Origin of the sequence: Pseudomonas syringae, from assembly GCF_001698815.1 — a bacterium.
Lineage (GTDB): Bacteria > Pseudomonadota > Gammaproteobacteria > Pseudomonadales > Pseudomonadaceae > Aquipseudomonas > Aquipseudomonas syringae_A.
Map to the genome: position 1 here is coordinate 1 of NZ_LGSI01000058.1, position 57,671 is coordinate 57,671.

The following is a 57,671-nucleotide window of genomic DNA, read 5'->3' on the forward strand; positions in this document are numbered from 1 at the left end:
AGGTTGAAAGTGTGGGCGAGTCCATACATAGGAGGGGATTTATCCCCGAAGAGGGCGGTACATTCGATGCGCATCTGGCGCATCGAATGCCGCCTTCCCGAATGAATTCGGTCCTACAGGTTTCGCTATTGCCCGATTGGTTCGGGTCAGAACGCCACGGAGGTTTGCACATACACCGTGCGTGGTTCGCCGACGTATTTGCCTTTGTTGTTGTCGTCGAACGAGCGGGTGAAGTATTCGTGGTTGAGGAGGTTCTTCACCCCGACGGCGACGTTCAGGTCGTTAAGCTGTGGACCGAAATCATAGCCGGCGCGGGTGCTGAACAGCATGTAGCCAGGGATCTTGCCGGTACTGCCATCGGCGCTTTCAGCTGAAGTGTTGGCGTTGTCGGCGAACTGATCGCTCTGATACGAACTGTCGAGATTCAGCTTCCACGGTCCTTCGGTATACGCCACGCCCAAGGTGCCTTTGTGTTTGGACGAGAAGGGCACGCGGTTGCCTTTGTTCGGGCCGTCTTCGCGGATGCTGGCGTCAACATACGCATACGTGGCGTACACATCGAAACCGGCCAGCGCCGGGCTCAAACCATTCAACGCATAGTTGATGCTGGTCTCGATGCCCTGATGACGGGTTTCGCCTCGGGCAATTACCGTGTCGTTGGTCTGATTGCTTTCATACTGATTGTCGAAGTTGATCAGGAACGCCCCGATCTCGGCGCGCAGGTTGCCGTTGTCATAGCGTGTACCGAGTTCCCAGGTGCGGGCTTTTTCCGGTTTCACTTCGCCGCCAGCCACCCGATTCGGCATCTGGCTGTACTGCACGCTGCCGAATGAACCTTCAGTGTTGGCGTACAGATTCCACGTGTCAGTGAGGTGATACAGCACGTTCAACGCGGGCAGTGCGGTGTTGTAATCGCCCTGATATTTGACGTTGGTCAGGTTGTTGGTCTGCGCCGAATCGATCATCTCGTAACGAATGCCAGGCGTGAATGTCCACTTGCCGATATCAATACGGTCATCGATGTAGATCGCGTGGGCTTCGGTCGCGCCGCGAGTATCCCGGTCGTTGCGGCTGGCGGTGCTGGGCAGTTCGTTGGAGGTGGTCGGCGTGCGGTAGCGCAGTTCGTGACCGGCCTCGTTGATGTAGCGATAGCCGACGCCGATTTCGTTCCAGCTTTCGCCCAACGCAAAACCTTGGGAGAAGCGGGTTTCCAGGCCGCGCACCCAGTATTCGCGGGGCGACAGGGAAACGAAGCTGCCTTGATCCAGATAACCGCTGCGCAAAGTCTTGGTGAAGAAAGTATTGGCGGTGAACACCCGCGCGTCCTGCTCGTAGCGATAGCCGAAGTTGACCAGCGTGCGGCGGCCCCAGAACTCATCCTTGGGACGCGTCGATTGATACGGGTCAGCCTTGTAATCGGCGACGTTCAGGCCGCCGGGCATTTTGGCGTTGCCTTCGTAATACTGCGCCATGGCGTTGAGGCTGTTGGCGTCGTCGATCTGGTATTTGCCTTTCAGAATCAGGTCGTCGATCTCGGTGTCGCTGTGTTCACGCCAGTCGCCGCCGCGCACTCCGGAATACAGAATCGCGCCGCCCAGACCGTTATCGGCGGTGCCGCCCGCCAGCAGATTGCCAGTGGTCTTGAAGCCGTCGTGGCTGGACGACGGACTGGTTTCGGTCTGGAAGCCGCCTTTGACCGTCGGCGCATCGGGAATCGCGCGGGTCACGAAATTGACAATCCCGCCGACGTTTTGCGGGCCGTACCTTACGGCGCCGCCGCCACGCACCACGTCCACGGCGTCCATGTTGCCCATGCTGATCGGCGCGAACGACAACTGCGGCTGGCCATAGGGTGCGAAAGGCACCGGGATGCCGTCCATCAATACCGTCGAGCGCGACGCCAGACGCGGGTTGAGTCCACGAATGCCGAAGTTCAGCGCCATGTCATGGCTGCCGGTGCCGTTGTTTTCCGGGGCGTTGACGCCAGGGATACGGTTGAGCACTTCGCGCGCGGTGCTGGCCCCGGAGCGTTCGATTTCTTCGCGACGGATCACATCCCGCGCGCCGGGGTGCTCGAAGACGTTGATCTGCTGCGCTTCGCCGAGCCAGTCGCCGACCACGGTCGACGCTTCCAGCTCAACCGGACCTTCACCTTGGGCAACGCTGGCCGGTTGCAAGGTGAAGCCATCCTGGCCATCGGCCCGCGCCTGCAAACCGGTGCCTTCGAGCAATGCGGCCAGGCCTTGTTCCGGCGTGTATTGGCCTTCAAGACCGCGACTCTGCAAGCCGTTGGTGATCTGCGAGCCAAAGGAAATCAGCACGCCCGCTTCACGACCGAACTGGTTCAGTGCGGTTTCCAGGGTACTGGGCGCGATGTGGTAAGGCTTGCTGGCAACGTCCGCCGCCTGAACCAATGGAACAGCGCTCAACGCCAGACCGGCGCCGAACAGGATGTGCCGCAACGAGCGGGCGAGGGGAGAAACACGGCTGGGGCGGGCTGACATGCAGGAGTCCTTTGGCGAGACGATTAAGGTGCTTTTCCTGTCTGTCACGCGAGATGAGCAAAACAGCTCATCTTATTTTTAATAACGCATTTTTCCGTTGGAGCGAGCGGGCGGCGTTCCGACTTGGCCGCGAAGCAATCGCCACGATGGGCCAGATTCACCGCGTTAACGTTCTTCGCGGGCAAGCCTCGCTCCAACAGATTCGGGATTCAAACCCGCGCCTCGACGGTTGCCCAATACCGGGTGAAGCGCTTGACCCGAACCGGCAGCGCGACTTCCAGCAAGTCCAGAATTCGCTCGCTGTCGCTCAGCGGGTAACTGCCGGAAATCAGTAGGTCGGCGACTTTGGCGTCGCAATTCAGATGGCCGCGTCGATAGCGGCTGAGTTCGCCGAGAAAGTCCTGCAAACGCATGTGCGCGGCAACGAGCATGCCGTCGGCCCAGGCGCCGCTGCTGGCGTCCAGCGGGCGGATCGCATCCCACGAGTTGCGCCCGAAACTGACTTGCTGTGACGCCTGCAACTGCAAGCCCGGTCCCGGAAAGTTGTCGGGCCTTAGTTGCACGGCGCCGCTGAATACCGCGATCTGGCTGCGGCCATCCAGTTGCCGCACATCGAAACGGCTGCCCGCCATGCTCGGGCGAATGCTGCCCTCGGCGGTGGTCAGCAGCAATGGGCGCGGGTCGTCGGCGGCGGTGAGCAGGATCTCGCCTTGCAGCAGTTTGATCAGGCGTTGCTGGGCATCGAAGCGTACATCCACGGCGCTGGCGCTGTTCAGGTGCAGTTGGCTGCCATCGCTCAGGGCAATCTTGCGCCGCTGGCCGATGCCGTTGTGGAAATCCGCCAGCAACGGTTGCAGCATCGCCTGTTCGCGCAAGCCCCAGCCAGCGGCAGACCCGGCGCCCAACAACAGCAGCAGCTTCAATGCCTGACGCCGCCCGCTGGACTTCGGCGCATTGATCGCCGCATGCGCCAGCGGTGAAGACAGCCCGCTCAAACGCTGATTGACCCGCTGAATATGCGCCCACGCGCGCTGATGCTCGGGATTGCTGTTCAGCCACATTTGCCAGGCTTGCTGACGGCGCGGTTCGAGGCTGCCGCTCTGCATTTCAATCAGCCAGCTCACCGCTTGCTCGGCAATCGGCGCAGGAATATCGGATTTGTTCAGGGATTCGGCGTTCTGGTTCATAGAGCGAAGTAGCAGCGCAGGGCGGCCTTGTGCAGATGGCGTTTGACCGTGGCGATGGAAATCCCCAGTTGCCCGGCGATTTCCCCGTGGCTCAGGCCGTCGATCTGCGCCAGCAGGAACGCGCGCTTGACCAATAGCGGCAGGCCATCGAGCAGCTGATCCAGCTCCAGCAAGGTTTCCAGAATGATCGCCCGATCTTCTTCGGAAGGCGCGACACATTCCGGCATCTCCAGCAGCGTCTGGTAATAGGCGCGTTCCAGATCCTGGCGCCGGTAGTGATTGCACAGCACGCGCTTGGCAATCGTGGTCAGGAACGCGCGCGGCTCGATGATCAGCGCCGTATCCCGGGCCGTCAGTACCTTGACGAAGGTGTCCTGAGCCAGATCCGCCGCGCTGTGCGGGCAGCCAAGTCGGCGCCGCAGCCAGGTCGTCAGCCAGTTGTGATGGGCGTTATACAGGCCTTCGACGGTGTGATTGGGCGCGTAGTGGGCGATGGGCATGAGCGACTGCAGTCCGCGATGAATCAATAATTGCGCAGATTCTGTCAGACTCTTTTGCATATGAGAATATTTATCATTAATATTACGATCTGCTCGTACAGCTATTCGTAGCTCTTCCTACACTTGGCTGCGAACCGTCGCACTCGATGATCCCGAATCAGGAACCCGCCATGCCGCTCCATGACCGCAGAGACCTTGTGTCGTGCCCGTTCCGGGCAGAGTTTCGTTGATGGACGGCGCAGCCATGGCTAATCAGCAGACCGGCCCGCAAAGCAGCGTACGCGCGAAGAGCAAAGCCCGTCCGAGCAAAGGCGCGGCCTTGTCGCTGGCGTATCGTCTGGCAGTGACTTCGCGGATTCTGGCGGCGTTGTTCGGCGGCTATCTGGTCGCGGCCCTGACCAGCGTCTGTGTCAGCCAATGGATGCCCATGGCCCGCGCTGAAGCAGTGATCACTGGCATGTTGCTGTCGTTTCTCGCGTATCTGGTGGTGGTGCTCTGGTGTTTTGCCTGCCGCACCGCGTGGCAGGCCTGGATCGGCGTTCTGCTGCCCAGCGCGCTTCTGGGCGCCGCGTTTGCTTGCGGGCGGTGGCTGATATGAGGGAAGGTTTCCGGCAAACCATGGCCTGGCTGCACACCTGGATTGGCCTGGTGTTCGGCTGGTTGCTGTTCGCGATTTTCCTGACCGGAACCATGTCCTATTTCAAGACCGAAATCACCCGCTGGACCCAGCCGGAAACTCCCGTGCGGGCGCTCAATACCCAGGCCAGCACCGAGCTTGCACAGGCGTATCTTCAGCAAAATGCCGTGGGTGCGTCGCGCTGGTTCATCAACTTGCCGGACGAGCGCGATCCCAAGCTGGGCGTGATGTGGCAGGCGCCCGCGCAGCCGGGCCAACGCGGCGCGTTCGTGCAGAAAAACCTCGATCCGCAAACCGGTGCCGAAGTGCAGGCGCGGGACAGTCGCGGCGGCGAGTTCTTCTACCGTTTTCACTTTCAATTGCAGATGCCGCACCCTTGGGGCCGCTGGCTGGCCACTGCTGCGGCGATGTTGATGTTCATCACGCTGATCAGCGGGATCATCACTCACAAGAAAATCTTCAAGGAATTCTTCACCTTTCGCCCGCGCAAAGGCCAGCGTTCCTGGCTCGACGGGCATAACGCAATCGGCGTGCTGGCGTTGCCGTTTCATCTGATGATCACTTACAGCAGCCTGGTGATTTTCATGTCGATGGTCATGCCTGCAAGCATCGTCGCCAGCTACGGCAAAGACACCCAGGCGTTTTTTGCCGACCTGTTTCCCACCTCTGAAAACGTCAAGCCTGCGGGCGTTCCGGCGCCGCTGGCGGCATTGCCGGCCATGCTCAAAACAGCCGATGAGCAAATGCCGGGCGGGCATATCGGCCGGTTGACGGTGAACAATCCCGGTGATGCCAATGCCACCGTAGTGCTGTTCCCCAGTGGTGTGGACAGCATCGTTCACGATCCCGGCGCTGGCCTGACATTCAACGGCATCACGGGCGCATTGCAATCGACTGCGGTCCAGCGTTCTGCGCCGTTGTTGATTTCCGGCGGTTTCTACGGCTTGCACATGGGGCATTTTGCCGGGCCGCTGCTGCGCTGGATGTACTTTATTTTCGGCATTGCCAGCACCGCGATGATTGGCACCGGGTTGGTGATGTGGCTGAAGAAGCGCCGGGTCAAACACGAAAAAATCGGCGTATTGCCATTCGAGTTGCGGCTGGTGGAGGTGCTGAATATTGCCGGTATGGGCGGCTTGATGATCGCCGTAGCGAGCTTCTTCTGGACCAATCGCCTGTTGCCGGTGAGTTTCCCCGGGCGCAGTGGTTGGGAAATCAATATGTTCTTCATCGCCTGGGGCCTGACGCTGCTGCACGCTGCGTTGCGCAGCGGGCGTAACGCCTGGCGCGAACAGCTGGCGCTGGGTGCGTTTCTGTATGCCGGTTTGCCATTGCTGGACATCGTGACCAGCGGACGTTATCTGCTGGATTCTCTGGCGCACGGCGATTGGGTGTTGCTCGGCTTTGACCTGACCGCATTGGCGACCGGGCTGTTCCTGGCCTGGGCCGCGCGCAAGTTCCGCCCAATCCCGCCGCTGCTGGCTACCGATGAAGCTGCAAAACCGCTGAAGCAACGCGAGCAGCAAAGCGTCGATACCCCGCAGTTTGAAGGCGAGGCGCGCTGATGCTGCTGGCAAGTCTGTTGTGTTACCTGGGATTTACTGGCCTGTGCCTGTCGATGACCAAGCATTACGGCGAGTTGCTGCACAGCAAACTTGACGTGACGCGGGGGCGAGCCTTGCGCGCCGCTGGCTGGCTGGCGCTGATCCTCTCGTTGTGCGCGGCAGTCGGCGCGGCGGGCTGGGGCATCGGTCTGGTGCAATGGGGCGCGGCGTTGATGACCAGTGCGCTGATCCTGATATTCCTTATTCCGTATCGACCAAGGCTGGTGTTATTGCTGGCGGCGGCGGGGCTGTTGCTCACTCCGTTTTTGGCAGTCAGTCAGTTGGGGAGCTGAGTAGGTCTCGTTTCAAAACGCACCCCGATACTCCCCCGGCGTAGCTCCGACAACCTGCCTGAAACGGTTGTTGAAATGACTGGCGCTGGCAAATCCGCAGTCCAGGGCGATATCGCCGAATGCCAGGCGCGTCGAGCGCAGCAGGTGGCGGGCGTGGGCGATGCGGCGGGCGAGCAGGTATTGATGGGGCGGCAGGCCGAAGCTTTCGCGGAACATCCGGGCGAAGTGGTATTCGGACAATGCGCAAATCCCGGCCAGTTGCCCCAGGCTCAGTGGGTCAGCAAGGTGCGCGTCGATGAACTCCACCAGTTGCCGGCGCAGGTGTGGCGCCAGTCCACCCTTGAGACGCAAGCCTTCGCGCAGCCCGACCTGACCAAGAATCGCGTGGCTGAGCATGTCGTGGGCCAGGCTGCTGGTGCGCAAGCGCTCGCCGGGTTCGCTCCAGTCCAGCTGGATCAGCTGGCGAAAGCGGCGGGCCTGTTCGGCGTCATCGATAAAGGTGCTTTCCCGCAGCTGCAACTCGCGTGGCTCGCGGTCCAGCAGGGTGATGCAGCTCAACGCGAACTGTTCCGGGCTTATATAAAGATGTGCCAGACGGATCTCACCGTTGATCACCCAGGCCGATTCGTGTCCGGCGGGCAGCGTACAGAGTTTGTCCGGGCTGCCTTTCTGATCCGGCTGGTCACGTCGAAAGGTGCCGGTGCCGCCGTCGATGTAGCACGACAACGTGTGATGACTGGGGGCGTGATATTCCTGGGCGTCGTGCCGGTTGTTCCACAAGGCCGCGACCAAACCGTCGCCCAGCGCAGCGCTCTGCTCAAGTCGGGCATTGGGTGAACTGTTCAAGGCCTGGAAGACCTGGATGGATTCGATGGCTGGCATGACGTTTCCTCTACGCCTCGCATCCTACTCCGTGGCTCGTCTGCTGCCAGCCACCCAGCCGTCAAATCAGCTCAAAAGCGCAAGTTTATGCAAGTGGCGACACAGGCCGCGCCGCAGACTGACGGCTCAAACAGGAGTCGCGTCATGAACATCTCGCTTTATCTGCTCACCGTGCTTATCTGGGGCACCACCTGGATCGCCTTGAAACTGCAACTGGGCGACGTGGCAATTCCGGTGTCGATCGTCTATCGCTTCGGTCTGGCAGCCTTGGTGTTGTTTGCGATGTTGCTGCTCAGCGGCCGCCTGCAACCGGTCAATCGGCGCGGCCAGTTGATTTGCCTGGCCCAGGGCCTGTGCCTGTTCTGCATCAACTTCATGTGTTTCTACACCGCCAGCCAATGGATCCCCAGCGGCCTGATCGCCGTGGTGTTTTCCACCTCGACGCTGTGGAACGCCCTCAATGCGCGGATCTTCTTCAAGCAGAAAGTCGCGCGTAACGTGCTGGCCGGTGGTGCTCTGGGCTTGATCGGTCTGGCGTGCCTGTTCTGGCCGGAATTGTCCGGGCACAGCGCCAGCCGCGAAACCCTGATCGGTCTGGGTTTGGCCTTACTGGGCACACTGTGTTTTTCCGCCGGGAATATGCTCTCCAGCCTGCAACAGAAAGCTGGCCTGCGCCCGCTGACCACCAACGCGTGGGGCATGTTGTACGGCGCGGCAATGCTCAGCCTGTATTGCCTGCTCAGCGGCACGCCGTTCACCTTCGAATGGAACTCGCGCTATATCGGCTCGTTGCTGTACCTGGTGATTCCCGGCTCAGTCATCGGCTTTACCGCTTATCTGACCCTGGTCGGCCGCATGGGCCCGGAACGCGCGGCGTATTGCACCGTGCTGTTCCCGATCGTGGCGCTGAACATCTCGGCCTTCGCCGAAGGCTACCAATGGACCACCCCCGCGCTGATGGGGCTGGTGTTGGTGATGTTGGGGAATGTGCTGGTGTTCAGGAAACCGAAGGTAGTTGCTGAAGATGAAGCCTCCCGGCTAAAGCCGGTCCTACGGTGAGCATCAGACGCACGCTGTAGGACCGGCTTCAGCCGGGAGGACAATGTTCGAAACGCCGAAGATCAACCCTTCCAGACCTGCGGATTGACCAGGTTCTGCGGCTTCTCGCCAAGCAGGGCGCTGCGCAGGTTGCTGTAGGCCAGATCGGCCATGGCCTGGCGGGTTTCGGTGGTCGCCGAGCCGATGTGTGGCAGGGTCACGGCGTTGCTCAGTTTGAACAGCGGCGAATCGCTCAGCGGTTCTTTTTCGTAGACGTCCAGGCCCGCGCCGCGAATCGTGCCGTTTTGCAGGGCTTCGATCAGCGCGGGTTCGTCGACGATTGGGCCGCGAGCGATGTTGATCAGGATCGCGCTGGATTTCATCAGGCCCAGTTCGCGGGTGCTGATCAGGTGCTTGGTTTTTTCGCTCAGGGGCACGACGAGGCAGACGAAGTCCGATTCGGCCAACAGCTGATCAAGGCTGCGGAATTGTGCGCCCAGTTCCTGTTCCAGTTCGGTCTTGCGACTGTTGCCGCTGTACAGGATCGGCATGTTGAAACCCAGACGACCACGGCGGGCGACGGCAGCGCCGATATTGCCCATGCCGACGATGCCCAGCGTCTTGCCATACACATCGGTGCCGAACTGCGCGGCTTCGACGCTGCGCTTCCACTGGCCGGCCTTGGTCCAGGCGTCCAGTTCCGCGACGCGACGGGCGCTGCTCATGATCAACGAGAAACCCAGGTCGGCGGTGCTTTCGGTCAGCACGTCCGGGGTGTTGGTCAGCATGATCCCGCGCTCGTTGAAGTAGCTGACGTCGTAGTTGTCGTAACCCACCGAGATACTCGACACCACTTCCAGCTGGGTCGCGGCGGCCAGCTGCTCACGGCCCAATGCGCGACCGGCACCGATCATTCCGTGGCATTGGGGCAGCGCTTCGTTGAACTGAGCGTTCATGTCGCCCAGTTTCGGGTCGGGCACGATCACGTTGAAGTCTTGTTCGAGCCTTTCGGCCATTTCAGGAGATACGCGGCTGAAGGCAAGTACGGTCTTTTTCATCGGGGCAGTCACTCTCGCACGGTTCGAATGGATAGCACGCTAACATTCCTTTCGACCGCTGCCCATCCTTGAGGTTAGTGGCTTGCTAACGATCATCGCACCCTCCCGGCTGAAGCCGGTCCTACAGAGCGGTGTCAGCGCTCTTGGTTGAAGCGGTCCTACAGCGTGGTGTCAGCCATTCAAGAGATCGTCAGCATCGCGTGCTTCTGCAGGTCGGCTTCGTGGGCGGCGAGGATTTCCGGCAGGGAGCCGCGCAGGTATTCGACCCAGGTTTTGATCTTCGCATCCAGGTACTGCCGCGAAGGATAGATCGCGTACAGGTTCAGCTCCTGAGAGCGGTAGTCGGACAAGACTCGCACCAGCGTGCCGTTGCGCAGGCCTTCGATGGCGGAGTAGATCGGCAGGATGCCCACGCCCATGCCGCTGGAGATCGCTGCTTTCATGGCGTCGGCCGAGTTGACCAGGAACGGCGAGGAATTGATCGTGACCATTTCCTGGCCTTCGGGGCCGTCGAACAGCCATTTCTCCAGCGGGAACACCGGGCTGACCAGGCGCAGGCATGCGTGATTGAGCAGGTCGGTGGGCTTGACCGGCACGCCGAAACTTTTGACGTAGGCCGGGGAGGCGCAAACGATGCTGTAGGTGATCCCCAGGCGCTGGGACACGAAGCCCGAATCCGGCAGTTCGCTGGCGAGCACGATGGACACGTCATAGCCTTCTTCGAGCAAGTCCGGCACGCGGTTGCTCATAGTCAGGTCGAACGCGACGTCTGGATGATTGCGCCGATAGCGGGCAATGGCATCAATCACGTAATGCTGACCAACACCCGACATCGAATGAACCTTGAGCTGACCGGCGGGCCGCGCATGGGCGTCGCTGGCTTCGGCTTCGGCTTCCTCGACGTAACCCAGGATCTGCTCGCAGCGCAACAGGTAACGCTTGCCGGCCTCGGTCAGCGCGATGCGCCGAGTGGTGCGGTTAAGCAGACGAGTTTGCAAATGAGCTTCAAGATTTGAAACGGCGCGCGACACGTTGGCGGTAGTCGTGTCCAGCTGTACGGCGGCAGCGGTAAAACTTCCCGCTTGCGCCACACAACTGAAAGCGCGCATGTTTTGCAGGGTATCCATGGGCAGTTCTCTGATGAGATAGCAAATTGTGACAGAAAGTTACTGATCCATGTCACCTATACCAAAGGATTATTCCCCGTTCGGTAACAAAGAATCGCAGTTATCCCGGCTTATCGGCTGGCAAGACGCCGCCTAGAATCGCTGTCTTAGCGCTATTTCATTAAAGTCGGGATTTGCAGCAGTGCCGCGTCGCATCATCAGAGGGCTCAAGCCCCTCAGTGTCTGGGCTTTATCGTTAATCATCAGCGGCTGCATTGGAACCGGTGGAATCGCCCCTCAAGGCAGCTCGCTGCCGCCTGACAGTCTGGCTACCGACGCGGCGATTCAGAGCGCCGCGCAGGACGCCCATTGGCCCGTAGCTCAATGGTGGCGGGCCTATGGCGACGCGCAACTCAATCGCTGGATCGAACTGGCAGCGCAAGGCAATCCAAGCCTGGCCATGGCCGCCGCTCGGGTTCGGGAAGCGCGGGCCATGGCCGGGATCGCCGAGTCGGCGGAGTCGCTGCACATCACCGGCGATTCTTCCCTGAAACGACATAATTGGGGCGCCGATCAGTTCTACGGACCTGGCGCGCTGGCCGGTACGACGACCTGGGACAACAGCGCTTCGCTGGGCCTGAGTTATTCCCTTGATTTGTGGGGCCGGGAAAGCAACGCCAGTGAGCGTGCGCTGGACATGGCGCACATGAGCGCCGCTGAGGAACGTCAGGCGCAGCTGGAATTGCAGGACAACATCGTGCGCGCCTACATCCAGCTGTCGCTGAACTACGCAAAGCGCGACATCGTTGAAGCGACGCTCGCCCAGCAAAAACAGCTTCTGGACCTTGCCCAGCGTCGCCTGCAAGGCGGCATCGGCACGCATTTCGAAGTCAGCCAGGCCGAAACGCCGCTGCCGGAAACCCATCGCCAGATTGATTCTCTCGACGAGGCCATCGCCCTGAGCCGCAATCAACTGGCGGCGCTGGCGGGTAAAGGCCCCGGCGCAGGCGCACAATTACAGCGCCCGACCTTGTCCTTGCAAACCGCCTTGAAACTGCCGTCGGCATTGCCTGCGCAATTGCTCGGCCAGCGTCCCGACGTGGTCGCCAGTCGCTGGCGGGTGGCGGCGCAGGCGCGGGGTATTGATATCGCCCATGCCGGTTTCTATCCCAACGTCGATCTGGTTGGCAGCCTCGGTTATGTGGCGACCGGCGGCGGCATGCTGGAATTCCTCGCCGGCAAGAAATTCAATTACAACGTCGGACCGGCGGTGAGTCTGCCGATCTTCGATGGCGGCCGCCTGCGCTCGGAACTGGGCGAAGCCGCCGCTGGCTATGACGCCGCCGTGGCGCAGTACAACCAGACGCTGGTGATGGCCCTCAAGAGCATTTCCGATCAGCTGATCCGTCGCGAATCTATGGATAAGCAGCAGGTATTCGCCAGCGAATCCGTGGCGTCGGCGCAAAAGACTTACGACATCGCGATGATCGCGTTTCAGCGTGGCCTGACCGATTACCTCAACGTACTCAACGCCCAGACCTTGTTGTTCCATCAGCAACAGATCCAGCAGCAGGTCCAGGCCGCACGCCTCAGCGCCCATGCCGAACTGGTGGTGGCGCTGGGCGGCGGCTTGTCGGCGGGCAACGATTCCCCCGCCGAAGAAACCACCCGCGCACCGAAAACGCCTTCGGTGTTGGCGGTGTTTGATCGATGAATATGCTCGCTGGCGCACCACCGTGGGAGCGAATTTATTCGCGAATACTCAATTGCAGCCGACGGATTTCTGGTGGATGTACCGGCCTCTTCGCGAATAAATTCGCTCCCACAGTATTCAATCGCGCATGACTGCCTATCTAAACCGCATAACACAACTCCCATGGCGCCGCGAGTTCTTCAGCTGGGCTCGCAGCGATGGGGTGACCTGGATCTACATCTTCAAGGTGCTGATTGCCGCCTTCCTGACGTACTGGCTGGCCTTGCGCCTGGAACTGCCGCAGCCGCGCACAGCGATGATCACGGTGTTCATCGTCATGCAGCCGCAAAGCGGGCACGTGTTCGCCAAGAGTTTTTATCGCCTGCTTGGCACGCTGGCCGGGTCCACCATGATGGTGGTGCTGATGGCCTTGTTCGCGCAGAACTCCGAACTGTTCCTCGGCAGTCTCGCTATCTGGGTCGGCATCTGTTCGGCGGGTGCGGCGCGTTATCGCAACTTTCGCGCCTATGGTTTCGTACTCGCCGGTTATACCGCCGCGATGGTCGGCCTGCCCGCGCTGGCGCACCCGGAAAGCTCGTTCATGGCTGCGGTGTGGCGGGTGTTGGAAATTTCCCTGGGCATCGTCTGCTCGACAGCGGTCACTGCAGCAATCCTGCCGCAGAGTTCTGCCGCCGCGATGCGCAACGCGCTGTATCAACGCTTCGGCGTATTTGCCCGGTTTGTCGCCGATGGCCTGCGCGGTACTCAGGATCGGCTGGCGTTCGAGACCGGCAACGTACGCTTCATTGCTGAAGCCATCGGTCTGGAAGGCTTGCGCAGCGTCACTGTATTCGAAGACCCGCACATGCGCCGACGCAACGGTCGGCTCAATCGCCTGAACAGCGAATTCATGACCATCACCACGCGCTTCAACGCCTTGCACCAATTGCTGGAGCGTCTACGTGCCGAGGGCGTGACGCAAGTGGCGACGGCCACCGAGCCGGGCCTGAGTGCGTTGGCCGAACTGCTAGAACGCTTCGCCGACCGCGCCCTGACCACCGACGATGCGGCGCAGCTGGTCATCCAGCTCGAACAGTTCAAGGCGGACTTGCCTGCCCAAGTGCGCAGCCAGCGCGCGGCTCTGGAGCAGACCGAGCCAAACGAAGCCGACCTGCTGGATTTTCATACGGCGTACGAATTGCTCTATCGCCTGGTCAACGACATGCATGACTACGCCCAGACCCATGCGTCACTGGCCGATCACAATCATGCGCGGGAACAGTGGCAAGAGTCGTTCCTGCCCAAGACCAGTTGGGTTGCGGCACTGGCGGCAGGATTTCGGGCGACGTTCATTCTGTCGATCATGAGCGCGTATTGGGTGGCGACCGCCTGGCCCAGCGGCGCGACCATGACCCTGGTTTCAGCCGCAACCGTCGCGTTGTCGGCGACCACCAACAATCCCCGACGCATGTCGTTCCAGATGGCCTGCGGCACGTTGCTCGGCGCGCTGCTGGGCTTCACCGAAACCTTCTTTATCTTCCCGTTCATCGACGGCTTCCCGCTGCTTTGCGTGTTCCTTGCGCCGGTGATTATGCTCGGCGCGTTTCTCGGTTCGCGCCCGCAATGGGCTGGCTACGGATTGGGTCTGCTGATTTTCTTCGGCATCGGCTCGGTGCCGGACAACCTGACGGTCTACAACCCTTATGCGTACATCAACGATTACATCGCCATGGTCATCGGCATGTTGCTGTGTGCGGCGGCGGGAGCGATCATTCTGCCGCCCAACAGCCGCTGGATGTGGCGGCGTCTGGAAGACGCTCTGCGGCGGCAAGTGGTGTTCGCCATCAGCGCGCCGTTGAGTCGCCTGGGTTCGAGTTTTGAAAGCCAGACCCGCGACCTGATGCACCAGGCGTATGGCCTGGCGGCGGGCAAGCCGCAGGTGCAGCGCGAATTGCTGCGCTGGATGTTTGTGGTGCTGGAAGTCGGCCACGCGATCATCGAGCTGCGCCGCGAGCAGGAGATTCTGCCGATCCATCCGGCCTACGCGCCGTGGCAATCGTGGCGGGTGGCTATTCGCGTGATGGGCCGTGCGTTGATTCGCCTGTTCATTCAGCCGGACCAGAGCAATCTGCAGCGGGCGCTGGCCGCCGTCGATCATGCGATTGGTCGCGTCCAGGCCAGCGATGAGCCGTTCGCGCCGCACTTCGATACCTCAGCGCTGCGCCGGGTGAAAAGCTACCTGCATTTCATTCGCTCCTCGTTGCTCGACCCGCAATCACCGCTGGCCGCTTATACCGATGGCGGCCGGCCGCAAGGACTCCTCAATGCCGCGTGAAATCGCCTTTCATGGCTTGTACATGCCCATCGTGACCGTGATGTTCCTGATCGCCGTCGTGCTGGCCTGGGCGCTGGATCGCGTGTTGTCCGGGTTCGATCTGTACCGTTTTTTCTGGCATCCGGCGCTGCTGCGCATGAGCCTGTTCGTTTGTATTTTCGGCGCGCTGGCGCTGACTGTTTATCGTTGAGAACCCTTGATGAAAAAGCTCTTCAGTCTGATTGCCACGTTATTGGTGCTGGCCCTGGCCATCTGGATCGGCCGCACCTTGTGGGTCAATTACATGGATACGCCGTGGACCCGCGATGGCCGGGTTCGCGCTGACATCATCAACGTCGCAGCAGATGTCACCGGCACCGTGGTCGATGTGCCGGTGCGCGATAACCAGCAGGTGAAGAAGGGCGACCTGCTGATGCAGATCGATCCCGAGCATTATCAAGTGGCGGTCAAAGAGGCGCAGGCGCTGGTGGCTTCACGCAAGGCCACCTGGGAAATGCGCAAGGTCAACGCCAAGCGCCGCGCCGACATGGACAACCTGGTGATCTCCACTGAAAGCCGTGACGACGCCAGCAACATCGCCACCTCGGCCCAGGCCGATTACCAACTGGCCCAGGCGCAACTGGAAGCGGCCGAATTGAACCTGCGGCGCACCCGCGTGCTGGCGGCAGTGGACGGCTACGTCACCAACCTCAACGTGCATCGCGGCGATTACGCACGGATGGGCGAGGCGAAGATGGCGGTGGTGGATATGAACTCGTTCTGGGTCTATGGCTTTTTCGAAGAAACCAAGCTGCCGCACATTCGCGTCGGCGATCCAGCGGACATGCAATTGATGAGCGGCCAGTTGCTCAAGGGCCACGTCGAAAGCATCGCCCGAGGCATCTACGACCGCGACAACCCGGAAAGCCGCGAGCTGATCGCCGACGTCAACCCGACCTTCAACTGGGTACGCCTGGCCCAGCGCGTACCAGTGCGCATCCATCTGGACCAGGTGCCGGAAGACGTGATCCTGTCGGCGGGGACGACCTGCACGGTGATTGTGAATCCTGAGTTGCACTGATCCGTTGGAGCTCGGTCCTGAATATCCAACGACCGGTAGGAGGGGACTTGCCCCCGAATGCGCTGGTCCTGACAACGAAAATCTGCAAGGTTGACGCTGCCTGAGCTACCGCCTTTCGGGGACAAGTCCCCTCCTACAAGATTCTATGTTTGCTGCACATAGTGTCGGTGTGCTCACAACTTCCGATTCAGCCCAAACCGATGCTTGAGCTTGTTATCCAGAAAACCTTTGGGCAGCAGCCATGCCATCAGCGGCATCGCCCGCGAGCCGTTGCCCAGGCGCAGCAGGCGGGGCGGGTTGGGTTGTTGCACGGCGCGCAGCAGGTCGCGGGCGAAGTCGGTAGCTGGGGTGGGATTGCCTTGCGAGGCCTTGGCTCGGGCGCGGATCGCATCGCGTAACGGCCACCACGGCGATTGCTCGCTGATCAGCTGCTCGGCTTCGTGGCTGGCATTTTTCGCGAAGCTCGACGCAATGGCGCCGGGCTGGACTTCCAGCAACTGAATGTCGAAGGGCGCCAATTCCAGGCGCAACGCTTCGCTCAAGGCATGCACCGCTGCCTTGGATGCGCAATAAGCCCCGGCGAACGGCGTAACCAGAACCCCGGAAACGCTGCCGATATTCACCACCAGCCCTTTATTGCGACGCAGTGCTGCGAACAGCGCGCGGGTGACGCCGACCACGGCAAACACATTGGTTTCGAACTGACGCTGCATGGCCTCGACGCCGCCATCGAGCAACGGCCCCATGGCGCCATAACCGGCGTTGTTGATCAGCACATCCACGCCACCTTGCTGTTCGATTGCAACCGCCAGACGCTCAAGCGCGGCGCTGTCGTTGACGTCCAGTTGCACGCCGGTGAAACCGGCCGCGTTCAGAACGGCTACGTCTTCGGCCTTGCGTGCGGTGGCCCAGACTTGATACCCAGCAGTTTTGAAGACATCGGCCAGTGCGCGACCAATGCCGCTGGAGCAACCGGTAATGAGAGCGGTGGGCATGCTGATTTCCTTTTAGTTCGAGAAACTGCCTTGTAGATGTTCCGCCCGGAATTCCAGCGTCTGCGGGCGATAACCGGCGCGCAATGGCGGCATCGGCAAGCAATCCTGCCATTGACTGCCCGCCAGCAATTCGCCGGGGCCACGGTAGCGCGGTGAGCTGTAGTTTTCTTCAGCGAGGTTCATGTTTTCGCCCGGCGCATACGCCGCGATTCGCCAACGCAGCTCGGTCAGCGGAACATTGTTGCCGTTGTTGATGAGCACCAGCAGCGGCTTACCGACCGGGCATTGTTCCGGCGCGTAATTGAGGCGAACTTCCAGGCGCTCCAGCCTGCGGGTATCGCGACTGTCCTCCCAGATCACCCACGCCGCAACCAGTCCCAGGCCCACTGCCGCCGCCAGGGAAACCGGCAACGCTTTGGCGGGGTAGCGCAGTAACAGGATGAGCCAGGTCAGGATAAGCACCGCGCCGATCAGCATGGGAACGCCTCGTCAGGATTGATGAGGGCATCGTACAGAAAGCGGGGTGGGGTTTGCCAATTCCAGAGAGTCGGCAGTTCACCGGTTTGAATTGGAATGCATTACGTAGGACCGGCTTTAGCCGGGAGGAGGCCAGTTCATTCGCAGCAATTGTGTCGTCAGAACTCTCGCCCTCCCGGCTGAAGCCGGTCCTACCGCTCCATGCTTGCTTCCAAAAACTCTAGGAAATAAACGTATAGGGAACCGATACCTCTCCCCAAACCCAACCTACGTTTCGCATGTCTAAGAAACTTTCTACGGTTGCTACGTCGCCCACCTTGAAGGGCTTTTCGGCGATTATGACATCAGGTGTAACAACCAATCGTGTTGCCTCACCGGATACGAAATCCAGCAACCTGATATATATTCCAGCGGTGACTCCGGCAGTGTTGAACATGAAATGTACCCGTTCATAAGAAGGGCTCACATGGGGTGGTAAAACAATGGTAAACGTTTCGCCCACCCTGATAGTACCGTCCTCTGCTCCTTCAACGTAGGGAATTGGGTACCCTTGCTTGTCATGGTTGGTAAGGACTTTGAAGGTTGCTTGAACGCTCTTGTATTGATTTGAGCTTTTCATTTTTTCATCCTGATTGTGAGTTTGCTTTTCTATTTGAGCTTCCTTAGCTCGCCTTCATTTAGATCCAGCATTGTTTAGCCGTCTACTGTCACTTCTGACAGGTAGCGACGGACGGTATGGCTGCGTTCGGAGCAGAATTCCAGGCATAAAAAAACCAACAACTCTTTGCGGATGCCAGGGTCCGGATTTTTCAGACGGAAACAACTGCACACATTTGCCTGGGCCGTATTCGGCACCTAGGCTTTGAATTACCACTCAGGGATGACTGGGACATGAACGAACAATCCACCGCCTTGCACCCACATACGCCGTTGCTCACGACTTTCGATCCACGCGGATTAACGGTGCGCTCCGTTGCCTGGTGTCGCACGCAGCCTGCTGATTCTGCCGAAGCACGGGTGACCCGCTCGGCCTTCAATGCTGCAGGACGTCTGGTCAGCAGTTGGGATCCCAGGTTGTGGGCCGATCAGGCGCGGGCCAATCTCAGCAACATTTATTCCCTGCGCGGTGAGGTGCTTTGCAGCGAGAGTGTCGATGCTGGCTGGCGACTTTCGTTGCCGGGCGAGGGCGGGGAATTGTCGTCGGGCTGGGATGGGCGAGGTACTGAGCGGCGGCTGGAATATGATGCGCGGCTCAGGCCGACCGCCATTTTCGAAAATGACCAGTGCCTGGAGCGGCTGCAGTACGGCGATGCCGACGCGGCCGCGCAAAACCAGTGCGGCCAGTTGGTGCGTCATGACGACCCGGCGGGTACGCGCCGCACTATCGCGTTTGGCTTGACCGGCGCAGCGCTTGAGCAGACGCAGCACTTTCTTGCGCAGCTTGATGATCCCGACTGGCCTGAACTGGAGTCCGAACGCGATGCCCTGCTGGAACCGGGCGCTGGCGCGAGCACGCGCTGGGCATACACGCCGCTGGGCGAGGTCCTCAGGCAAACCGATGCGCTGGGCAATGTTCAGGCTTTTGCGCATACCGTCGCGGGTCAACTCAAAGCTGTTTCAGTGCAGCTCAAGGATCAGCCGGAGCAGGTGCTGGTCAGTGCCATCAGCTACGACGCTCAAGGTCGCGTGCAGTCTGAAACCGCCGGCAACGGCGTAATAACTACCGCCGTGTACCGCGCGGAAGATGGTCGCCTGATCGAGCTAAAGGCCTCTCGCAACAACGGCGACCATTTGCAGGATTTGCTTTACGACTACGATCCGGTGGGCAACGTCATCCGCATTGAAGACCGCGCCCAGTCGACACGATATTTTGCCAATCAGCGCATCGAGCCCGTGTCGAGTTATCAGTACGACACGCTCTATCAACTGATCGAAGCCACCGGAAGGGAAGCGGCAACGGTCAATCACGGGCCGGTTTTTCCTGAGTTTCAGAGCCCGCCTGATCCGACGCAATTGGCCAATTACACGCAAACCTACCGCTACGATGCAGGCGGCAATCTGCAGCAATTGACCCACGTTGGCGCGCAGGCTCATTCGCGGACGCTGGTCACGGCGCGCACCAGCAATCGCAGCCTGCCGGTTGTAAATGAGCAACCGCCGGATGAAGAAACCATCGCTGCCGCATTCGATGCCAACGGCAACCTGCTGCAACTGCAAGCCGGACAAGCCCTGAGCTGGGACTGGCGCAATCAGTTGCAGCAGGTGCGATCTGTGGTTCGCGAAACGGGTGACGACGACAGCGAACGCTACATCTATGACGCCAGCGGCCAACGCCTGCGCAAGGTCGGCACCCGCCAGGCCAAAACCGTCAGCCACCACGATGAAGTCCGTTATCTGCCGGGTCTGGAAATCCGCACCAATACCGCCACGGGCGAAACCCTGCATGTGATCACCACCCAGGCTGGGCGTAGCAGCGTGCGAATGCTGCATTGGCAAGCAGGAAAGCCCGATGCCCTTGAAAACGACCAGACCCGTTACACGCTCAATGACCATCTGGGATCCGGCACGCTGGAACTGGACAAAGACGCGCAAATCATCAGCCAGGAAAGTTACTACCCGTTCGGCGGCACGTCATGGTGGGCAGGCCGTAATGCCATCGAAGCCAGCTATAAAACCGTGCGCTATTCCGGCAAGGAGCGCGATGCAACCGGGTTGTATTACTACGGGCTGAGGTATTACGCGCCATGGTTGCAGCGCTGGATTAATTCGGATCCGGCTGGGGCTTTGGATGGGCTGAATGTGTATCGGATGGTCAGGAATTCACCTATGCGGTTTCATGACCAAGAGGGGGAGGTCTCACAAGAGTCAAATCATCCGCACGAAATTGAGGGTGCTTCGCTCGAACCAGGCTCGGAGAAAAGGCCGGATTTAAAAAATAATGAAGACGCGCTAACGGTGGGGTCTTTGCATCGCCGTGGTTCGGTTGAACCACCACAGATGTCCACGTTGGTAAATGCATGGCGTTTTCTACCGAGAGTTACGACCAGACTCTGGCAAATCTGGAATCGTCCTGCTCACAATAAATTTGTCACTGTTAACTTTCCGGATTTCACAATCAGACAGTTTGAGTTGCATAACCCCTCCGCTCCGAAGGATCTCATAATCCATGGGCATGGTCGGCTCAGATCTCCCGTACATAAAATATACAGTTCGCCTCTAAAACTTAACTTTTATGCGCGAGCCAATACTCAGCTAGAGGCCTCGAGCAATGACCTGCACCGGTTTCAATCAAGAAAAGTGGAGGTTTTGGCTGCGGAGGTAATTGCCGCCGGTGCCGAGTCCAGAGACTACGACATTGCTCATTCGCCTGCATTCGATGATCCGGTGTCCGCTTTCCTGCACCATAGTCAGCTTTTGAATCCAAAGCCTGTCATCGCATCCTCCGGTGATTTCACTGGTGAGAATTATCATGATGTTTTGATCGTGAAGCGGGGCAAGACTATTTCGCTAAGCAAGATATTGAGGCACCTACCTAGCTACAACCAGGTACATGGCTTTTTCTGCAGAACTCGTGGACAAGGTGGCCCGTCTCATGACCCCTTCCTGTCATCCAGGTCATAACTAAAAAACCCCCAACAACCCTCTGCGGATGGGGATACGCAGAAAGTCGTTGGGGGCGACTGCTCGTTAAAGCTTCAGGCTTCGAACGTGAAGCCTGCCGCTCTTTTTAGCGTGCCAGGGTCTGGGTTTTTACGCCCGTGTCCAGGTTGTTGGAGCGGCCGTAGACGTCTTCGAAACGTTCGATGTCGTCTTCACCCAGGTAGCTGCCCGATTGCACTTCGATGATTTCCAACGGGATCTTGCCTGGGTTTTTCAGGCGATGGACCGAGGCGATCGGGATGTAGGTGGACTGGTTTTCGGTGAGCAGGAACACGTTCTCATCGCAGGTAACCTGAGCCGTGCCTGATACCACGATCCAGTGTTCAGCGCGGTGGTGGTGCATTTGCAGCGAGAGGCTGGCGCCCGGCTTGACCGAGATGCGCTTGACCTGGAAGCGGCCGCCCATGTCGACCGAGTCGTAGGAACCCCACGGACGATAGACTTCAAGGTGGTTCTGGGTTTCGCTGCGGCCCTGCTCATTGAGCGTGTTGACCATCTGCTTGACGCCTTGAACCTTGTCCTTGTGGACAATCATCATCGCGTCTTTGGTTTCCACGACCACGATGTTGTCCAGGCCGATCACCGAGACCAGCTTGCCGTTGCCGTGGATCATGCAGTTGCGGCTGTCTTGCAGGACGACGTCGCCTTTGGTGACGTTGCCGTTGCTGTCTTTCTCATGCACTTCCCACAGTGATGCCCAGCAACCGACGTCATTCCAGCCAGCGGTCAGCGGCACGACGCAGGCGCGTTGGGTTTTTTCCATCACGGCGTAGTCGATGGAGTTGTCCGGGCAGCAGGCGAAGGTGGCTTCGTCGATGTCGATGCTGTCGCCGTCACGCTTGCTGCGCTCCAGAGTCAGCATGCAGGTGTCGTAGATGTCCGGATCGTGCTTTTTCAGCTCTTCCAGATAACGGCTGGCACGGAACAGGAACATGCCGCTGTTCCAGAAGTAGCCGCCGGCCTGAACGAATTCCGCAGCGCGTTTTTCGTCTGGTTTTTCGACGAATTGCGATACGCGGCTCACGCCTTCCGGCAGCAGTGCATCGGCAGTGGATTTGATGTAGCCATAACCGGTTTCCGGTTTGGTGGCTGGCACGCCGAACAAGACCATTTCACCGCGTTCTGCGGCGACGGTGGCCAAGGCCAGGGCGCGTTGCAGGGCTTTCTGATCGTCGATCACGTGGTCGGCGGGCAGAATGAGCATCAGCTCGTCATTGCCTTCGGCCAGGAGCAGCATCGCAGTGATGGCAACCGCTGGGGCCGTGTTGCGGCCGAACGGTTCCATGATTACGGTCTGGGTTTCCAGTTTCAGGGCCGCCAGTTGCTCGGTGACGATGAAACGGTGGTCCTTGTTGCAGACCACGATTGGGTCCTGCATGCCGTCGAACACCAGGCGTTCGAGGGTTTGCTGGAACAAAGTGTGTTCACCGGTCAATGCCAGGAACTGCTTAGGGAACTGTTTACGCGAAAGCGGCCAGAGTCGTGAACCGCTACCGCCTGACAAGATCACTGGAATCATTTTGTATCTCCAATAGCATTCGAAATAGGGCTGAACGTCGTTCTGTCTGTCGTTTCTGTCTTGTTCTTGTTCCGCGTCGGTCGGTCCGCTCACGCCGCTCTCAATGAAAGGGCTCGGACCGACTGACTAAATTCGCTTAGCGAGTGGCTACTGGAGGCTTGACCCAGACTGGCGACAGGCTGCTGCCGCTGCCAGTGATGTACAGCACGGCGGCTTCGCCACGCTCAAGGGCAATTGGCTTCAGGTCGCTGACTTTCTTGTCGCCGTCATACAGCGCCAGGGTGACTTTCACTGGATTGATTTCACGCTCGCCGGTGCCTTTGGCGGCTACGGTCTTGACCACGTCGGTCTTGCCGTCGGCGGTTTTCAGGGTCAGCGCTTTGTCGCTGAGGTTCTGCACGCGCACCAGGGATTTCTGCTTGTTCTTGAACGGCGGCTCTTCAACCAGCTGTGGCTTGCCGCTGACGTTGTTGACCAGGGTGTAGTAGTGATCGCTGGCCAGTTTCACCGGAACCGTCTGGCTGCCGAGCTTGGCGCTGTAGTCACCCTGAGGCATGAAGCTGAACGCGGTGCTGCCCAGCGGAGCCACTTCGTTCATGTTGGTGTTGCCGACGGTGGCGCTGATTTCAGCGCTGCTGGCGTTATACACACGCACGAAGGTCGAGCCTTTCGGAGCGGTCGGGCCGTAAAGCGCGGCGTCGCCAGCGAAAGCCTGCAGGGACATGAAGCCCAGGCCAGCGGCCAGTGCGCAGGTTTTCAGGAAGCGGTTCTTGGTGGCGGTGTTTTTAGTTGCAGTGGTCATAGTGTTCTCAGCCAAAGTGTGTGGAGTGGTCTGTAAGGTCATTTGATGGGTCCTCTCAGTTTTGCGCCCGGTTGGGCGACTCGGATGTTTTGGCGTTTATGGCCAGATTTTGTTTATCGTCACGAGGCTTTTTGAGTTCGGCGATCCACTTCGGATCAAACTCGCCAAGGTCGTTATGAGCAGGCAGATAACGTTCCGGGAATTCCCAGATCAGCACTTGCGGCGGGCTGTTCTTGAACGCATCGGTTTGCAGGTACTTGAGCATTGGCAGAACCGGGCCGTGCCCGTCTTCTGCGTAATTCACGACATCGCTGTGAAGTGCCTGTTTAAGTGCGCCGAGAAAGTTCCAGTTAGGGTTGGCGCTGTAACTTGTGCCGACCAATCCAACTGCAACATCGCTGTCGGCAAATAACGCGTCATCACCGGATACCTGGGGTTCGACAAGATCCGTGCTTCTTTGTTGCAATTGATCTGGCTGCGGAAGCAAATTACTGAACAACGGATCCAGTGGCAGGAAGTTGGTCAGGTCGCCTTTATAAGCCGAAGTTTCTTTGGCCTGAGTCGTGAACTTTGTCGGTTCACCGCTCAGCGGATTTTTTTGCGCAATGGCAGCGCCAAGTTGCTGGGCGACTACTTCGGCACCCATTGGCGTCCAGTGGGTGTCGGTGCGCAGGAATACCTGGCCGTTCTGCTTGGCGCTTTGCAGCGGGCTCAGCAGATCAGGCGCAAACACACCGGCCTGAGCCGCTTGGGCATGGAATTGCTGATACAGATCGGTGTGCAGCGAGGCCGGCTTGTTAGCGCCGATGTGCTCCGGATACAGACGGGTCTTGGCCGGAATGATCGCCAATACCAGCTCGGTGCCCTGGGCTTTCAGCGCGTCACGTACGCCCTGGATGATTGCCAGGTTGTCCGCTTCGTTCTGCTCGCCGTTGACGACTGCATTGAACTCTTCGTCGGTGTACAGCCATTGGTCCTTGCCCAGCTCAACGCCGGGACGACCTTCGTTGAACAGCTTGTAATCCAGTGCCGCCCAGAGGTTGGTGCCAATGCGCTTGATCGGGAACTCTTCGTCGTAGTGAGTCTCCGCTGCTTTGGCCCAGCGACCATTGAGGATCGTGGTTTCCGCTGAGGTCGAGAAGCTGCTGAAACTGCGCAGCGACCAGATCCCCAGTGCCAACAGGATCCCCATGAACAGGGCGATGTAGAGGATTCGTAATGAACGGGTCATGTCAGGCTCCTCAGAACTGGAAGTAAAGGAACGGCGAGAAGCTTTGCGCCGAAAGTTTGAGAATCGATGCAACAAACAGCAGCAGGATCAAGGTGCGCATGGCGTAACGTGGCCAATCGGCAACCCAGTACGCGGGTTGCACCTGGGCTTCTACGCCCACGGTGTAGCCGGGCTGATGAATGCTGCCTGGGTTATCACCGGGAACAGCCTTGATGGTGCCGGCTACGGCGTTGGCCGGGCCGTCAGCCTGAACGCCCAGATCCGGCGTGGCTTTGCTGGCGGCTTTGTCGGCAGGGCGATTCTTGTAGAAGTCGCGCAGGCCGAAGAACGCCAGGGTCACGTAAGCCACGATCAGGGTTGCCACTTGCAGACCGGTGAGGCTGGCCTGATTGAGTTCCGACAGCTGCCAATCACCGAAGCTGAACATCGCGCCATACATGCGACCGGCGACGTGCAGGTTTTCCGAGCGGAAGATTACCCAGCCCATGACGACCAGCAGGAAAGTCAGTGCCCAGCGAATCGGGTTGAAGCTGCGCGGGTTGGTGTTCAGTCCCAACGCTTTTTCAATCGCCAGCCACATGCCGTGCCAGGCGCCCCAGACGATGTAAGTGATGTTCGCGCCGTGCCACAGACCGCCAAGCAGCATGGTCAGGAACAGGTTGCGATAAGTGGTCAGCGTGCCGCCACGGTTGCCGCCCAAGGTGATGTACAGATAGTCACGCAGCCAGGTGGAAAGGCTGATGTGCCAGCGACGCCAGAACTCGGTGATCGACTGACTGACGTACGGCTGCTTGAAGTTTTCCATGAAACGGAAACCCATCATCAAGCCTAGGCCGATGGCCATGTCGCTGTAACCGGAGAAGTCGAAATACAGCTGCGCGGTGTAGGCCAGCGCTCCTAGCCAGGCATCGCCCGTGGTCGGGTTCTGCAAGGCGAAGCAATGGTCGGCAACCACCGCCAGGGTGTCGGCGATGAAGACCTTCTTGATGAAACCCTGCATGAACCGCGTGCAACCCTCGGAGAATTTATCCAAGGTGTGGGTGCGGTTGTTGAACTGATCGGCGAGGTCGCGAAACCGCAGGACCGGGCCGGCGATCAGGTGCGGGAAAATCGCCACGAACGCTGCAAAGTCGATGAGGTTGCGGGTGGCCGGGGTATCACCGCGATACACGTCGATGATGTAGCTGATGGACTCGAAGATGTAGAACGAGATCCCGATCGGCAACAGCACGTGGGTCAGGATGAACGGCTCAAGCCCGACCGAAGTCATCATGGCGTTGATGCTGTCCACACCGAAGTTGGCGTACTTGAAGTAGCCCAGGATGCACAGGTCGACGCCGACGCCGAGCAACAGCCAGCGTTGGGCTGGCTTGGTGCGAACACCTGCGGCGCCCACCTTGAGGCCGATCCAGTAGTTCCACAACGTGACGGCGGCAAACAGCGCCAGGAAGTCCACTCGCCACCAGGCGTAGAAGACGTAACTGGCAACCAGCAGCAGCAGGTTGCGGTAGCGTTGCCCGCTCAAGTAGTACAAGCCGAGGAAGATCGGCAAGAACAGGAACAGGAACACGTTGGATGAAAAAACCATCCTTATCTCTCCGTTTGTCCAACAGTCAAAGGCCGAAGCCCCCCCAAACCCCCCACAGCAAAATGGGGGTTAACGCAGTGCCCGTAGGAGCGGATTCATCCGCGAGGTCGGTATTGCAGATCATGGATATGGATCTGAATGCCCGTCCCCTCGCGGCTAAAGCCGCTCCTACGGTTGAGCTATGTATCAGCTGCCTTTGTCACCCTTCTCATGGCTCGGGTCGAAGACCTTGGTCAGGTCGCCACCGAGGCGGAAGGTTTTGAACGGTTGCATCTTGTGTTTGTTTTCCAGCACTTCAGGCTTGCAGGTGTAGAGCGAGCAGTACGGTTCAAGCCAGGCAAACTTGCTGTCGATCTTCAGATCCGTCATGTCCTGCTTGTCGCCATTCTTCTGCTTGAAGGCTTCCGGATCCTTGACGCCGCTGAGTACGCGTTCGCCAAGACGCTGCAACGCGCCGTTGTTTTCCGGGCGCACATCGACGCCGTTCACCTGAGCGAAACTGGCGATCATGGCCAGCGGCGGCAGGGCGTAGTTGTGATACGACAAGGCACGCTGATTGCGCTTGAGTTCGTTAGGCAGGAAGCCGTCCTTGTCGACCTGATTGGCGCCGACCTTGAATTCCTTCACCGCCCAGTCGAACAAGTCCTTGCGGTTGGTGGCGACCGAAGTTGCCATCACCGACCAGGCAGCCCAGTACGAGTGGTTGTTGGTTTTTTCCAGCGGCAGGTTGTCCCAGTCGCTGACCACTTGATCGGCCAGCTTGCTGAACCAGGCTTCGATGACTTGCGCCTGTTGCTGATGCGCCGCCAGTGGATGCGAATCGGAGAACTTCAAACGCAGGTAAGCGGAAGACATGCTGCCCAGCGCCCATTTGCGCATCGACTTGCCGGTGTGGTTGAAGTCCTTGGACTCCAGCGCATCGGCCTTGGCCCAGGTGGTGAGCATGTTCAGCGCGCAATCGAGCTGTTCCGGACGGCCATCACGCATGTACTGCATCACGACTTTGCTGATGCCGCGTTCCAGGGTGGTGATCGACTTGGTCGCCTCACGGAAAGCTTCTTCCGACTCCTCGTTGAGGGTCGAACGTGCCTTGTCGGAACCTTCGTATTTGCTGCGGAACACCAACTTGTCGGTGTACGGCTGCGGGATCGCGTCACAGGTGAAGTTGTTTTCGCCGGTTTTGAGTTTCTCGATCGGCGCGTAATACCCCTGCGGCGGCACGAGTGTCGTGGCCGCGCTCGCTGCCCCGGCAAACATCGCCAGAGACAGCAGGGTAGGGAGCATCAGTTTCGGAGTGTGCATAAGTAGCCTCATAACCCGGCTTGCGCGGTGTTCTGCGCAGCTCTCGGGAACACGTTACGTTTGCAAACCTTCGCCTCGATCTTCTGCGGTGCAGCACCCGCTTCCGGGCCCTGTACTTCCAGTGCGAGCAATTGCTGGTCAGCCCAGTCCTTGTCCTCGCGCAGTTCGAAGGAGAAGCGTCCGTCGGTATCGGATGTTTCCGGTTTTTCGATTTTCAGATCTTCGTGACGGCCGTTCATGTACCAGAGCTTGGCCTGAAGGACTTTCACCGACGGGTCGGCATAACGAATGTCGATCTGATTGCTGCCGTTGCGGATGTCCTTGATTCCATTCTTGCCATTGACCAACACTTCGTTGGTGCCCGGCTTGAGGGTGGTGCTGGCGCTCATGATGGCCGGCTTGCCTTCGCAGCCGTTATCCAGCAGCGACATCATCTGGCGATAGATGGTCTCCTGGTCCAGGCGGTACAACGGCGAGAATTCCCAGATCAGGACCTTCGGTGGACGCTTCTGGAAATCTTCACTGCCCAAGTACTGCAGCATCGAACCTTCCAGGCCACCGCCAGGGAACGCGACGTTCAACACGTCAGCGCCAATGTATTCCTGCAAGAAACCGGCAAAGTTGTAGTTCTTGCCACTGTGGCTGGTACCGACCAGGGTGATTTCCGGGTTGCCGGAATCGCCGAACAGATCGCCATCCGCCGCTTCGCCTTTAGGCTCGGTGGTGAACTGATCCATGTACTGGACTGCATAAGTATTGCCGCATAGCTGCGCCGCCATGTTGTGCAGGGTGCCGGTCTTGCCCATGCGGCCGGAGACGTGGCTCTCGAATTCGCGCTTGGGAATGCTGGCGTAACCTGGAACCTTCTTCACGGTTTCAGCAACGATTTTTGCCGTGCGCTGGGCGCCGTATGGCGTCCAGTGTTGGTCGCCACGGAAGTAGAAGTCGTGCGCCTGCTGCTCGTTGGTCAATGGCGACAGATCAGGCACCCAATAGCCCATCTTGCTGAAGCGACCGAGCATGGCCTGGTAGTTGGTCAGCGCTTTTTCATAGTCGAACTTGTCGCGTTCGGCCGGGAACAGTTTGTTGCGATCCACCAGGCCGCGCGTCGGCTGGTAAACCACTACCAGTTCCACACCTTTGCTCTTGAAGGCATCGTGCAGTTCTTTCATGCGACGGTAGCCTTCCGGCGTGGTGTCGAACTCGGTGCGCAAGTCTTCCTGGGTCCGGAACAGCCAGTCGCCCTGAGCCTGCACCAGCGTGGTGAAGTTCTGCTGATAGCGGGTCACGTAATTCTTGGCATCGTGAGCTTCAGGGCACAGGTTGCAGCAAGGCTCGGCGGTGAACGTCGGTGCCGTTGTGTCGTCGGCACGAGCACCGCCACTGATAGCGATCAGGGCTGCGGTCAGGCCGGACAGACTGAGTAACTTGATCAAATGTGCGTGCATAAAAATATCTTCCTCAGTCCTGAAGTTCTGTCTGGCGCTCGACCGGGTCGATCAGCACGGCTTTCTTCTGGCGGACCAGCAAGTCGAGAATCTCGTCCTGGCGCTCGCCCAAGATGCCGTTGAAGCTGATGCCGTTGCTCTTGGTCGGTGCCAGCATCGCGACGCGATACAACTCGATACTCAAGGGCGAGTCGATGGACAGCGGGCCGGAGTTGTTGCCGGTCAGTTCACCGCCGACAACGATCAGCGATACTTTGGTATCGAACGGGTCAAGGTCGATGTTGCGGTCGGTGTCGCTCAGATCCTTGATGTGGCCGTAGACGCCCATCAGGCCGTTGGCCATGGCGACGTTCTCGTACAGCTTGATGTTCACGCTGTTACGTACGCGGATGCCGTGACGACGGTTGGCAATCACGCGGTTGCCCCACAAGAGGTTGTCGCCGCTCTCGTACAAGGTGATACCGTCAGAATGGTTCTGATAGACCTCGTTGTACGCGACCAGATTGTTGCTGCTGTTACGGTCAAGGACCACGCCGGACAATTTGTTGTCGTGGCTCTTGTTGCGGAAAATGAAGCTGTCGTTCACCTCACGGGAAATGATGATTCCGTGCTTTTTCTTGGTCCCGTAGACGTCGTTCTCGGCAATGATCAAGCCGTGGGAACGGTCGTGGGGGTCAATGCCGTACACGATGTTGTCGCGATAGGTGTTGCCTTTGACCACGAAGTCTCGGGTTTCATAGCAATAGAAGCCGTACCACATGTCGGCGAACTCGGAGCCGATGATCCAGCCAGTCGGTTCCGGACGCTTCATGACCTTGGCCATGTTCGGCGTGTATTGGGAAATACTCACGCCGTAGGACTTACTCTTGGAGTAGCCCAGGCTCGCCATCTTGCTGTTGACCACGTAAGTCTGCGAACCGCCCCACGACAACAGGAACGGACGGAACTCGTTCGGTGAGCGGAACGTGGCCAGGCCTTTGTCCGCTTCGCGCCAGCCATTCAACTGGGAATCAGACATGAACAACTTGCCCTCAACCACCAGGAACGAACCGCCTTCCTGGGACAGACGCAGCTCCTTTTTGGCGATTTCCAGGGTTGCATGTTCGGTCACGAGAATCGGCACGCGGGCCAGGAACACACCTGGCGACACTTCGTTCAGGTACTGCTTGGGTACTTTCTTGGCCAGGTCCTGCAGCGTGGCATAACCGTCTTCAACAACGATGGCCTGCGGGATGCCGCGTTGACGGGCTACCCATTCGGCCATCTTGTTGTCGCCACCGATGAATTCCTTCAGACCGTTTTCCGCCATCATCCGGCCCATGCGTACTTTCGCCGGCTTGCCGCGCACGATTTTTTTCGCAGCGGCTTCGGCGGTGTAGCCGGTCAGGTCCGGCAGCTTGGGCTTGGCCATCATCAGCGGCTCAATGGGCGGGCTACTGATGGTGTAGGTCTTGGCCTGTTGCAATCCTTTAACGACCCCGGCCTTGGCTGGAGCGGTTGCAACCGGCGCACTGTTAGCCAGTACCACCGAGCTGCCGAGCAACAGCGCGCTGCTCAGCACTACGCTTTCCAGCAGGGCTTGTGGCCAGGCCCGTGTTCGCAGGTTGCTTGCTTGACTGTTCATCTCTCGCACTCCTTTCGCGGCTCGCATCAGAAGCGCCAGATAACGTCGACGATGGCGCGGTGCATGTATTCATCTACGCCACTGTGATAAGCGTCGCCCGGCTTGAAGACACCGGCGCGCAGGCGCACCAGCGCCGAAGGCTCGTCCATCGACTGGCTCAACGCCGCCGGCAACAGGCCCTGCTTGAAGTACTTGGTCACGACCAGGTCCATTTCCTGACCCAGATCCTTGCGGCCGTCTTCCAGCGGCAACGAATCGAAGGTGTTGGTCGAGATGCCGTTTTCGTCGAAGTTCTCGCGATTCGGGTTCACGCCAGCGCCGCCGATACGGGCGTTGCCGTCGACACGACGAAACTTGTGATAGATCAGCGACGCATCGTAGTCGTCACGCAGCTGCCAGGAGGCGAACAGCGAGCCGGTTTCCACGTTGGCCATTTCGCCCTGGAACGCTTCACCGAAGCGATGCACGCGCGAGCGGGTACCGGTCCAGTTCGAACGGTTGCTTTCCAGGCCGTTCTGTTCGTAATTCTTGCTGGCGCGCGAGTACGCGGCGCCGACTTGCCATTGCGGATCGAGACGGAAACGCAGGCCCAGATCGGTCGCCCAGCCATTGACGTTGCTGCTGGCCTTGTCGCCTGCCAGGTACTGATCAGTGGTGGTGTCATAACTGGTGGGGGTTTCGTCACGATCACCGGTCAGGTAAGTCAGGCTGCCCCAATAGTTGATCGGGTTGGTGTTGCGATAGTTGTAAGCATCGCTGTTGGCCTGCAGACCCAGCCAGGTCAGATCGCTCCGGGAAGTCTTATCCAGGTCGTCGACAACTTCGTTCTTGTCCTTGAGGCTGCCGCCGTCGTGGCTGTAATGGGCGCGCACGCCGGCCCAATGGCCAGGGGTCCACTGGTAGGCCACGTCACCGAACACATGCTGGCGATCCTTGTCTTTCGGATCCAGCTCGGTCAGGTCGGTGCGGTATTCGCTGAAGCGCTGGGCAGCGCCGACATCGGCACGCAACAGCGTGGTGTCGAACGCCCAGTTCACCGCTTCGATGTTCACGTCATGCCATTGGCCGTCGTCGTTGCGCAGGCGCTGACGACCGACCTTGAGCATTTCGCCAGGGTACGGAGTAAAACCGCTGTAGCCGATCCAGAATTCACGCAAGGCCAGATAGCTCTTGTCGACTTCCCGCTCGCTGGCATTGCCGCGAGCCGTTTGGGTGCCGCTGCCATCGCTGGTGGCTTGTTCCAGTGGGTCAGTCTGGATGGTGTCGGTGGCGGTCACCACCTGGCCCATCGCATAGCCACTGAAGTTACCGCGCTCGCCGTAAATCCATGGACGCACGTCGAGACCGATACCGTTGACGTCGCCGCCGGAACGGGTGCCCAGGTCGCGGTCGTCTTCGGCCTGGCCGGTGATCTTCACTTCCAGACCAAAGTTCTTGTCTTCAGTCATCGCGGCCAATGTCGGGGTCGCCCACAACAAGGTAAAGCCCAGGCCCATGCCGGCAGCCATCAGGGAATTCAGTTTCATAGGGGTGCGTCCTCGCCGTCTTCTTTTTGCAGGGCTTGCATGGCCAGCGCGTTCTGGCTGCTGGCGCCCCGGACTTTTTGCTCTTGTTCCAGCAACCGTTGGGCTGCGGCGAGCTTTTCGGGCGGTAGTGCGGCGCTCAGTTGCTGCGCCAGATCGGTGGCTTGCGGCGTACCTTGCTTCAGCGCCAATTGGCTGAAGACCCAGGCATTGACCGGATTGGGGATCGTGCCCTTGCCTTGCGAGTAGAGCTGGGCGATGGCGTAGTCGGCACTGTTCTGGCCGCCGCGTGCAGCGATCAGCAGTTCGTCCACAGCCTTCTGTGGATAGACCTGGCCGAGGTAGCCCCGGCGATAGATCTGCCCCAGGTAGTAATGCGCGGCGATTTCCGAGCCCGCGGCTTTCTTGAGATGCTCTTCGGCTTTTTTCGAATCAGCCGGCACCCATTTGCCTTCGTAGTACAGCTTGCCCAGCAGCAGTTCGGCGCGGGGTTGATCCGCAGCGCGACCGTTGTCCAGGTATTCCATCATCTTGTCGACGTCGCCCAGATCGGGGAAGTCGTAGAGCAGTTTGGCCAGGGTGACCCAGGAAATCGGGTAGCCCGGCGCGACTTGCTCCAGCAATTGCTGGGCAGTTTTTTCGTCCGGGGTGCCAATCTCGGAGTCGCCAAGCACGCGGGCTACGCTGTCCACGCGCTGAGCGCCGACAGTGCCGATCGCGTAAGCGCTTTGCAGCTGCTTGATCAGCGCTGCCTGCTGTTCGGTCTGACCGCGTTTCTGGTACACGGTGGCCAGTTCGACATAGCAGATGTCAGTGGTGTTCAGCGCGGTCTTGCAGATGGTTTCGACTTCATCCAGATGCTGATCGTAAGTGCCTTGGGTGCGATACAGCAGCACTTGGGCCAGACCTGCTTCCGGGTAGCCGGCAGCGCGCCATTCGCTGATCTTCTGCTGCGCGTTCACGTTGGGGAACGTGTGCGGGTATTGCAGATAGAGCATCGCCAGCGGCGTCAGAGAAGAAGTATCGCCATTGGCGAATGCCTTCTTCAGCAACTGCTCGGCTTCCTGGTGTTCAGCTTCGGTGGCATACGGTTTGGCAGCCAGCAGGCGGCCCAGACGCGATTGCGCCCGAGGCGAAGTTTCTGCGGCGGCGCGGTAGGTGGCTTCGGCCTGCTTGAGCAGGGCCGGATCGCGGCTTTCTACCTGAATATCGGCCAGACCGACCTGTGCATCGCTGTAGCCCAGGTCCGCCAGTTGCCGATAGTTCTGCTCTGCCAGGGCGGTGTCGCCGTTTTTCAGGGCTTCATTGGCCAGGCGTTGATCGGGCAGACCGGCACAACCGGTCAGCGCGAAGGCAATCGCCAGGCTCAATAGCGTTGGGGTCGACAAGGTTCGTAGTGGGCTACCCATGTTAGAGACCCGCGGCCATGGCTTTGTCGATCAGCCAGTTCATCGAAGGGCCACGATCACTGGTGACTTCTACAGGGCGACCGGAAAGCGAGCTGTCCAGCACTTCGTCAGGCTTGATCTGCACGCGGATGTCGGTGGACAGATCGGCGTCGCTCAAGTTGGTGCTGCTGACGATTTGACCGGTACGGACCTTGTCTTCGCCTGCGACCTGGAAGTTCACGTGAGTGCCGGGTTTGACATCGTTGAACTGGCGATAGGTGAAGCGTGCTTCAACGTTGGCGGCCGTGTTACGCGGCACCAGTTGGAAGATCACCTGACCTTTGGAAGCGAACTGACCGTCCGACACCAATTGCTTGGCAACGACGCAATCGCACGGGCTGGTCAAAGTACCGGCCATTTGCTTGCCGTACAGCTCTTCGATTTTGGCAGGTTGCAGGTCGTCGCCGTTCAGGCTGCCCTTGAGCATTTCCAGCATGCTGGTGCTGAACGAAGCGAGCGGGGCGCCTTTGGCAATCGGGCCGTTGACCTGAGCCAGGCTCTGGACGGTGCCTTCACGCGGCATGGTGACATCCATCGACGGCAAGGTAACCAGGCCAGCCGATGCGTGGCTCACAAAGTACAAGCCGTAGACGGTCTTGAAAATGAAACCGAATGCCGCCAGGCCAACAATGAAAATGCCGAGGCTGAAGGTCACTGCGCGCAGCCGCGCGAGGGCGCTCATGCCGCCGCCTTCGCCTTTGTTCTTGCGCGCCTTGGTGAAGTTGTCACGCTGCAAGGTGGCAAGTACTTCGCCCATGCTGACGATGTCGCCGCTCAGGTGCGAAGTGATCAGGTGGCGCAGGGTGGCGATGTCTTGCTGTTCCAGGTTCTGGAATTGGCAACCCACGCGGCCGGTAGAAGAGTCTACCGAACGGACCTGCATTTCGATGTCCATGGCCAGGCCAAGGTTGTCGATCAGAAATTGCAGGCGACCCTTGATAACTGAACCTGTGGCCAGGCGCAGATTGTTCGGGGCAACGAAACTCAGACCACCGGCCGACAGGTCTTCAACCTGGACCAGAGGCGCGTTGGGCTGGCCATTGAGCAGGCGCAGCTTGGCGGGAATCCGGATCCGCGCGTGTTGACGCTGGGCTTCGGATTCATGGACGACGTTCGCATTCACGGCTGTATTCATGGTTAATTTTTCCTACTTAAGCGATTAATCCGTGGGTCTGGTCAAACCATCGTCAACAGCACTGCGACGAAGATGGTGCCAGCCGAGAAAGTCATGGTTCGGGAGGACCATGTGTTGAACCAGCCCTGGAAACTGGCCATGTCACGGCTGAGTTTTGTGTCCTGACGAGTCCAGGACTGTCGGTCCAGGCGGAAGAAGACGTAGATCTTCATCAGCGCACCGACGATCTGGTTGTAATAAAGAATGATCGGATAGGCAGGCCCGATCGTGTGCCCTGACAAGGACAGCATCAGGGTGAGAATCAGGCGGGTGATGCCGATCCACAGCAGGTACATCAGGATGAACGTCACGCCATACTTCATGCTGGCGATGATCGCGACCGTCAGGCCGAGGATTGATGTCCACATGGACACCCGCTGATCGAACAGCACGACGCTGGTGAACAGACCCAGGCGACCCATGCCCAGGCCCAGTGCCCGGGAGTTCTGCCGCAGGTTATTGCCGTACCAGCGATACATCAGTTTGCGGCTGGCCTTGATGAAGCTCTTTTCCGGCGGATGCTCCACGGTATTGATAGCGGCATCCGGGACGTAGAACGTGTCGTAGCCCAGGCGCATCAGGCTGAACCAGCTGGACTTGTCATCGCCGGTGAGAAACTTGAACTTGCCCAGGCGCCAGTGAGTGAGCGAATCGCTCTCGACGTCGGCAATGAATGCCGGGTCGGTCACGACCGAAGCACGAAACACCGACATACGGCCGGTCATGGTCAACACGCGCTTGGACAGCGCCATCGAGCACATGTTGATGTGACGCTGGGCGAAACGCAGCTTGTGCCATTCGCTCATGATGTAGCCGCCGCGCACTTCGCAGAACTCGTTGGTGGTCAGGCCGCCGACATTGCCGAACAGCTGGAACCAGGGCACGGTCTTGCGCACGACGCCTTCGCTGAGCACGGTATCGCCATCGATCACGGCAACTACAGCGCGGTCATCCGGCAAGTGCCGGGAAATAGCGCGGAAGCCGAAAGCCAGGCCGTCACGCTTGCCGGTACCGGCGATGCGCACGAAGTCCAGCTTCACATGCGCAGGCGGATTGGCCTTCTCCCACATCGCCTTGACCAGCAGCTCATCGGACATTTCCACCAGCGAGCAGACGATCGTGGTCGGGAAACCGCATTCAATGGCTTCGCGAATCACCGAGCTGTACACCTGCGCCGTGGTCAGCGCATCGATACGAAAGCTGGTGACCATCAGAAACACATGGGACGGGTCCGCGGATTTGCCGAGCTTGCGAACCTTGCGGCGCAAGTGCGGGTAGACCACGTACAGAAACAGCATGCCGCGCAAGAAGTGCGTGGCACCCATCGAGTAGCGCCAGATACCAACGGCGCCAATCAGGAAAATAAAGTTCTTCGACTCGGCGTCGAAGATACTTGTAGGCAGCGCCAGAGCGAGGCCCATCAATAAACTCAGGTAGAACAGCCAACCGGCGGCCTGTAAAAGGCCGGTCTTTAGCCTGTGCATAATCTGTATCCCAAAGTCAGTTGCAAGCCTCAAGCCCCCGGTTTCAAACGCGGGGCTGGACAGGGAACCGTTGGAGCGAAACTTGCCCGCGAATGAACGTTGCGCGGTATGAAGACCGTCCGCGTCGTTCCCTTCGCGGGCAAGCCTCGCTCCTACAGCTTGCGGCTGATTTACCAGCAGATACCTTCGGTACGGTCGCTTTCGCTGGTGGCGCTGGTCATGAAGCCGACCAGATCGACGACGTGCTTGCCGGCTGGCGCATTGTTGGCCAGGGCGCGGAAACGCTCGTCGCGGTTACCCAGGATGATCACGTCAGCGTCCCCAATCACGGTTTCGAAGTCCGAGTTGAGCAAGGACGAAACGTGCGGGATTTTTGACTCGATGTACTCTTTGTTGGCTCCATGGACGCGAGCGTATTCAACGTTGGCGTCGTAGATGCTCAGGTCAAAGCCTTTACCGATCAGCATTTCGGCCAGCTCTACCAGCGGGCTTTCGCGCAGATCGTCGGTGCCGGCCTTGAAGCTCAGACCCAGCAGGGCGACTTTGCGAGTGTCGTGGCTGGAAATGATGTCGAAGGCGTTCTGCACCTGGGACACGTTGCTGCGCATCAACGAGTTGAGCAGCGGTGCTTCCACGTCCAGGCTGCTGGCGCGGTAGGTCAGGGCGCGGACGTCCTTTGGCAGGCAAGAGCCGCCGAAGGCGAAGCCGGGACGCATGTAGTACTGAGACAGGTTGAGGGTCTTGTCCTGGCAAACCACTTCCATCACTTCACGACCATCGACGCCGACTGCTTTGGCGATGTTGCCGATTTCGTTGGCGAAGGTCACTTTGGTGGCGTGCCACACGTTGCAGGTGTACTTGATCATCTCGGCCACTGCGATGTCCTTGCGGATGATCGGAGCGTCGAGTTCTTCGTACAGGGACTGCAGGACATCGCCGGAAGCTTTGTCGAATTCGCCGATAACGGTCATCGGTGGCAGGTCGTAGTCCTTGATCGCGGTGCTTTCACGCAGGAACTCAGGGTTCACTGCAACGCCGAAATCGATACCGGCCTTTTTGCCGGAGCAATCTTCCAGGATCGGGATAACCACGTTGGCGACCGTGCCAGGCAATACAGTACTGCGCACCACGATGGTGTGGCGGGAAGTCTTGTCGCGCAGAACAAAGCCGATTTCGCGGCAGACGGATTCGATGTAATCGAGTTCCAGATCGCCGTTCTTCTTGCTCGGCGTGCCGACGCAGATCATCGACAGGTCGGTGGCCCGAATGGCTTCGGAGAAGTCTGTGGTGCCGCGCAGCTTGCCGGTACGAATACCCTGCGCCAGGAGGTCTTCCAGGCCGGGTTCTACGATTGGCGATTTGCCGTTATTGATAAGGTCGATCTTGGCTGCAGAGATATCCACACCAACAACATCATGACCCCGCGCAGAAAGGCAACCGGCACATACTGCACCGACATAACCCAAACCAAAGATGCTGATACGCATCGTATTCTCCTCGATGTTCACGCCATAAGTTGGCTGGATATTAAAATTTGACCAGCAGTTATCGCGCGCTCGAAAAACGTGACTAGTTGAAGTCACACATATCGAACGCAGGCATAGATGAAAGGTGAGCGCCAAATAGTTAAGGCAGACTCAAGTACTGCTGAGTATTCGTGGCAAGTAACCTGTATGTAACGCTACAGGTTCTCGCTCTGGGACGCGGCAAGCCACTCCGGTCGGTGTCCCCAGTGGTCTCTAGGTCAGAGGCTCGGGCTAAAGCCTTTGCGGTCGTTCCTGAGTCTCGCTGTGTGCACCTCTATAGTGCTTTGCCCAACAACCAATCGTTGCCAAATGGTGCGTTAATCTCCAGATACCTACCGCCTTGACCCGTCAGGTCAAACATCGTGGTCGGCAACTTCCAGTTTCTCCACCTTCTCTGTAAGTGATCTCTCACAAGGTTGGCGAGAATTGTTACGGGATGTAGGAGCCCTTGATTTCGAGATAAGTTCCTGGCCACTCGTCCTCTTTTTGAGATTCGTCGATTTCAGACCGCTCAAATAAGTAGTTGCACAATGGTGGCATTTTCTGTTTGAGCCTTAGTTATCAGGGGTTAGAGCGTCTTAATATAGAAAAGCCACTATCGCTAAAAAGCAAAATGCTAGCACGCAAAAATTTTGTTAATTTTTTGAGAATGGAAAGTTGAAAAACTCGAAGACTTAATATTGACGTCATTAATTCGTCAAAAACACGTCTCGATAAAGGGGGGGTATCAGCGCAACCAGGCCTGCTGTTGCGCTTTATAAGGGTTTTACTGTTCGGGAGTTTCGCGCAGGAACACTAACTTGGTAGGTGTGGACTGTTCGCTGCTGTAGCGATAGCCCTGAGCGTCGAACTGCTTTAGTGCGTCGGGTGTATTGATCTGCTCGGAAATCACGAAGCGACTCATCATGCCTCGGGCTTTTTTTGCATAGAAGCTGATGATCTTGTACTGCCCGTTCTTGAAGTCCTTGAACTCGGTGTCGATGATCCTGGCCTTCAAGGCAGGGCGTTTTACTGCGGAAAAATATTCGGTCGACGCCAGGTTCAGCAGCAGGTCGTCGCCTTGCTCGGCCAGCGCCTCGTTGAGCCATTCGCTGATGCGTGTACCCCAGAATGCGTAAAGATCCTTACCGCGAGCGTTGGCGAGTTTGGTGCCCATTTCCAGCCGATACGGCTGCATCAAGTCGAGCGGTCGAAGCAGGCCGTACAGACCGGACAGCATGCGCAAGTGGTTCTGGGCATAGGTCAGTTCGGCTTCGCTCAGGGTTTCGGCTTGCAGCCCGGTGTACACATCGCCCTTGAACGCCAGCAACGCCTGTTTGGCGTTTTCCGGGGTAAAGGCCGGGGTCCAGCTGCCGAAGCGCGCGGCATTAAGGCCCGAGAGCTTGTCGGACAGGTGCATCAACTCGCTGATCTGCGCCGGGCTGAGCTCGCGCAACTGGGTGATCAACTCCTGAGAGTGGTCCAGGTATTGCGGCTGAGTGAAGCGGGCAGTGGTCGGCGGGGTGTCGAAATCGAGGGTTTTCGCTGGGGAAATCACCATCAGCATAAAGTCGTCTCCTTTAATCGTGAGGGCGATTCTATGGGGAATGATGACTGGACTCTAGCGCCTGACGTGATTCTCACGGGGCGGGCATCCCCGCGGGTGGGGTCAGTTCTGATAACGCATCAACTCGGTCAGCTCGGCTGCACTCATGCATACGTTCTGCACAATGGTATCCAGGCGCTCACGATCAATGTGGGCTGACGGGATCATTACCCCCAGAACGCCGATGATTTTGCCGGAGCGGCAGCGAACCGGTGCAGCGACGCTGGAAAACGCCGGCTCGAAGTAGCCCTCGCCCATGACGTAAGGCTGCTGGCTGTCACTCTGCAGCAACTGATAAAGCTTTTCAGCGTTGGCGGGGGTATCCGGGGAGTACGTTTCCAGGCGTTCTTCCGGGTAAAGTCTTTTTAGCTGCTCCAGGCTCATGTCCTGCAGGAGGATTCGTCCCACCACCGTGGCGTGGGCTGGAAGTCTGGCGCCCACGTTCATGGCGCTGGTCAATGAGGTGGGTGGAAGCGCTCGGGCGATGTAGACCACCGAGCGTCCATCGAGCACGGCAATATTGCAGGGGTAGTTGATCAGTTCAGCAAGACGATGAAGGATTGGCTGGCCCAATTCGGTGATGTCCAGCGAGGCAACGTATTCGAAACCCAGGCGCAGGACGGCAAGGCCGAGGCGATATTCATGCCCGGTTTCGCTGCGTTTGACGAATCCGAGGTTCTCCAGTGTCATTAACAACCGATAGACAGTGGCGCGCGGCACATCCAGGCGCTTTGCCAGTTGCGGGGCGGTGAGCGCGGGCGTCTCCCGGCTGAATTCGGACAGTAGCATCAAGCCGCGCTCCAGACCTGGTACGAGGTATTTTTCTTGAGCGGTTTTGGCTGGGGGGATGTCATTGCCCATCAGAGGGGGATCCTTTGGTGTGGTGCGAATCTGTCTTTTTGCGTGGAGCGACTATATCGATCCGGGCCGATACAGGCAAAAGTTCGGTACTGGCCTCCTCATGCTGCTCAGGTGCTGAAAACGGCGCTTCCTTGCGCCAAACCAGAGGTGCGTGGTGTTGCGATGAACTCAGAAAACGTTGATCGGGTAGTCGATGACCAGGCGTGTTTCGGTAATGTTGCCATCCCCTTGTGCAGCGTTTGCCCGGTGGATGGCGTGCTGCAGCTTGAATGAAAGGTCCTTGGCGGCACCGCTCTGGACGGTATAGCGCGCCCACAGATCGAGCTCATGGTGACGCGCGTCTTCGCCATAGAACTGATAAAAGGCGCTGGTGGTCGGCGTATGCGAAGCGTCGATGTCCCAGCCTTTGAGATATCGGGCCATGAGCGTGAGGCCGGGTACACCATAGGTTTTGAAATTCAGGTCATAGCGCGCTTGCCATGATTTTTCGCCGGGCGCGTTGAAGTCTGACCAGCTGACCGAGTTGGCAACGAAGATCGAGTCACCGCTGGATTTGTCGCCGAAGCCCAGATAGTCGAAGGGTGTATCGCCATCGACCTGTTGCCAGGCCAATGTGAATGTATGGGCGCTGTAGGTGTATCCGCCCTGCATGGACCAGATAACGTTGCTGATGGGGCCAAGCTTGGCGTCCCCGCTGTCATTGGTCTTGTAGATATTGAAGTCCAGCAGCACCGACTGGTTGTCGGTCAACGCATTGGCGTAATTGACGTTGCCATAGTATTGGTGCCAGACATCTTTCACGTCCGCGCCATACAGCGTCACATTCAACTGGTCGCTGATGGTATAGAGGCCGCCGAGATAGTTGACTTCTTCTATGTCCAGATTGTTGACGCTGGTGTAGGGCGAGTAGGTTGTAGACAGATGACCGTTGGTTTTACCCTCTCGCGATCCCGAGCCGGCCGTAAAGTGGCCGAACTCCAGATCCAGGTCCTTGATATCCTTGCTGGTAATTTGCAGCCCACGTACGGTGGCCGGAAATATCTTCGAGCCATGCGCTGCGAACACCGGAGCGCTGGTACTCATGGTCCCGTAGCGAAACGTGGTGTCCGAAACACGCATCTTCAGTGATCCACCACTTTTGCTCATGCTGTCTTCCGGGTAACCGTCTGCGCCCACCATCATATTGCCGGTACCGGTGCGTCCGCCGCCGGTATCCAGGGCAAAGGCATAATACGAATATGCGTCCAGACCGACTCCCACCAAGCCCTGAGTAAAGCCGGAGGTATAGGTGGCTGAGATGGCGTCCGTCCATTCCTGGCTGTATCCGTTGCGTTCATCCTTGGGTTTGAACGCATTGCGCCCGGCGTTATTGCTCTCACCATGACTGTATTCGCGATTCAAGTAATAGTTGCGATTGAGCAACTTCAGCGAGCTGTCTTCGATAAAACCTTTTGAATCCGCCTGATCCGCATGCGCCAGGGCAGTGGCAGCACTGGCGGTAGCGAGAACAATCATGCTGGCGATTAACTTCATTGTCTGCTCCGTACGTGGGTAAGTGTCATTGGCGCTGGGTTAACAAGCACTCTTGCGTTGCCTGAAATAATGAAAACATTAAAATTTTCAGTCAGGGTTGAGCATTTACGCTCGGGAAAACTGTCCTGATTTTTTATGTCTCATATATAAGTTTCTGGTTCATGATTTGCTGAGTTCAATAAAGCAGTAACCGTGCCATCTCGCTGGGTCTTTGATTTCGAGGGTTTTAGCCTGATTTAGCTGCTTTTTTACTGATTTTTGGCCGCAGATATCCGATCCGGCGACTTTTGTGATTTTGCCGGTGGAGGGGAATCTGCGGCCCTATAGTTAGGGGAGTTATCGGTGCGTTATTAGTATCAAGGTCATGTAGTGGTGCATGATTTTTATATTAAACAGGTGGCAAAACATCGCTTGGGATCGGGCAGCGATACGGTGTGTCAACTGACAATGCGGCGAATTCTTCCCAGGCTGCTTTCACCCGCGTGGTGTCGGTTAACAAGGCCGCTCCTGCATTCGCTAATACTTTTGCAGTTTGCAACATGCCTTTATGGGCGAAGGCTGACTTGCCCTGAGCGACCATCTGCCAAGAGTGGAAGGCGGTACCTATCGCATAACACGCCATATATAACTGGGCGGTCGGTACAACGCGACTGACGTCACCCACATCAGAAGATGCATATACACGCTGACGCTCTTCCGTGAAAGGCACGATGCCCTGATGGAGTACCGAATCATCACGGGCCAACCCCAGGTCGGAATAGGCGCTGGCAATGTCTTCATCGCTGAATGTTGCGCGAAATTGCCGGCCCAGGCGCTGATCATCTTCATCAGCCTGGGCTCCGCCTGTTTGCTCCAGACATTCCTGCAACAGTTTCTCGAGGGTGAAGTTGCCCAACACGCTGGAGGTGGCGCGATCGAACTGCACGCTCATTTGCGTTTCGGTCATCAGCGCCGCACCTGCCGCGACTTTTTTGACCCGCTCGAACAGGTCCAGGACGGTATTCATTTCGCCGCCGCGCATCAGGTACAAGACTTCGGCATGATGCGGCACGACGCTGGGAGAGCGGCCGCCACTATCGGTGATTGCGTAGTGCAGGCGAGTGTCGGCGGGCATGTGCTCGCGCAGATAATTGCTGCCCACGTTCATGAGTTCTACCGCATCCAGGGCGCTGCGTCCCAGGTGAGGCGAGATAGCGGCATGGCTGGCGCGCCCGGCGAATCTGAAATAGGCCTGCAGGTTTGCCAGGTTGCTGAACGTTGAAACGCCATTGAAGCTATCGGGATGCCAGGTCAATGCGGCGTCGACGCCATCGAACGCGCCGGCCCGCACCAGAAAAGTCTTGCCCGATCCACCTTCCTCGGCCGGGCAACCGTAGTAGCGCAAGGTTCCGCCTAGCCCTTTCTCGACCATGGCATGTTTCAGCGCGATGGCCGCGAGAAGGCTCGCACCGCCCAGCAGGTTGTGACCGCAGCCATGCCCGGGACCTTGATGTTGCAATGGGTGGCGTTCAGGCGAACCGGCTGTCTGGCTCAGGCCAGGCAACGCATCGTATTCTCCCAGCAGCGCGATCACCGGTTCACCGCTGCCGTATTCGCCAAGCAGCGCGGTGGGCATGCCACCGAGTTCGCGCTGGACGCGGAATCCTTCCTGCTCAAGGGCCAAAGCGTGGGTTTCGCAGGACTGATGCTCGGCAAACTTGAGCTCGGCAAAGCCCCAGATATCATCAGCCAGCTCACAGAAGCGGAGTCCGTGAGCGTCGATGTAGCGGTCGATAATGGCTTTCATGGTTAGAGACTTCCTGCTGTGACGTGCAAGGGAATACCGCTGCAACGCGAAGTTAGGTGGTGTGTCAGGTGATGCCAGCGCCGCGTCAGCAGGATCGCTACGGCCGCCAGCCCCAGCGAATACCCGCTCCAGAAACCGGCCGCTCCCCAGTTGAGCCCCTGGGCCAGAAACAGCCCCACCGGGAACGCCAGGCCCCAATATCCGCCGAGACAGATCAGCATGGGCGCCCGGGTATCTCGCAGCCCACGCAGCGCTCCGGTGGCCACCGTCTGGATGCCGTCAAAGACGAAGTACAGCGCGAGGATGAAAAACAGCGAGCGGCTGAGATCGAGGATGGCGGCGAAATTCTCGTCATCGCGTTGCAGGAAGAGCGCCACGATGCGCGGCTGCTGCCAGGTCACGATAAGGCCCGCCAGCATCATGAACAGACTCGCCAGCAACAGCGCGGTCCAGCCACTGCGGCGGGCTGCCCTGGGCTGATTCAGGCCAATGAATGTTGCTACCCGAATGGTTGCGGCCTGGCTCAGCGCCAGGGGGGCCATGAAGATGATATTGACGATATTCATGCAGATGAGATGGGCACCCAGTTCGACAGGGCTGAACCGCGCGATCTGCACCGTTGCCAGCGTCACCAGACCGATTTCGGCGGCGTACAAGCCGCCGATCGGCCAGCCCACGGCGAACACTTCACGCATGCCGTGGCGCAAGGCAGACCAGCCTGGCAAGGGCGCCTGCGGTAGTCGTCGGTGTCTCACGATATAGCCGGCCAATGCCAGCAGCATGCACCACCAGGTGATGCTCAAGGCCAGGCCGCCGCCCGCGACGCCAAGCCCGGCCCAGTGTCCTGTACCAAAGATCAGCAACCCGCCGAGCAAAGCATTGAATGCCGCACCGGCAAATGCCAGCAGGAGAATTACCCGGATCTGCTCCAGGGCCGCGAGGTAATAACGCAACGGGGCGTAGACCAGAATGGCCGGGACACCCCAGGCGAAGCTGCGACAGTACATGGCTGTCAGCCCGGCGATATCGCGCGCCACGCCAAGTGACTCAAGCAACGGAGACAGGTTCATCAAGAGCGGCATGATCAACAGTGAAGCCAGCAATGCCAACGCCAGTGAGGCCCATAGCGCTCCGGCATAAGCCTCTTGAGTCCGCGCATCGGCCCGGCCCCTTGCCTGAGCAATGATCGGCTGGATTCCGGCGAGGACGCCCTGGCTGACCAGTACCAGCACCGAAGTGATGCTGGCACCCAGTCCCCCGGCTGCAAGTGCCAGGCTGTTCAAATGGCCAAGCTGCACGCCAGTGGTCACCGCCATCGCCATTTGCCCGACCTGGGCAACGGCCAGCGGTACGGCCAGGGCGAGGAGTGCATGGAGTTCATGCCAGCGTTGGCTGTTTGCAAGCAGGGTCATGGGTTTCAATGCGCCTGCATGGCTGCAATCAGCTCTGGGCTGGTGCGCAGAGCGCCATGTTGCAGGTATTCCATGGCGATCAGCGAGGCATCGTGTGCCGCCTGGCTCGAACCTGCCACACAATCCACGGCCACTCTGCAGTGGTAATCGCCCTGGTGCCCATCGACGAAAGTGTAGTGAATGCATACATCCGTGAAGCCGCCCACCATGAGCAGAGTCTGCGCGTTCAAGCCTCTGAGCAGGATCTCCAGTTCACTGCCGTAAAAGGCGGAATAACGACGTTTTTGAATGATGTAATCGTCTTCACGGATGCCCATTTCCTCGACGGCCAGGGGTGTGCCGGGCTGACCGTCCAGACAGTGGATATTTTCATCGCCGTCGAGCTCACGACCATAGTCAATGAGGTTCTTGCGATGGATTTCCTGAATGAAGATGACGGGGATATTCCTTTGGCGAGCCGCGTCGATCACGGTGCGGGCTCGTTGATAGTTGTCCCTGTCGCCCTCCATGAATTCCAGGGTTGAAGGCGTTGATCGCTCCAGGAAGCAGCCTTTCTGGATGTCGATGACCAGCAAGACAGGATTTCCGACAATGATCGGGTTGTTCTTTTTTTCCTTTGTAACGTACATGCAGGATTTTCCTTTTGGATGAAGACATTTGGCGGGCTTGTCAGGCACGACCGCCGAGAAGTTTGGAGAGATCGCCTATTCGGGCAACCAGGCTGAACGCCGCTATGCCGAGTGCCATGAACAGCACGGCACCCACGCACATGGTGGGCTGGAACCCCATGCGCAAGCTGTTGAAGACCTTGATCGGCAAGGTCTCGACGGTGAAGCCGGCGACCAGATAGGCGATGATGTATTCGTTCAGGCTGGAGACAAAAACGAAGACCAGCCCCGAGCTGACGTAGGGCATCACGATCGGCAGAATGATCGTGCGCAGGATCTCGTTATCCCGTGCGCCCATGGTTCGTGCCGATTCGATCAGACTGTTGTCGATGCTGCTGAATCCCAGGGTGATGAACGCCAGTGGCATCGCTGCGAAGACCATGGCATGGCTGACGACCGTGCTGCCCATATGTCCGGCCAGACCCAGCCAGCTCCAGAACACCAGGAACACCACTGCCAGTACCACCAGCGGCAGCATGAATGGCAGTGCCCCCAGGCCGTTGAGCAGTCGGGTCAGCCACGACGCGCGTTTCCAGCCGATATAAGCGATAGGGAAGGCAATCAACCCCGCCAGCAGCGAGGCCCCCAAGGCAACACTCAGGGAAACTTCCAGGGCTGAGACCCAACCCGCATCACTGAAGAACTGCGTATACCAGTGCAGGCTGGGTTGTATCGGAGGAAAGTTCATGATGGGTTGAGTGTTGAAGCTCACCCCGGTAACGATAGCCAGCGGCGTGATCAGATACAACGCCACGAGGCCCAGGAATACCCATTTCAACAATCGCAAAGGCAAGCCATTCATGGGCGGACACCCCGACGCAGGGCGAGGGTGCTGATTGTGCCGATCACCAGGGTGACGCCGAGCAGCACAACGGCCATCGCGGTCCCTACCGGAAAGTCCTGAGCCGACAGCACGGTATTGCCGATCAGCACTGACAAGGTCCAGGTCTCGGGTCGGCCCAGAATCAAAGGCGCAGTGTAGGCACCCATCGCCGAGACAACCGACATCACCAGCGCGGCAACAATGGGCGTGCGGGTCATTGGGATCACGATGCTGAAGAAGCTTTGAGAGGCACTTGCTCCCATGGTTCGGGCCGCCTCGATCACGCTTTGATCCAGACGCGACAAGGCCGGAAACAGCAGCAACACGCAAAATGGAATTGAGGCATACAGCAAGCTGCACAGCACTGCACCCATGCCAGGCACCAGTGAGTCAGTGCGCTCGAGCAGACCAAGCCATACCAGCAATTGCGAAATCCACATCTTGCGCGCGAGCATCACCTGCCAGGAAAAGGTGATCAGCACATCCGACAGCGAAAGTGTTGCCAACAGGAAGATCAACCAGCAAACCTGCGCTTTTTTACGCATGCGGGTGATCAGCCAGGTCAGCGGGTAAGCCACCACGACGCTGATCAGCGAAACGCCAATCGCGAACACCGTGGAGTAAAACAATGCTTTGCCAACGCCGTGCTCCCCGAGTTGGGTGAAGGCATTGAGCGTCAGCCCGTCGCCCCACAGCCTGGCTCTGTCCAGCGGGGCCAGGCTCACACGTAGCATCAACAGGAAGGGGGCAGCCACGAAGATACCGAGCATGGCAGCAGGCCAGCCCAGGCACAGCATCCCGGCGAACAGCCGAGTGCGTGCCCGAGGGCGCGCGACCGGCAGGGTCAATGAAGTCAGGGACATGGAGATCTCCTCAGTCCAGCAGGACGACACCCGCTGTCGCGGGGAAGTGAACGGCAACCTGATCGCCAGGCCGGATGTCCGGCCAGGTTCCCGGTGGTGCCGTGGCGATCAGCTCCTGCCCCGCGCACAACACCCGCAGCTCAATGCTTGCTCCAACATCCCGGACAAACACGACTTTTGCGGATGGCACTCCGGCCGGGACCTCGGTGCAATGCTCTATGCGCAGGTCTTCCGGGCGAACCGAGAGCGTCACCTGCGCACCTTTGACCAGGCCCTGGGGGATTCGCTGGCTCTCTACGCTGTAGCCCAGCACCTCCAGGCGTTCATCGGTCAGCACTTTTGTATCAAACAGGTTGGTCTGGCCGATGAACGTCGCCACGAAGCGGTTGGCAGGGTTACGGTAAATCTCCAGAGGCGGCCCCATCTGCTGAATCACGCCATTGCCCATCACGACAATGATGTCGGCGATGGTCATGGCCTCGCGCTGATCGTGAGTGACCAGGATCGTGGTGATCTTCAGTTGCTGCTGTAATTGACGGATCTCTACCTGCATGTGGTCGCGCAGTTGCGCATCCAGCGCGGAAAGAGGCTCGTCGAGCAGAAACAGCAGTGGCTCCTGCGCCAGGGCCCGGGCAATAGCAACGCGCTGGCGCTGGCCGCCGGACAATTGCGTAATGCTGCGGCTCGCAATGCCGGGGAGCTTGATGAGATCGAGCAGTTCATCGACCTTTTCTTTGCGTTGCTTGCGGGCCATGCCGCGCAGTTTCAGGCTATAGCTGATGTTGTCCCCGACGTTGAGGTGCGGGAACAGCGCCAGTGCCTGAAAGACCATTGCGAAATTGCGCTCGTTGACGGGGGTCTGGGTGATATCGCGGCCATTGAATTTGATCGTGCCGCTGGACACGCTCTCCAGCCCGGCGACCATGCGCAGCAAGGTCGTCTTACCGCAGCCCGAAGGCCCGAGAAAACATACCAGCTGACCTTGTGGCACGTTCAACGACACATCATTCACGACCCGGGCATCGTTACCGTAGCTCTTGTTCACGCTGCTCAGTTGCAACCCATAAAACATAGTCATGCGGACTCCATGAGCATCCGGGTGAACTGTTGTTCGAGGTATTCGGCATTCTTCATTCGCGCTTCGGTCGCGATGTAAATAGGCGTCCCTTCAGAAGACACCAGCGCAAATTGGGCATCGGTCAGTGCGAGTTGGGAACGGGGCAGGATCGGTGCGGAGTTCATCTTCAGGGCAATGATTTCCTGAGCCTTGGATGAACAACTCCATTCAAGAAATGCCTCGACTTCGTGAGTGCGCTTTGAGGATGAAGGCTGGCACCAGTAGTTGATGCCTTGTACGGCGCCTTCCCTGGGGAAAATCGAGCGCACTGATGTGCCGTTCTGCTGCAGGTAAATAGCCGTGTCATGCACATAGGTACCGCCGACCAGCTCTTCATTCTGCAACGCGGTTTGCATGGTCCCTTCGTCCTGCCACCACAACTTTACGTTGGGCTTGATCTCTTTGACTTTGGCCAGAACTTTATCGATGCCTGCATGGGTTTCGAGAATGGCATTGCCCCCGAAGTACAGATTGGCTGCTATCTCAAGCATCGGCGAACTGCCTCCGCTTTGAATGCCCCAGAAATTCGGGTGTTTGTCCCACAGCACTGACCAGCTGTCTGGCAGCGGGTCCATAAGCGTTGGATTGACCACCAGGGTCATGAAGTACGCCATCGCCGCGACGCCATCGATGCCCTTGTCGGTACGCCGGACATAAGGGTCGCCCAACGCTGCGGCCTTGCTCAGCTTTGCGCTGTCGATTTCCCGCCATAGACCGCGAGCCCGTCCGCGCAGCACCTGGGCGTCGACCGCCATGCACAAATCCATTGGCGGCGTGCCGGCAGCATTGGCCTGGCCCAGCTGCAGCAGGAATTGTGTACCGGAAGGTTGCTCCACCCGCTGCACCGTGATGCCAGTGTCCTTGGTGAATGCAGGAAAAAAATGGTCGGAAAAGCTTTGGCCAAACGCTCCGCCGAATGTAGATATCCGCAACGGTTCTGCTGCATTGCTGGTTCGAATGAACGGTGGCAGCGCAGCAATGGCAGAGGTCACGCCGATTGCTTGCAGCACACGTCGGCGCGAAAGCGAAAGAGAAAACGCATCAGCAGTATGGGGGGCTACGTCACGCGGCGTATCGGTCATGCCAAGCTCCTTGTCTCATATATGAACTGTTAGTTTGTATTTGATCTGATTGCATAAAGCAGAATCCATGCCATGCCCGCGAGCACGGCAATGCCCGTCGTTCTGCCGGGGAGCGGGCGATGCGCAGTAGCGGAGTGGGTTTTTTCGGTGCGCGGGGAGGACGGATGCATTCAAATCGTGCGCAGGTGGGCCGATTGAAAGGCGGCGAGCAAGCTCTCATGCCTTCGTCCAGCGATTTGGTTCAGTCGCGACAGCTGCCGCGCCGCGCATATCGGCTATAGTGCGGCGCTGGTCCGGGTTTGGTAGTCAGGGTGAAAGGGGGCGTCTGGTTTTGCGTAAGTTTTTAGCAGTTTGCGCGTGTCTGTTCGGGCTTGAGGCCCACGCGGCATTACCCGAGGTGGCAACCATCGATCGCAGCGCGTGGCCCGAGGCATTGGTCACCGCAGATCTGTTCGACGTGGCGTCGCGTGCCGAAATTCTCGGTTTCGCCCACGCGCTTTATCTCAGCGAAGGTCTGGACGAAGAAGGCCTGAAGAAGCGCCTGGGCCTCAGGTACGTCAATCTTCAATCGTTGAACCTGATCCGTAACCGGCTCTGGAGCCGATTGCTGGAGAACTACCAGAGCGCGCAAAAAAGCTGCCCGCAGGACGCGTCGTTTTGCGTACTGGTCGAAGACATGGACATGCTGCGCGCGCGTGCCGCCGAGTTCAAAATCGCCGATGACTCCTTCTACGCCAAGTGGGCGGCACCCAGTGCCGCCTTTCATGAGCGTTATCTCAACGAGCTGCTGTTTCAGGCCGCGCTGTTCCCACAGACCAGCAGCGAAATCGCCCGCTACAACTCCGACGAGTTGAGCGGTGATGCAATGGCGGATCGAACCTTTCAGCTGAATTTCGACGGCGGACCGACCGATGCCGATGGCGGCACGGACTGGCTAGCCGACTTCATGCGCCAGCAGAAAATGACCGCTACCTTTTTTGTGCTGGGCAAAAGTCTGCAGGAACGCCTCGAAGCCGGATCTGCCACAACGTTACAGTCCTTGTATCGTTTGCAATGTGTGGGCATTCAGGGCTGGGAGTATCGTTCCCATAGCCAATGGCTGGAATGGCAGAGTTCAGTGCTGCGAAGCGCTGGGTTGACCCAGCAACTGCTGCCGGACAACTACGTGCCGTTGTTTCGACCGCCCTACGGCCATCGCCGCGCGGACAGCGGGCAATTTTTTCGCGATCAGAATCTGCGTGTTTCGCTGTGGACGATTGATGCCCAGGATGCCAACGGTCGACTCTCCGCCGAGCAGATCAGTGACCGGATCATCAGCCTGATGCTGTTGTGGCGACGCGGGACGGTGGTGTTTCACGACGCCAGTGCCAGGGTGCAATCGGCAGTGCCGCTGCTGCTGGCCAATACGGCACAAAGCGAGCTTATATGGGGCGATTGCCGCAACATCCCTGAGAGCCCCGCAGAATAAGGGGCTACACGCGTTTGAATGGGGGATATTCCGGGATTTCGCGGATATTTCGAGCGGGGCGGACTTCCGACTGTAAGCGCACTGACGCAGGTCGCCAAGGGCTATTCGTCATACTGTGAAATAAACTTCAAAAAAGTGTCAAAGAGCTTTTTTCTGTCATGGGTTTTGCGGTATTACCACTACAGACCGCCGAAACCTGCAACACAGGTGGCGTCCCCCAGACCCCACCTTGAGCATTTTTCTCCTGCTTGAAGGAGAAAGCCGGCGGCCTTTTCGTGGCGCAGTATTGTTGTGGTTCTGCGTCGCTTGGCTTTTATAAAGGTGAGCGAGTATGGATGATCACGGACGCACCCCTTCCTCAAACCAGCCAATCCTTTACGTGCTCGATACCAACGTATTGATTCACGATCCCAATGCCCTGCTGAATTTCGAAGAACACCGCGTCGCCATTCCCATGACCGTCCTCGAAGAGCTGGACAAGCTCAAGGCCGGTAAACACTCGGTTGCCGCCGAATGTCGCCAGGCGATTCGCCTGATCGACAAAACCCTGGGCGATGCCACACCCGAGGAGGTTGAACTCGGTGTACCGATTGATCGCGGTACCGGTGTGCGCAAAGGCTTCCTGTCCATCCTGATGAGCAAGCGCGAGGAGCCCAACAGCCTTCTGCCGGAACACCTGAACGACAACATCATCATCAACCAATTGATCGACCTGCATACGCGCGACAAGGATTTGCGCCTGGTGCTGGTCACCAAAGACATCAACATGCGCCTCAAGGCGCGGGCGTGTGGGATCGCCGCAGAAGACTACAGCACCGATCAATTGGTCGATGACGTGTCGATGTTGTCCCGTGGCTATCACACTATGACCGGCTCGTTCTGGGATCGCGTCAGCAAGGTCGAAACCCGCCAGGATCATGGTCGCACCTGGCACCGCGTGCAGCTCACCGACAACTTGCCGGCGGTTCACATCAACGAGTTCATCATTGACGAACAGGGTTTCGTCGGCTGGATCAAAGGCATCAAGTCTGACGAGTTGCTGATTCTGGACATGCACCAGGAACCGCTGATGCACCAGGAAGCCTGGGGCCTCAAGCCGCGTGACATCTATCAGGGCCTGGCGCTGTTTGCTTTGCTCGATCCCGATATCCATCTGGTCAACCTGTCCGGCGCCGCAGGCTCGGGCAAGACCATTCTGGCGCTGGCCGCGGCCATCGAGCAGACCATGGTCAGCAAACGTTATCGCCGCATCATCGCCACCCGTAGCGTGCAGGGCCTCGATCAGGAGATCGGCTTCCTGCCCGGCACCGAAGCGGAAAAAATGGAGCCGTGGCTCGGCGCGATCACCGACAACCTCGAAGCCTTGCACATGGATGACGAAAACACCCATGGCAGCGTCGACTACATCCTCAGCAAAGTGCCGTTGCAGTTCAAATCCCTCAACTACATCCGGGGTCGCAGCTTCCAGCAGAGCCTGATTTTGATCGACGAATGCCAGAACCTCACGCCGCACCAGATGAAAACCATCATCACCCGTGCCGGTGCCGGTTCCAAAGTGGTCTGCCTGGGTAACCTGGCGCAGATCGACACCCCTTACCTGTCGGCCACCAGTTCCGGGCTGACCTACCTGACGGAGCGTTTCAAAGACTTCCCGAACGGCGTGCACATCTCGCTGCAAGGCGTGCCACGCTCCATCCTGGCCGAGTACGCGGAGTCGCATTTGTAGTCGATGAACTCAGCCGTAGGAGCGGATTTATCCGCGAGGGCGTCGGTATGAACAGCATAGATCTTCTATCTGGGCCGACCTTCTCGCGGCTGAAGCCGCTCCTACGGATGCTTTGCGGATTCATCTCTTTGTTTTAGGTTTACAATCGCCACTCCTGTTCAGGAGTAAGGCAAGTGCTGACTCACCTCGATTCCCAAGGTCGCGCCAATATGGTCGACGTCACCGATAAATCCGTGACGTTTCGTGAAGCCGTGGCCCAGGCGCGCATTCGCATGCGACCTGAAACCCTGCAAATGATCGTCAGCGGTGGTCATCCCAAAGGGGATGTGTTCGCCGTTGCGCGGATCGCCGGCATACAGGCAGCGAAAAAAACCAGCGATCTTATCCCGCTCTGCCATCCGCTGATGCTCACCAGCATCAAGGTCGAACTCAGCGCCGAGGGTGAAGACACGGTACTTATCCTCGCGCGCTGTAAATTGTCCGGGCAGACCGGCGTTGAAATGGAAGCCCTGACCGCCGCCAGCGTCGCCGCGCTGACCATCTATGATATGTGCAAGGCCGTTGATCGCGGCATGGTCATCGAATCCGTGCGCTTGCTGGAGAAACTCGGCGGCAAGAGCGGCCATTTCATAGCCGATGAATCGCAAGCGGAGGCGTAATGACCCTGCAAGTCCAGTATTTTGCCCGTTATCGTGAAGTCCTCGGCCTGGATGGCGAGCAAGTCACAGGCGACTTCGCCACCATCGACGACCTGCGCCAGCACCTGTTGCAGCGCGACGGGGCCTGGCAGGTGTTGGCCGAACAAAGCGTGATGTGCGCCCGTAATCAGGAACTGTGTTCGCTCGACGAGCCGTTGCAGGCCGGCGATGAAGTCGCGTTTTTCCCGACTGTGACGGGAGGCTGACGATGGCGATTCGGGTCCAGTCGGCTCCTTTCGATCCGGGAGCGGAAGTCAACGCGCTGCATGCCGCCAATGTTGGTATCGGCGCGGTGGTGGGTTTCGTCGGCTACGTGCGGGATTTCAACGAGGGTCGGGAAGTGGCGGGGATGTTTCTCGAACACTATCCGGGCATGACCGAAAAAGCCCTGGCCAAGATTATCGAAGAAGCCGAACAGCGCTGGCCGTTGCTCAGGCTGGAGGTGCTGCATCGAGTGGGCGCTTTGGAGCCGGGTGAACCGATTGTGTTTGTCGGCGTGGCCAGCGCCCATCGTCAGGCAGCGTTCGAAGCCTGCGATTTCGTCATGGACTACCTGAAAACCCGCGCGCCATTCTGGAAGAAGGAAACCACTTCAGACGGGCCGCGTTGGGTAGAAGGGCGGGACAGTGATCATGCGGCAGCAAATCGTTGGAAGTGAACCGACATGCTTTGTGGGAGCGAGCTTGCTCGCGAAAACGGTGTATCAGGCACATTGGTTGAGCCTGAGGCGCAGCCTTCGCAAGCAAGCTCCCCACAAGGTAGCGAAGTCCCGTTACACCGGCTGCGCTGGCTTGCGCACCACCGGCTTCAACAACTCCGCTGGTGGGGTTTCGCAGCTGATCTTGCGCCCGAGCTTTTCTTCAATTGACGGCAACTGATAAGAATCGTCTTCCCCGGCGAAGCTGATCGACACGCCGCTGGCGCCCGCACGACCGGTACGGCCGATGCGGTGCACGTAATCGTCCGGCACTTCCGGCAGGGTGAAGTTGATCACGTGGCTGATGCCATCAATGTGAATCCCGCGACCGGCAACGTCAGTCGCCACCAGCACGCGAATCTTGCCTTCGCGAAAACCTTCCAGCGTCTTGATGCGTTTGTGTTGCGGAACATCACCGGAAAGCTGCGCGGCATTCACGCCATCACGCACCAGACGCTCTTCGATGCGGCGCACTTCGTCCTTGCGGTTGGCAAAGACCATCACCCGTTCCCAATTGTTCTCGGTCACCAGGTTGTAGAGCAGCTTGTACTTGTCGGCCGCGGCCACAGCATAGATATGCTGTTCGACCATTTCGCTGGCGACGTTCAACGCTTCAATTTCGACAATGGCGGGTTCGGTGGTCCACTGCTTGGCGAGGTTCATCACGTCTTCGGTGAAGGTCGCGGAGAACAGCAATGTCTGGCGCTCACCCTTGTGCGGGGTTTGACGAATGATCTGACGCACTTGTGGGATGAAACCCATGTCCAGCATGCGGTCGGCTTCGTCGAGAACCATCACTTCGACCATGTCCAGATGCACTTCGCCACGCTGGTTGAAGTCCAGCAGACGGCCCGGTGTTGCCACCAGAATGTCGCAATGGCGCGCTTCAAGCTGCTTGAGCTGTTTATCGAAGTCCATGCCGCCCACGAACGTCATGACGTTGAGGTCGGTGTACTTGGTCAGGTCGGCGGCGTCCTTGGCAATCTGCACCACCAGTTCGCGGGTCGGCGCGATGATCAATGCACGAGGCTCGCCCATGTAGCGCTCTTTGGGCGGCGGCGTCTGGGTCAGCTGCGAGATGATCGAAATCAGGAATGCTGCGGTTTTGCCGGTACCCGTCTGGGCGCGGCCGATGGCGTCCTGACCTTTAAGGGTGAACCCCAGCACCTCTGCCTGAATCGGGGTGCAATACGGAAAACCCAGATCCTGAATCGCGTGCATCAATTCCGGTGCCAGGTCGAAATCATGGAAGCGGGTCTTGCCTTCCTGCGGCTCGACGACGAAATCTGCAAGGTTCCAGACCACCACTGGCGGCTTGGGTGCGCGCTCGCGACGTGGGCGCTCGGACTTTGGTTTGGAGGAGCTGACCGGTTCGGCCTTGGCGGGCTCCTCGCGCGATTCCTGAACAGCAACGGATGCGCTGGGCGCAGCCGAAACCTGGGCATGACGATCCTGAGAATCGTCAGCGACAGGGCTGATAGGGGGGGGGGAGGATGTAACAGGGCTAGGCGCGAGCTGCTCAGCCTCGCTTTTACCGAACATCTTTTTAAGTGCTTTGAGCACGGTCATCTCGTCAATTGATTAGGGAATGTACGCCGAGCAGTGTAAAGCAAGAATCGGGCTCGGCGTAGTGTCATCCGGAATGGGCTACACGATGTGTTCGAAAGGCGCATTCCAGAGGCTTTATAAACGGTGTTACCGAAGTTTGTTGCTTAGCCAGCTACCGATGTCGGAAATCTCCTGCGGTAACACTTCGTGGCCCATTGGGTATTCCTGCCATGTGACGGTGACGCCCAGCGTCTGGAGCCGCTCGTAAACGTCACGTCCCATGCCGTACTGAACCACATCATCGTTTATGCCATGCAGGCAATACGCCGGGATGCGTTGCTGACTGGCAGAAAGCATCATCTGCTCGTTGAATGTCGGTGCATAAGTCGACAGCGCGAGTACGCCACCCAACGGACCCTGCCAACGACGAAAGGCCGCATGCAGTATCACGGCGCCACCTTGGGAAAAGCCCGCCAGAAAAATCCGCGCCGGGTCGATGCCGCTGTCGCGTTGCGCCTCGACAAGGTTCAAAACCGTCAGCGCCGACGCTTCCAATTGGTCGTGATCGATAGCGCGTGCGGGGTTCATCGCCAATATGTCGTACCAACTGGGCATCGCATAGCCACCATTGATCGTCACCGCGCGGGTCGGTGCCTGGGGCAGTACGAAGCGGGTGGTCAGCAGGGTTTCCTGAAGCATTTCCGCGACGGGCATGAAGTCGTAGCGATCGGCCCCCAGACCATGCAACCAGATAACGCAGGCATCGGTTGCCTGAATCGGCTCTAGAACAAGGGTCTCACTCATGTGCGCTCCATTAGCGTGCGGTCGCTCTTTTGCAGTGCGTTAAGGCGGTGCACGGCCTGTTAAAAATGAAAGAAGATGTCGCAAGGTTACAAGTTTTCCTATTGACCTGTCGCTAATTCGACTCTGCCACCATGCTGGTACGGGCTTTGCTATAAGAACGGTGGAGTGAAAGCGCTCACCCAGGTCGGTAACACTATCAGCGTATTACTGATGACCGCCGGGGTTGGCACGGAATCCATGCATCAGGATTTTCGGCACGGTTCGTCCTGTACCGGGTTGGTCCAGGAACATCATGGGGCTTGAATCTGCCAGACCGTTTTGGGGTCGTGATTACGAGTGACGAGAAGATCTTGCGCTCGATTCAGGATCCGGGTCTTACGCCGCATGACCCAAAAATAAGCCAGCACGGGTCATCAGTGCCTCACAAGGGTGCGGCGGGGCTCAAGCTCCGACACAACAAAGAGCAAACTGGAGGTTTGAATGAAGATGTTGAAATCCACCCTGGCCGTAGTGGCCGCCGCAGCAGTTCTCGGCGTGAGCAGTTTTGCTCAGGCAGGCGCGACACTGGACGCTATTCAAAAGAAAGGCTTCGTACAGTGCGGCGTCAGCGACGGTCTGCCAGGTTTCTCCGTTCCTGATGCCAAGGGCCGAATCAACGGCATCGACGCCGACGTCTGCCGCGCTGTTGCTGCTGCCGTTTTCGGTGATGCGAACAAAGTTAAATTCAGCCAGTTGAACGCCAAAGAGCGCTTCACAGCGCTGCAGTCCGGCGAAATCGACATCCTGTCGCGTAACACCACCTGGACCAGCTCCCGTGACGCTGGCATGGGTCTGGTATTCGCCGGTGTGACTTACTACGACGGTATCGGCTTCCTGGTAAACAACAAGCTGGGCGTTAAAAGTGCCAAGGAACTGGACGGTGCAACTATCTGTATCCAGGCCGGTACTACCACCGAGCTTAACGTTTCCGACTACTTCCGTTCGAACGGTCTGAAATACACCCCGATCACTTTCGACACTTCCGACGAAAGCGCCAAGTCCCTGGAAGGCGGTCGTTGCGACGTTCTGACCTCCGACCAATCGCAGCTTTACGCACAGCGCAGCAAGCTGGCCAAGCCGGACGACTACATCGTTCTGCCAGAAGTGATCTCCAAAGAACCTCTGGGCCCAGTCGTGCGTAAAGGCGACGAAGAGTGGTTCAGCATCGTCAAGTGGACGCTGTTCGCAATGCTGAACGCTGAAGAAGCTGGCGTTTCCTCGAAAAACGTTGAAGCCGAAGCCAAATCGACCAAAAACCCGGAC

48 protein-coding genes (1 of these 48 running past the window's edge) are annotated in these 57,671 nt (G+C 58.7%); 15 read left to right on the forward strand and 33 right to left on the reverse strand.

From position 1 onward, the window contains the following. Window positions 1–146: 146 nt before the first annotated feature. The 3 genes from fecA to AFK24_RS20540 form a co-directional block, all read right to left on the reverse strand. Window positions 147–2,504, reverse strand: coding sequence for a TonB-dependent Fe(3+) dicitrate receptor FecA (gene fecA, locus AFK24_RS20530; protein ID WP_065834968.1), 2,358 nt, complete (start codon window positions 2,502–2,504; stop codon window positions 147–149). Between the two features lie 209 nt (window positions 2,505–2,713). Next, on the reverse strand, window positions 2,714–3,691 hold the full coding sequence (locus tag AFK24_RS20535) for a FecR domain-containing protein (protein WP_065834969.1): 978 nt from the start codon (window positions 3,689–3,691) through the stop codon (window positions 2,714–2,716). Further along, window positions 3,688–4,191, reverse strand: a complete 504-nt coding sequence (locus AFK24_RS20540) for a sigma-70 family RNA polymerase sigma factor (RefSeq protein ID WP_065835047.1) — start codon at window positions 4,189–4,191, stop codon at window positions 3,688–3,690. Before AFK24_RS20540 ends, AFK24_RS20535 begins: the two co-directional genes overlap by 4 nt. A gap of 244 nt (window positions 4,192–4,435) precedes the next feature. Here AFK24_RS20540 and AFK24_RS20545 point away from each other — a divergent pair, with 244 nt between their 5' ends. Genes AFK24_RS20545 through AFK24_RS20555 form a run of 3 tightly spaced genes read left to right on the forward strand, consistent with a single transcriptional unit; the run spans window position 4,436 to window position 6,725 of the window. After that, window positions 4,436–4,789, forward strand: a complete 354-nt coding sequence (locus tag AFK24_RS20545; protein WP_065835048.1) for a DUF3649 domain-containing protein — start codon at window positions 4,436–4,438, stop codon at window positions 4,787–4,789. Then, complete coding sequence (locus AFK24_RS20550) at window positions 4,786–6,393, forward strand: PepSY-associated TM helix domain-containing protein (protein WP_080482228.1); 1,608 nt, start codon at window positions 4,786–4,788, stop codon at window positions 6,391–6,393. Before AFK24_RS20545 ends, AFK24_RS20550 begins: the two co-directional genes overlap by 4 nt. Next, a complete protein-coding gene (locus tag AFK24_RS20555) occupies window positions 6,393–6,725 on the forward strand; it encodes a DUF3325 domain-containing protein (protein WP_065834970.1) in 333 nt (110 codons plus the stop codon). The genes AFK24_RS20550 and AFK24_RS20555 overlap by 1 nt, the downstream gene beginning before the upstream one ends. Before the next feature lie 12 nt (window positions 6,726–6,737). On the opposite strand, the gene AFK24_RS20560 is transcribed toward AFK24_RS20555, so the two are convergent. Further along, a complete protein-coding gene (locus AFK24_RS20560) occupies window positions 6,738–7,607 on the reverse strand; it encodes a helix-turn-helix domain-containing protein (protein WP_065834971.1) in 870 nt (289 codons plus the stop codon). Window positions 7,608–7,751: 144 nt separating this feature from the next. On the opposite strand from AFK24_RS20560, the gene AFK24_RS20565 reads away from it, so the two are divergent. After that, the gene (locus AFK24_RS20565; protein WP_065834972.1) at window positions 7,752–8,666 is read left to right on the forward strand and encodes a DMT family transporter; all 915 of its coding nucleotides are present in this window, start codon (window positions 7,752–7,754) and stop codon (window positions 8,664–8,666) included. Between the two features lie 62 nt (window positions 8,667–8,728). Here AFK24_RS20565 and AFK24_RS20570 read toward each other — a convergent pair whose 3' ends face one another. Beyond that, on the reverse strand, window positions 8,729–9,703 hold the full coding sequence (locus tag AFK24_RS20570; protein ID WP_065835050.1) for a 2-hydroxyacid dehydrogenase: 975 nt from the start codon (window positions 9,701–9,703) through the stop codon (window positions 8,729–8,731). A 179-nt stretch (window positions 9,704–9,882) separates the two neighbouring features. Next, a complete protein-coding gene (locus AFK24_RS20575; RefSeq protein WP_065834973.1) occupies window positions 9,883–10,830 on the reverse strand; it encodes a LysR family transcriptional regulator in 948 nt (315 codons plus the stop codon). A gap of 181 nt (window positions 10,831–11,011) precedes the next feature. Between AFK24_RS20575 and AFK24_RS20580 the strand changes: the two genes are divergently transcribed. The 4 genes from AFK24_RS20580 (at window position 11,012) to AFK24_RS20595 (ending at window position 15,897) form a co-directional block, all read left to right on the forward strand. After that, a complete protein-coding gene (locus AFK24_RS20580) occupies window positions 11,012–12,523 on the forward strand; it encodes an efflux transporter outer membrane subunit (protein WP_065834974.1) in 1,512 nt (503 codons plus the stop codon). Between the two features lie 127 nt (window positions 12,524–12,650). Then, the gene (locus AFK24_RS20585; protein ID WP_065834975.1) at window positions 12,651–14,837 is read left to right on the forward strand and encodes an FUSC family protein; all 2,187 of its coding nucleotides are present in this window, start codon (window positions 12,651–12,653) and stop codon (window positions 14,835–14,837) included. Continuing rightward, complete coding sequence (locus tag AFK24_RS20590) at window positions 14,827–15,027, forward strand: DUF1656 domain-containing protein (protein WP_020294396.1); 201 nt, start codon at window positions 14,827–14,829, stop codon at window positions 15,025–15,027. The genes AFK24_RS20585 and AFK24_RS20590 overlap by 11 nt, the downstream gene beginning before the upstream one ends. A gap of 9 nt (window positions 15,028–15,036) precedes the next feature. Continuing rightward, complete coding sequence (locus AFK24_RS20595; RefSeq protein WP_065834976.1) at window positions 15,037–15,897, forward strand: efflux RND transporter periplasmic adaptor subunit; 861 nt, start codon at window positions 15,037–15,039, stop codon at window positions 15,895–15,897. Between the two features lie 173 nt (window positions 15,898–16,070). Here AFK24_RS20595 and AFK24_RS20600 read toward each other — a convergent pair whose 3' ends face one another. From AFK24_RS20600 to AFK24_RS20610, 3 genes are all read right to left on the reverse strand, one after another. Beyond that, entirely contained in the window at window positions 16,071–16,892 is an 822-nt protein-coding gene (locus tag AFK24_RS20600) for an SDR family oxidoreductase (RefSeq protein WP_065834977.1), read from the reverse strand. Between the two features lie 12 nt (window positions 16,893–16,904). Next, window positions 16,905–17,369 (reverse strand): multidrug transporter, encoded by a 465-nt coding sequence (locus AFK24_RS20605; protein ID WP_065834978.1) that lies wholly within the window; start codon window positions 17,367–17,369, stop codon window positions 16,905–16,907. 220 nt (window positions 17,370–17,589) lie between these two features. Then, window positions 17,590–17,988: a hypothetical protein gene (locus tag AFK24_RS20610; protein WP_065834979.1), complete on the reverse strand. Its 399-nt coding sequence runs from the start codon at window positions 17,986–17,988 to the stop codon at window positions 17,590–17,592. A 272-nt stretch (window positions 17,989–18,260) separates the two neighbouring features. Here AFK24_RS20610 and AFK24_RS20615 point away from each other — a divergent pair, with 272 nt between their 5' ends. After that, window positions 18,261–20,990: an RHS repeat domain-containing protein gene (locus AFK24_RS20615; protein ID WP_080482229.1), complete on the forward strand. Its 2,730-nt coding sequence runs from the start codon at window positions 18,261–18,263 to the stop codon at window positions 20,988–20,990. A gap of 106 nt (window positions 20,991–21,096) precedes the next feature. On the opposite strand, the gene AFK24_RS20620 is transcribed toward AFK24_RS20615, so the two are convergent. The 22 genes from AFK24_RS20620 to AFK24_RS20725 form a co-directional block, all read right to left on the reverse strand. Continuing rightward, complete coding sequence (locus tag AFK24_RS20620; RefSeq protein ID WP_065834980.1) at window positions 21,097–22,548, reverse strand: mannose-1-phosphate guanylyltransferase/mannose-6-phosphate isomerase; 1,452 nt, start codon at window positions 22,546–22,548, stop codon at window positions 21,097–21,099. Between the two features lie 136 nt (window positions 22,549–22,684). Next, window positions 22,685–23,350: an alginate O-acetyltransferase AlgF gene (locus tag AFK24_RS20625; RefSeq protein ID WP_065834981.1), complete on the reverse strand. Its 666-nt coding sequence runs from the start codon at window positions 23,348–23,350 to the stop codon at window positions 22,685–22,687. Between the two features lie 55 nt (window positions 23,351–23,405). Continuing rightward, a complete protein-coding gene (locus tag AFK24_RS20630; protein WP_065834982.1) occupies window positions 23,406–24,581 on the reverse strand; it encodes an alginate O-acetyltransferase in 1,176 nt (391 codons plus the stop codon). Window positions 24,582–24,591: 10 nt separating this feature from the next. Then, window positions 24,592–26,169, reverse strand: coding sequence for an MBOAT family O-acyltransferase (locus AFK24_RS20635; protein ID WP_065834983.1), 1,578 nt, complete (start codon window positions 26,167–26,169; stop codon window positions 24,592–24,594). A 186-nt stretch (window positions 26,170–26,355) separates the two neighbouring features. Next, the gene (locus tag AFK24_RS20640; RefSeq protein ID WP_065834984.1) at window positions 26,356–27,471 is read right to left on the reverse strand and encodes a mannuronate-specific alginate lyase; all 1,116 of its coding nucleotides are present in this window, start codon (window positions 27,469–27,471) and stop codon (window positions 26,356–26,358) included. A gap of 8 nt (window positions 27,472–27,479) precedes the next feature. Beyond that, window positions 27,480–28,919, reverse strand: a complete 1,440-nt coding sequence (locus tag AFK24_RS20645) for an alginate O-acetyltransferase AlgX-related protein (protein WP_065834985.1) — start codon at window positions 28,917–28,919, stop codon at window positions 27,480–27,482. A gap of 13 nt (window positions 28,920–28,932) precedes the next feature. Beyond that, complete coding sequence (gene algG / locus AFK24_RS20650) at window positions 28,933–30,543, reverse strand: mannuronan 5-epimerase AlgG (protein ID WP_065834986.1); 1,611 nt, start codon at window positions 30,541–30,543, stop codon at window positions 28,933–28,935. Between the two features lie 26 nt (window positions 30,544–30,569). Further along, window positions 30,570–32,069 (reverse strand): alginate export family protein, encoded by a 1,500-nt coding sequence (locus tag AFK24_RS20655; protein WP_065834987.1) that lies wholly within the window; start codon window positions 32,067–32,069, stop codon window positions 30,570–30,572. Then, window positions 32,066–33,475 carry an alginate biosynthesis TPR repeat lipoprotein AlgK gene (algK, locus tag AFK24_RS20660; protein WP_065834988.1) on the reverse strand — a complete coding sequence of 470 codons (1,410 nt, stop codon included), beginning with the start codon at window positions 33,473–33,475 and terminating at the stop codon, window positions 32,066–32,068. Before algK ends, AFK24_RS20655 begins: the two co-directional genes overlap by 4 nt. Window position 33,476: 1 nt before the next feature. Beyond that, the gene (locus tag AFK24_RS20665) at window positions 33,477–34,649 is read right to left on the reverse strand and encodes an alginate biosynthesis protein Alg44 (RefSeq protein ID WP_065834989.1); all 1,173 of its coding nucleotides are present in this window, start codon (window positions 34,647–34,649) and stop codon (window positions 33,477–33,479) included. Window positions 34,650–34,690: 41 nt separating this feature from the next. Further along, entirely contained in the window at window positions 34,691–36,172 is a 1,482-nt protein-coding gene (gene alg8, locus AFK24_RS20670; RefSeq protein ID WP_065834990.1) for a mannuronan synthase, read from the reverse strand. Window positions 36,173–36,342: 170 nt separating this feature from the next. Continuing rightward, on the reverse strand, window positions 36,343–37,659 hold the full coding sequence (locus AFK24_RS20675) for a nucleotide sugar dehydrogenase (protein ID WP_065834991.1): 1,317 nt from the start codon (window positions 37,657–37,659) through the stop codon (window positions 36,343–36,345). An 805-nt stretch (window positions 37,660–38,464) separates the two neighbouring features. After that, window positions 38,465–39,244 (reverse strand): peroxide stress protein YaaA, encoded by a 780-nt coding sequence (yaaA, locus tag AFK24_RS20680; RefSeq protein ID WP_065834992.1) that lies wholly within the window; start codon window positions 39,242–39,244, stop codon window positions 38,465–38,467. Window positions 39,245–39,346: 102 nt separating this feature from the next. Continuing rightward, window positions 39,347–40,144, reverse strand: coding sequence for an IclR family transcriptional regulator (locus AFK24_RS20685; protein ID WP_065834993.1), 798 nt, complete (start codon window positions 40,142–40,144; stop codon window positions 39,347–39,349). Window positions 40,145–40,312: 168 nt separating this feature from the next. After that, a complete protein-coding gene (locus tag AFK24_RS20690; RefSeq protein ID WP_065834994.1) occupies window positions 40,313–41,677 on the reverse strand; it encodes an OprD family porin in 1,365 nt (454 codons plus the stop codon). 388 nt (window positions 41,678–42,065) lie between these two features. Continuing rightward, window positions 42,066–43,463: a M20 family metallopeptidase gene (locus tag AFK24_RS20695; protein WP_065834995.1), complete on the reverse strand. Its 1,398-nt coding sequence runs from the start codon at window positions 43,461–43,463 to the stop codon at window positions 42,066–42,068. A 2-nt stretch (window positions 43,464–43,465) separates the two neighbouring features. Continuing rightward, a complete protein-coding gene (locus AFK24_RS20700; protein ID WP_065834996.1) occupies window positions 43,466–44,875 on the reverse strand; it encodes an MATE family efflux transporter in 1,410 nt (469 codons plus the stop codon). A gap of 5 nt (window positions 44,876–44,880) precedes the next feature. Continuing rightward, the gene (locus AFK24_RS20705; protein ID WP_065834997.1) at window positions 44,881–45,504 is read right to left on the reverse strand and encodes a cysteine hydrolase family protein; all 624 of its coding nucleotides are present in this window, start codon (window positions 45,502–45,504) and stop codon (window positions 44,881–44,883) included. A gap of 40 nt (window positions 45,505–45,544) precedes the next feature. Next, entirely contained in the window at window positions 45,545–46,345 is an 801-nt protein-coding gene (locus tag AFK24_RS20710) for an ABC transporter permease (RefSeq protein ID WP_065834998.1), read from the reverse strand. After that, window positions 46,342–47,229 (reverse strand): ABC transporter permease, encoded by an 888-nt coding sequence (locus AFK24_RS20715; RefSeq protein ID WP_080482230.1) that lies wholly within the window; start codon window positions 47,227–47,229, stop codon window positions 46,342–46,344. The genes AFK24_RS20710 and AFK24_RS20715 overlap by 4 nt, the downstream gene beginning before the upstream one ends. A 10-nt stretch (window positions 47,230–47,239) precedes the next feature. Next, complete coding sequence (locus AFK24_RS20720) at window positions 47,240–48,307, reverse strand: ABC transporter ATP-binding protein (RefSeq protein ID WP_240500419.1); 1,068 nt, start codon at window positions 48,305–48,307, stop codon at window positions 47,240–47,242. Continuing rightward, window positions 48,304–49,428 (reverse strand): extracellular solute-binding protein, encoded by a 1,125-nt coding sequence (locus AFK24_RS20725; protein ID WP_065835000.1) that lies wholly within the window; start codon window positions 49,426–49,428, stop codon window positions 48,304–48,306. Before AFK24_RS20725 ends, AFK24_RS20720 begins: the two co-directional genes overlap by 4 nt. A 331-nt stretch (window positions 49,429–49,759) precedes the next feature. Here AFK24_RS20725 and AFK24_RS20730 point away from each other — a divergent pair, with 331 nt between their 5' ends. The 5 genes from AFK24_RS20730 (at window position 49,760) to moaE (ending at window position 53,978) form a co-directional block, all read left to right on the forward strand. Further along, the gene (locus tag AFK24_RS20730; RefSeq protein WP_065835001.1) at window positions 49,760–50,896 is read left to right on the forward strand and encodes a polysaccharide deacetylase family protein; all 1,137 of its coding nucleotides are present in this window, start codon (window positions 49,760–49,762) and stop codon (window positions 50,894–50,896) included. Between the two features lie 331 nt (window positions 50,897–51,227). Then, window positions 51,228–52,622, forward strand: coding sequence for a PhoH family protein (locus tag AFK24_RS20735; protein ID WP_065835002.1), 1,395 nt, complete (start codon window positions 51,228–51,230; stop codon window positions 52,620–52,622). A gap of 173 nt (window positions 52,623–52,795) precedes the next feature. Next, on the forward strand, window positions 52,796–53,281 hold the full coding sequence (gene moaC / locus AFK24_RS20740) for a cyclic pyranopterin monophosphate synthase MoaC (protein WP_065835003.1): 486 nt from the start codon (window positions 52,796–52,798) through the stop codon (window positions 53,279–53,281). Then, a complete protein-coding gene (locus AFK24_RS20745; protein WP_065835004.1) occupies window positions 53,281–53,526 on the forward strand; it encodes a MoaD/ThiS family protein in 246 nt (81 codons plus the stop codon). Before moaC ends, AFK24_RS20745 begins: the two co-directional genes overlap by 1 nt. A gap of 2 nt (window positions 53,527–53,528) precedes the next feature. Further along, the gene (gene moaE, locus AFK24_RS20750; RefSeq protein ID WP_065835005.1) at window positions 53,529–53,978 is read left to right on the forward strand and encodes a molybdopterin synthase catalytic subunit MoaE; all 450 of its coding nucleotides are present in this window, start codon (window positions 53,529–53,531) and stop codon (window positions 53,976–53,978) included. Window positions 53,979–54,092: 114 nt separating this feature from the next. On the opposite strand, the gene rhlB is transcribed toward moaE, so the two are convergent. Beyond that, entirely contained in the window at window positions 54,093–55,586 is a 1,494-nt protein-coding gene (gene rhlB, locus AFK24_RS20755; protein WP_065835006.1) for an ATP-dependent RNA helicase RhlB, read from the reverse strand. Between the two features lie 126 nt (window positions 55,587–55,712). Further along, entirely contained in the window at window positions 55,713–56,369 is a 657-nt protein-coding gene (locus tag AFK24_RS20760; protein WP_065835007.1) for an alpha/beta hydrolase, read from the reverse strand. Between the two features lie 480 nt (window positions 56,370–56,849). On the opposite strand from AFK24_RS20760, the gene AFK24_RS20765 reads away from it, so the two are divergent. Continuing rightward, window positions 56,850–57,671, forward strand: the 5' portion of a protein-coding gene (locus AFK24_RS20765) for an amino acid ABC transporter substrate-binding protein (RefSeq protein ID WP_065835008.1). The gene runs 207 nt beyond the window's last position; the window shows 822 of its 1,029 coding nt (coding positions 1–822); the start codon lies at window positions 56,850–56,852; the stop codon falls past the right edge of the window.

Coding starts and splice junctions, on each gene's coding strand:
- fecA (WP_065834968.1), bottom strand. CDS start 2,504: ATGTCAGCCCGCCCCAGCCGTGTTTCTCCCCTCGCCCGCTCGTTGCGG.
- AFK24_RS20535 (WP_065834969.1), bottom strand. CDS start 3,691: ATGAACCAGAACGCCGAATCCCTGAACAAATCCGATATTCCTGCGCCG.
- AFK24_RS20540 (WP_065835047.1), bottom strand. CDS start 4,191: ATGCCCATCGCCCACTACGCGCCCAATCACACCGTCGAAGGCCTGTAT.
- AFK24_RS20545 (WP_065835048.1), top strand. CDS start 4,436: ATGGCTAATCAGCAGACCGGCCCGCAAAGCAGCGTACGCGCGAAGAGC.
- AFK24_RS20550 (WP_080482228.1), top strand. CDS start 4,786: ATGAGGGAAGGTTTCCGGCAAACCATGGCCTGGCTGCACACCTGGATT.
- AFK24_RS20555 (WP_065834970.1), top strand. CDS start 6,393: ATGCTGCTGGCAAGTCTGTTGTGTTACCTGGGATTTACTGGCCTGTGC.
- AFK24_RS20560 (WP_065834971.1), bottom strand. CDS start 7,607: ATGCCAGCCATCGAATCCATCCAGGTCTTCCAGGCCTTGAACAGTTCA.
- AFK24_RS20565 (WP_065834972.1), top strand. CDS start 7,752: ATGAACATCTCGCTTTATCTGCTCACCGTGCTTATCTGGGGCACCACC.
- AFK24_RS20570 (WP_065835050.1), bottom strand. CDS start 9,703: ATGAAAAAGACCGTACTTGCCTTCAGCCGCGTATCTCCTGAAATGGCC.
- AFK24_RS20575 (WP_065834973.1), bottom strand. CDS start 10,830: ATGGATACCCTGCAAAACATGCGCGCTTTCAGTTGTGTGGCGCAAGCG.
- AFK24_RS20585 (WP_065834975.1), top strand. CDS start 12,651: ATGACTGCCTATCTAAACCGCATAACACAACTCCCATGGCGCCGCGAG.
- AFK24_RS20590 (WP_020294396.1), top strand. CDS start 14,827: ATGCCGCGTGAAATCGCCTTTCATGGCTTGTACATGCCCATCGTGACC.
- AFK24_RS20595 (WP_065834976.1), top strand. CDS start 15,037: ATGAAAAAGCTCTTCAGTCTGATTGCCACGTTATTGGTGCTGGCCCTG.
- AFK24_RS20600 (WP_065834977.1), bottom strand. CDS start 16,892: ATGCCCACCGCTCTCATTACCGGTTGCTCCAGCGGCATTGGTCGCGCA.
- AFK24_RS20605 (WP_065834978.1), bottom strand. CDS start 17,369: ATGCTGATCGGCGCGGTGCTTATCCTGACCTGGCTCATCCTGTTACTG.
- AFK24_RS20610 (WP_065834979.1), bottom strand. CDS start 17,988: ATGAAAAGCTCAAATCAATACAAGAGCGTTCAAGCAACCTTCAAAGTC.
- AFK24_RS20615 (WP_080482229.1), top strand. CDS start 18,261: ATGAACGAACAATCCACCGCCTTGCACCCACATACGCCGTTGCTCACG.
- AFK24_RS20620 (WP_065834980.1), bottom strand. CDS start 22,548: ATGATTCCAGTGATCTTGTCAGGCGGTAGCGGTTCACGACTCTGGCCG.
- AFK24_RS20625 (WP_065834981.1), bottom strand. CDS start 23,350: ATGACCACTGCAACTAAAAACACCGCCACCAAGAACCGCTTCCTGAAA.
- AFK24_RS20630 (WP_065834982.1), bottom strand. CDS start 24,581: ATGACCCGTTCATTACGAATCCTCTACATCGCCCTGTTCATGGGGATC.
- AFK24_RS20635 (WP_065834983.1), bottom strand. CDS start 26,169: ATGGTTTTTTCATCCAACGTGTTCCTGTTCCTGTTCTTGCCGATCTTC.
- AFK24_RS20640 (WP_065834984.1), bottom strand. CDS start 27,471: ATGCACACTCCGAAACTGATGCTCCCTACCCTGCTGTCTCTGGCGATG.
- AFK24_RS20645 (WP_065834985.1), bottom strand. CDS start 28,919: ATGCACGCACATTTGATCAAGTTACTCAGTCTGTCCGGCCTGACCGCA.
- algG (WP_065834986.1), bottom strand. CDS start 30,543: ATGAACAGTCAAGCAAGCAACCTGCGAACACGGGCCTGGCCACAAGCC.
- AFK24_RS20655 (WP_065834987.1), bottom strand. CDS start 32,069: ATGAAACTGAATTCCCTGATGGCTGCCGGCATGGGCCTGGGCTTTACC.
- algK (WP_065834988.1), bottom strand. CDS start 33,475: ATGGGTAGCCCACTACGAACCTTGTCGACCCCAACGCTATTGAGCCTG.
- AFK24_RS20665 (WP_065834989.1), bottom strand. CDS start 34,649: ATGAATACAGCCGTGAATGCGAACGTCGTCCATGAATCCGAAGCCCAG.
- alg8 (WP_065834990.1), bottom strand. CDS start 36,172: ATGCACAGGCTAAAGACCGGCCTTTTACAGGCCGCCGGTTGGCTGTTC.
- AFK24_RS20675 (WP_065834991.1), bottom strand. CDS start 37,659: ATGCGTATCAGCATCTTTGGTTTGGGTTATGTCGGTGCAGTATGTGCC.
- yaaA (WP_065834992.1), bottom strand. CDS start 39,244: ATGCTGATGGTGATTTCCCCAGCGAAAACCCTCGATTTCGACACCCCG.
- AFK24_RS20685 (WP_065834993.1), bottom strand. CDS start 40,144: ATGGGCAATGACATCCCCCCAGCCAAAACCGCTCAAGAAAAATACCTC.
- AFK24_RS20690 (WP_065834994.1), bottom strand. CDS start 41,677: ATGAAGTTAATCGCCAGCATGATTGTTCTCGCTACCGCCAGTGCTGCC.
- AFK24_RS20695 (WP_065834995.1), bottom strand. CDS start 43,463: ATGAAAGCCATTATCGACCGCTACATCGACGCTCACGGACTCCGCTTC.
- AFK24_RS20700 (WP_065834996.1), bottom strand. CDS start 44,875: ATGACCCTGCTTGCAAACAGCCAACGCTGGCATGAACTCCATGCACTC.
- AFK24_RS20705 (WP_065834997.1), bottom strand. CDS start 45,504: ATGTACGTTACAAAGGAAAAAAAGAACAACCCGATCATTGTCGGAAAT.
- AFK24_RS20710 (WP_065834998.1), bottom strand. CDS start 46,345: ATGAATGGCTTGCCTTTGCGATTGTTGAAATGGGTATTCCTGGGCCTC.
- AFK24_RS20715 (WP_080482230.1), bottom strand. CDS start 47,229: ATGTCCCTGACTTCATTGACCCTGCCGGTCGCGCGCCCTCGGGCACGC.
- AFK24_RS20720 (WP_240500419.1), bottom strand. CDS start 48,307: ATGACTATGTTTTATGGGTTGCAACTGAGCAGCGTGAACAAGAGCTAC.
- AFK24_RS20725 (WP_065835000.1), bottom strand. CDS start 49,428: ATGACCGATACGCCGCGTGACGTAGCCCCCCATACTGCTGATGCGTTT.
- AFK24_RS20735 (WP_065835002.1), top strand. CDS start 51,228: ATGGATGATCACGGACGCACCCCTTCCTCAAACCAGCCAATCCTTTAC.
- AFK24_RS20745 (WP_065835004.1), top strand. CDS start 53,281: ATGACCCTGCAAGTCCAGTATTTTGCCCGTTATCGTGAAGTCCTCGGC.
- moaE (WP_065835005.1), top strand. CDS start 53,529: ATGGCGATTCGGGTCCAGTCGGCTCCTTTCGATCCGGGAGCGGAAGTC.
- rhlB (WP_065835006.1), bottom strand. CDS start 55,586: ATGACCGTGCTCAAAGCACTTAAAAAGATGTTCGGTAAAAGCGAGGCT.
- AFK24_RS20760 (WP_065835007.1), bottom strand. CDS start 56,369: ATGAGTGAGACCCTTGTTCTAGAGCCGATTCAGGCAACCGATGCCTGC.